51 protein-coding genes, 1 tRNA gene, 3 rRNA genes, 1 other RNA gene, 5 pseudogenes and 1 other annotated feature (2 of these 62 running past the window's edge) are annotated in these 57,178 nt (G+C 50.4%); of the genes and pseudogenes, 32 read left to right on the top strand and 29 right to left on the bottom strand.

Going from position 1 to position 57,178, the window contains the following annotated elements:
- From AAHF05_RS17265 to smpB, 4 genes are all read right to left on the bottom strand, one after another.
- A protein-coding gene (locus AAHF05_RS17265; RefSeq protein ID WP_129325472.1) for a hypothetical protein crosses the window boundary here: on the bottom strand, positions 1–719 show its 5' portion. 295 nt of this gene lie to the left of the window's left edge; 719 of the gene's 1,014 nt are visible here — the first part of the coding sequence; it begins with the start codon at positions 717–719; its stop codon lies off the left edge, out of view.
- Positions 720–1,141: 422 nt separating this feature from the next.
- Complete coding sequence (locus AAHF05_RS17260; RefSeq protein ID WP_129325471.1) at positions 1,142–2,368, bottom strand: integrase domain-containing protein; 1,227 nt, start codon at positions 2,366–2,368, stop codon at positions 1,142–1,144.
- Between the two features lie 168 nt (positions 2,369–2,536).
- Positions 2,537–2,900, bottom strand: a transfer-messenger RNA (tmRNA) gene (gene ssrA, locus AAHF05_RS17255).
- Positions 2,901–2,989: 89 nt separating this feature from the next.
- Entirely contained in the window at positions 2,990–3,472 is a 483-nt protein-coding gene (smpB, locus tag AAHF05_RS17250; protein ID WP_008502505.1) for an SsrA-binding protein SmpB, read from the bottom strand.
- Between the two features lie 156 nt (positions 3,473–3,628).
- Here smpB and AAHF05_RS17245 point away from each other — a divergent pair, with 156 nt between their 5' ends.
- Entirely contained in the window at positions 3,629–4,066 is a 438-nt protein-coding gene (locus AAHF05_RS17245) for a type II toxin-antitoxin system RatA family toxin (RefSeq protein ID WP_195757727.1), read from the top strand.
- Positions 4,056–4,343 carry an RnfH family protein gene (locus AAHF05_RS17240; RefSeq protein ID WP_049007940.1) on the top strand — a complete coding sequence of 96 codons (288 nt, stop codon included), beginning with the start codon at positions 4,056–4,058 and terminating at the stop codon, positions 4,341–4,343. Before AAHF05_RS17245 ends, AAHF05_RS17240 begins: the two co-directional genes overlap by 11 nt.
- Before the next feature lie 111 nt (positions 4,344–4,454).
- Here the strand turns inward: AAHF05_RS17240 and bamE are convergent, their stop codons facing one another.
- The 3 genes from bamE to nadK form a co-directional block, all read right to left on the bottom strand.
- On the bottom strand, positions 4,455–4,793 hold the full coding sequence (gene bamE / locus AAHF05_RS17235) for an outer membrane protein assembly factor BamE (protein WP_014884883.1): 339 nt from the start codon (positions 4,791–4,793) through the stop codon (positions 4,455–4,457).
- 138 nt (positions 4,794–4,931) lie between these two features.
- On the bottom strand, positions 4,932–6,593 hold the full coding sequence (gene recN, locus AAHF05_RS17230; RefSeq protein WP_129325469.1) for a DNA repair protein RecN: 1,662 nt from the start codon (positions 6,591–6,593) through the stop codon (positions 4,932–4,934).
- 85 nt (positions 6,594–6,678) lie between these two features.
- Positions 6,679–7,557, bottom strand: a complete 879-nt coding sequence (gene nadK, locus AAHF05_RS17225) for an NAD(+) kinase (protein ID WP_008502500.1) — start codon at positions 7,555–7,557, stop codon at positions 6,679–6,681.
- Between the two features lie 122 nt (positions 7,558–7,679).
- Here nadK and grpE point away from each other — a divergent pair, with 122 nt between their 5' ends.
- On the top strand, positions 7,680–8,273 hold the full coding sequence (grpE, locus tag AAHF05_RS17220) for a nucleotide exchange factor GrpE (RefSeq protein WP_164989132.1): 594 nt from the start codon (positions 7,680–7,682) through the stop codon (positions 8,271–8,273).
- Between the two features lie 53 nt (positions 8,274–8,326).
- On the opposite strand, the gene AAHF05_RS17215 is transcribed toward grpE, so the two are convergent.
- Positions 8,327–9,613, bottom strand: a complete 1,287-nt coding sequence (locus AAHF05_RS17215) for an HlyC/CorC family transporter (protein ID WP_028016737.1) — start codon at positions 9,611–9,613, stop codon at positions 8,327–8,329.
- A gap of 18 nt (positions 9,614–9,631) precedes the next feature.
- Positions 9,632–10,423, bottom strand: coding sequence for an inner membrane protein YpjD (locus tag AAHF05_RS17210; protein WP_032666789.1), 792 nt, complete (start codon positions 10,421–10,423; stop codon positions 9,632–9,634).
- A gap of 166 nt (positions 10,424–10,589) precedes the next feature.
- On the opposite strand from AAHF05_RS17210, the gene ffh reads away from it, so the two are divergent.
- The 5 genes from ffh to rplS all read left to right on the top strand — a co-directional run bounded on the left by ffh (position 10,590) and on the right by rplS (position 14,061).
- Positions 10,590–11,951: a signal recognition particle protein gene (gene ffh, locus AAHF05_RS17205; RefSeq protein WP_008502496.1), complete on the top strand. Its 1,362-nt coding sequence runs from the start codon at positions 10,590–10,592 to the stop codon at positions 11,949–11,951.
- 116 nt (positions 11,952–12,067) lie between these two features.
- Positions 12,068–12,316 (top strand): 30S ribosomal protein S16, encoded by a 249-nt coding sequence (rpsP, locus tag AAHF05_RS17200; RefSeq protein ID WP_003863133.1) that lies wholly within the window; start codon positions 12,068–12,070, stop codon positions 12,314–12,316.
- 15 nt (positions 12,317–12,331) lie between these two features.
- Complete coding sequence (gene rimM / locus AAHF05_RS17195) at positions 12,332–12,871, top strand: ribosome maturation factor RimM (protein ID WP_049007936.1); 540 nt, start codon at positions 12,332–12,334, stop codon at positions 12,869–12,871.
- A 31-nt stretch (positions 12,872–12,902) separates the two neighbouring features.
- Positions 12,903–13,670 (top strand): tRNA (guanosine(37)-N1)-methyltransferase TrmD, encoded by a 768-nt coding sequence (gene trmD, locus AAHF05_RS17190; protein WP_028016734.1) that lies wholly within the window; start codon positions 12,903–12,905, stop codon positions 13,668–13,670.
- Between the two features lie 43 nt (positions 13,671–13,713).
- Positions 13,714–14,061: a 50S ribosomal protein L19 gene (gene rplS, locus AAHF05_RS17185; protein ID WP_002914145.1), complete on the top strand. Its 348-nt coding sequence runs from the start codon at positions 13,714–13,716 to the stop codon at positions 14,059–14,061.
- A gap of 213 nt (positions 14,062–14,274) precedes the next feature.
- On the opposite strand, the pseudogene AAHF05_RS17180 reads toward rplS, so the two are convergent.
- Together AAHF05_RS17180 and AAHF05_RS17175 are read right to left on the bottom strand one after the other, a co-directional pair.
- Positions 14,275–14,433, bottom strand: a pseudogene (locus AAHF05_RS17180) (phage tail protein); the annotation flags it as partial.
- Positions 14,431–14,863 (bottom strand): annotated as a pseudogene (locus tag AAHF05_RS17175) (phage baseplate assembly protein V); the annotation flags it as partial. The pseudogenes AAHF05_RS17175 and AAHF05_RS17180, both read right to left, overlap by 3 nt.
- 289 nt (positions 14,864–15,152) lie before the next feature.
- Between AAHF05_RS17175 and AAHF05_RS17170 the strand changes: the two are divergent.
- Both AAHF05_RS17170 and AAHF05_RS17165 read left to right on the top strand, forming a co-directional pair.
- Positions 15,153–16,931: an AAA family ATPase gene (locus AAHF05_RS17170; protein WP_332617057.1), complete on the top strand. Its 1,779-nt coding sequence runs from the start codon at positions 15,153–15,155 to the stop codon at positions 16,929–16,931.
- Entirely contained in the window at positions 16,924–18,096 is a 1,173-nt protein-coding gene (locus AAHF05_RS17165) for a hypothetical protein (protein WP_129325461.1), read from the top strand. The genes AAHF05_RS17170 and AAHF05_RS17165 overlap by 8 nt, the downstream gene beginning before the upstream one ends.
- A 116-nt stretch (positions 18,097–18,212) precedes the next feature.
- On the opposite strand, the pseudogene AAHF05_RS17160 reads toward AAHF05_RS17165, so the two are convergent.
- Positions 18,213–18,660 (bottom strand): annotated as a pseudogene (locus AAHF05_RS17160) (phage virion morphogenesis protein).
- Positions 18,647–18,859: pseudogene (locus AAHF05_RS17155) on the bottom strand (phage tail protein); the annotation flags it as partial. The pseudogenes AAHF05_RS17160 and AAHF05_RS17155, both read right to left, overlap by 14 nt.
- A gap of 7 nt (positions 18,860–18,866) precedes the next feature.
- On the opposite strand from AAHF05_RS17155, the pseudogene AAHF05_RS17150 reads away from it, so the two are divergent.
- From AAHF05_RS17150 to AAHF05_RS17135, 4 genes and pseudogenes are all read left to right on the top strand, one after another.
- Positions 18,867–19,142: pseudogene (locus AAHF05_RS17150) on the top strand (tyrosine-type recombinase/integrase); the annotation flags it as partial.
- Between the two features lie 50 nt (positions 19,143–19,192).
- The gene (locus tag AAHF05_RS17145; protein ID WP_129325458.1) at positions 19,193–19,747 is read left to right on the top strand and encodes a hypothetical protein; all 555 of its coding nucleotides are present in this window, start codon (positions 19,193–19,195) and stop codon (positions 19,745–19,747) included.
- 634 nt (positions 19,748–20,381) lie between these two features.
- Complete coding sequence (locus AAHF05_RS17140) at positions 20,382–20,786, top strand: DUF2946 domain-containing protein (RefSeq protein ID WP_129325457.1); 405 nt, start codon at positions 20,382–20,384, stop codon at positions 20,784–20,786.
- A 37-nt stretch (positions 20,787–20,823) separates the two neighbouring features.
- Entirely contained in the window at positions 20,824–22,194 is a 1,371-nt protein-coding gene (locus AAHF05_RS17135) for a PepSY domain-containing protein (RefSeq protein WP_129325456.1), read from the top strand.
- Between the two features lie 2 nt (positions 22,195–22,196).
- Here the strand turns inward: AAHF05_RS17135 and AAHF05_RS17130 are convergent, their stop codons facing one another.
- From AAHF05_RS17130 to AAHF05_RS17115, 4 genes are all read right to left on the bottom strand, one after another.
- A complete protein-coding gene (locus AAHF05_RS17130) occupies positions 22,197–22,682 on the bottom strand; it encodes an OmpA family protein (protein WP_049007932.1) in 486 nt (161 codons plus the stop codon).
- A gap of 12 nt (positions 22,683–22,694) precedes the next feature.
- Positions 22,695–23,915, bottom strand: a complete 1,221-nt coding sequence (dgcN, locus tag AAHF05_RS17125) for a diguanylate cyclase DgcN (protein ID WP_129325455.1) — start codon at positions 23,913–23,915, stop codon at positions 22,695–22,697.
- Positions 23,908–24,462, bottom strand: a complete 555-nt coding sequence (locus AAHF05_RS17120; RefSeq protein ID WP_206737126.1) for a YfiR family protein — start codon at positions 24,460–24,462, stop codon at positions 23,908–23,910. The genes dgcN and AAHF05_RS17120 overlap by 8 nt, the downstream gene beginning before the upstream one ends.
- A gap of 138 nt (positions 24,463–24,600) precedes the next feature.
- On the bottom strand, positions 24,601–24,975 hold the full coding sequence (locus AAHF05_RS17115; RefSeq protein WP_028016728.1) for a DUF2799 domain-containing protein: 375 nt from the start codon (positions 24,973–24,975) through the stop codon (positions 24,601–24,603).
- 214 nt (positions 24,976–25,189) lie between these two features.
- Between AAHF05_RS17115 and aroF the strand changes: the two genes are divergently transcribed.
- The 3 genes from aroF to AAHF05_RS17100 are packed head-to-tail and all read left to right on the top strand — an operon-like array spanning position 25,190 to position 28,325.
- The gene (gene aroF, locus AAHF05_RS17110) at positions 25,190–26,260 is read left to right on the top strand and encodes a 3-deoxy-7-phosphoheptulonate synthase AroF (protein ID WP_129325453.1); all 1,071 of its coding nucleotides are present in this window, start codon (positions 25,190–25,192) and stop codon (positions 26,258–26,260) included.
- A 10-nt stretch (positions 26,261–26,270) separates the two neighbouring features.
- Complete coding sequence (gene tyrA / locus AAHF05_RS17105; RefSeq protein WP_129325452.1) at positions 26,271–27,392, top strand: bifunctional chorismate mutase/prephenate dehydrogenase; 1,122 nt, start codon at positions 26,271–26,273, stop codon at positions 27,390–27,392.
- Positions 27,393–27,452: 60 nt separating this feature from the next.
- Positions 27,453–28,325, top strand: coding sequence for an SMP-30/gluconolactonase/LRE family protein (locus AAHF05_RS17100; protein WP_129325451.1), 873 nt, complete (start codon positions 27,453–27,455; stop codon positions 28,323–28,325).
- Here AAHF05_RS17100 and pheA read toward each other — a convergent pair.
- From pheA to bamD, 4 genes are all read right to left on the bottom strand, one after another.
- Positions 28,322–29,482 (bottom strand): bifunctional chorismate mutase/prephenate dehydratase, encoded by a 1,161-nt coding sequence (gene pheA, locus AAHF05_RS17095; protein WP_374936390.1) that lies wholly within the window; start codon positions 29,480–29,482, stop codon positions 28,322–28,324. The two genes, AAHF05_RS17100 and pheA, sit on opposite strands and share 4 nt — an antisense overlap.
- Before the next feature lie 30 nt (positions 29,483–29,512).
- Positions 29,513–29,638: a sequence feature (Phe leader region), on the bottom strand.
- A complete protein-coding gene (gene pheL, locus AAHF05_RS17090; RefSeq protein ID WP_100249759.1) occupies positions 29,590–29,637 on the bottom strand; it encodes a pheA operon leader peptide PheL in 48 nt (15 codons plus the stop codon). (Overlaps the previous feature by 48 nt.)
- A 103-nt stretch (positions 29,639–29,741) precedes the next feature.
- On the bottom strand, positions 29,742–30,083 hold the full coding sequence (gene raiA, locus AAHF05_RS17085) for a ribosome-associated translation inhibitor RaiA (protein ID WP_008502470.1): 342 nt from the start codon (positions 30,081–30,083) through the stop codon (positions 29,742–29,744).
- Positions 30,084–30,351: 268 nt separating this feature from the next.
- On the bottom strand, positions 30,352–31,089 hold the full coding sequence (bamD, locus tag AAHF05_RS17080; RefSeq protein ID WP_023308867.1) for an outer membrane protein assembly factor BamD: 738 nt from the start codon (positions 31,087–31,089) through the stop codon (positions 30,352–30,354).
- A 131-nt stretch (positions 31,090–31,220) separates the two neighbouring features.
- Between bamD and rluD the strand changes: the two genes are divergently transcribed.
- From rluD to AAHF05_RS17040, 8 genes are all read left to right on the top strand, one after another.
- The gene (gene rluD / locus AAHF05_RS17075) at positions 31,221–32,201 is read left to right on the top strand and encodes a 23S rRNA pseudouridine(1911/1915/1917) synthase RluD (protein WP_028016723.1); all 981 of its coding nucleotides are present in this window, start codon (positions 31,221–31,223) and stop codon (positions 32,199–32,201) included.
- A complete protein-coding gene (gene yfiH / locus AAHF05_RS17070) occupies positions 32,198–32,929 on the top strand; it encodes a purine nucleoside phosphorylase YfiH (protein ID WP_129325447.1) in 732 nt (243 codons plus the stop codon). The genes rluD and yfiH overlap by 4 nt, the downstream gene beginning before the upstream one ends.
- 129 nt (positions 32,930–33,058) lie before the next feature.
- Positions 33,059–35,632, top strand: a complete 2,574-nt coding sequence (gene clpB, locus AAHF05_RS17065; protein ID WP_129325445.1) for an ATP-dependent chaperone ClpB — start codon at positions 33,059–33,061, stop codon at positions 35,630–35,632.
- Between the two features lie 429 nt (positions 35,633–36,061).
- Positions 36,062–37,601: ribosomal RNA gene (locus AAHF05_RS17060) — 16S ribosomal RNA — on the top strand.
- An 85-nt stretch (positions 37,602–37,686) separates the two neighbouring features.
- A tRNA-Glu gene (locus AAHF05_RS17055) sits at positions 37,687–37,762 on the top strand.
- A gap of 192 nt (positions 37,763–37,954) precedes the next feature.
- Positions 37,955–40,859: ribosomal RNA gene (locus AAHF05_RS17050) — 23S ribosomal RNA — on the top strand.
- Positions 40,860–40,929: 70 nt separating this feature from the next.
- A 5S ribosomal RNA gene (gene rrf / locus AAHF05_RS17045) occupies positions 40,930–41,045 on the top strand.
- Together the 16S, 23S and 5S rRNA genes with 1 tRNA gene alongside form the textbook arrangement of a ribosomal RNA operon.
- A gap of 210 nt (positions 41,046–41,255) precedes the next feature.
- Positions 41,256–42,551, top strand: coding sequence for an MFS transporter (locus AAHF05_RS17040; RefSeq protein ID WP_129323967.1), 1,296 nt, complete (start codon positions 41,256–41,258; stop codon positions 42,549–42,551).
- On the opposite strand, the gene AAHF05_RS17035 is transcribed toward AAHF05_RS17040, so the two are convergent.
- The 5 genes from AAHF05_RS17035 to trxC form a co-directional block, all read right to left on the bottom strand.
- Positions 42,548–42,871 carry a YfiM family lipoprotein gene (locus AAHF05_RS17035; RefSeq protein WP_049005940.1) on the bottom strand — a complete coding sequence of 108 codons (324 nt, stop codon included), beginning with the start codon at positions 42,869–42,871 and terminating at the stop codon, positions 42,548–42,550. The two genes, AAHF05_RS17040 and AAHF05_RS17035, sit on opposite strands and share 4 nt — an antisense overlap.
- A gap of 44 nt (positions 42,872–42,915) precedes the next feature.
- Complete coding sequence (gene pssA, locus AAHF05_RS17030; RefSeq protein ID WP_028016047.1) at positions 42,916–44,271, bottom strand: CDP-diacylglycerol--serine O-phosphatidyltransferase; 1,356 nt, start codon at positions 44,269–44,271, stop codon at positions 42,916–42,918.
- A 110-nt stretch (positions 44,272–44,381) separates the two neighbouring features.
- Positions 44,382–47,045, bottom strand: coding sequence for a protein lysine acetyltransferase (pat, locus tag AAHF05_RS17025; protein ID WP_108090936.1), 2,664 nt, complete (start codon positions 47,043–47,045; stop codon positions 44,382–44,384).
- A 35-nt stretch (positions 47,046–47,080) separates the two neighbouring features.
- Positions 47,081–47,779, bottom strand: coding sequence for a tRNA-uridine aminocarboxypropyltransferase (tapT, locus tag AAHF05_RS17020; protein WP_129323968.1), 699 nt, complete (start codon positions 47,777–47,779; stop codon positions 47,081–47,083).
- Positions 47,780–47,848: 69 nt separating this feature from the next.
- Positions 47,849–48,268, bottom strand: coding sequence for a thioredoxin TrxC (trxC, locus tag AAHF05_RS17015; protein ID WP_028016050.1), 420 nt, complete (start codon positions 48,266–48,268; stop codon positions 47,849–47,851).
- Between the two features lie 203 nt (positions 48,269–48,471).
- On the opposite strand from trxC, the gene AAHF05_RS17010 reads away from it, so the two are divergent.
- Complete coding sequence (locus tag AAHF05_RS17010; RefSeq protein WP_108090934.1) at positions 48,472–49,572, top strand: tRNA/rRNA methyltransferase; 1,101 nt, start codon at positions 48,472–48,474, stop codon at positions 49,570–49,572.
- A 39-nt stretch (positions 49,573–49,611) separates the two neighbouring features.
- Here AAHF05_RS17010 and ung read toward each other — a convergent pair whose 3' ends face one another.
- Positions 49,612–50,301 (bottom strand): uracil-DNA glycosylase, encoded by a 690-nt coding sequence (ung, locus tag AAHF05_RS17005; RefSeq protein WP_028016052.1) that lies wholly within the window; start codon positions 50,299–50,301, stop codon positions 49,612–49,614.
- A gap of 314 nt (positions 50,302–50,615) precedes the next feature.
- Here ung and grcA point away from each other — a divergent pair, with 314 nt between their 5' ends.
- A complete protein-coding gene (grcA, locus tag AAHF05_RS17000; RefSeq protein ID WP_008502190.1) occupies positions 50,616–50,999 on the top strand; it encodes an autonomous glycyl radical cofactor GrcA in 384 nt (127 codons plus the stop codon).
- Positions 51,000–51,055: 56 nt separating this feature from the next.
- Here the strand turns inward: grcA and srmB are convergent, their stop codons facing one another.
- Positions 51,056–52,384 carry an ATP-dependent RNA helicase SrmB gene (gene srmB / locus AAHF05_RS16995; RefSeq protein WP_129323969.1) on the bottom strand — a complete coding sequence of 443 codons (1,329 nt, stop codon included), beginning with the start codon at positions 52,382–52,384 and terminating at the stop codon, positions 51,056–51,058.
- Between the two features lie 132 nt (positions 52,385–52,516).
- Between srmB and AAHF05_RS16990 the strand changes: the two genes are divergently transcribed.
- Entirely contained in the window at positions 52,517–53,254 is a 738-nt protein-coding gene (locus tag AAHF05_RS16990; protein ID WP_129323970.1) for a tRNA1(Val) (adenine(37)-N6)-methyltransferase, read from the top strand.
- Here AAHF05_RS16990 and nadB read toward each other — a convergent pair.
- Complete coding sequence (nadB, locus tag AAHF05_RS16985) at positions 53,239–54,858, bottom strand: L-aspartate oxidase (protein WP_108090930.1); 1,620 nt, start codon at positions 54,856–54,858, stop codon at positions 53,239–53,241. The two genes, AAHF05_RS16990 and nadB, sit on opposite strands and share 16 nt — an antisense overlap.
- 343 nt (positions 54,859–55,201) lie before the next feature.
- Between nadB and rseD the strand changes: the two genes are divergently transcribed.
- The 4 genes in view from rseD to rseB are tightly spaced (at most 31 nt apart) and all read left to right on the top strand, a layout consistent with a single transcriptional unit that may run on beyond the window.
- On the top strand, positions 55,202–55,285 hold the full coding sequence (gene rseD, locus AAHF05_RS16980) for a rpoE leader peptide RseD (protein WP_223605340.1): 84 nt from the start codon (positions 55,202–55,204) through the stop codon (positions 55,283–55,285).
- Positions 55,282–55,857, top strand: a complete 576-nt coding sequence (rpoE, locus tag AAHF05_RS16975; RefSeq protein ID WP_006176728.1) for an RNA polymerase sigma factor RpoE — start codon at positions 55,282–55,284, stop codon at positions 55,855–55,857. Before rseD ends, rpoE begins: the two co-directional genes overlap by 4 nt.
- 31 nt (positions 55,858–55,888) lie before the next feature.
- Positions 55,889–56,539 carry an anti-sigma-E factor RseA gene (gene rseA, locus AAHF05_RS16970; protein WP_014832926.1) on the top strand — a complete coding sequence of 217 codons (651 nt, stop codon included), beginning with the start codon at positions 55,889–55,891 and terminating at the stop codon, positions 56,537–56,539.
- A protein-coding gene (rseB, locus tag AAHF05_RS16965; protein WP_129323971.1) for a sigma-E factor regulatory protein RseB crosses the window boundary here: on the top strand, positions 56,539–57,178 show its 5' portion. Its footprint extends 314 nt past the window's final position; the window shows 640 of its 954 coding nt (coding positions 1–640); it begins with the start codon at positions 56,539–56,541; its stop codon lies off the right edge, out of view. Before rseA ends, rseB begins: the two co-directional genes overlap by 1 nt.

The raw sequence follows: 57,178 nt of genomic DNA, 5'->3' as shown, positions 1-57,178 counted from the left end.
GAGCTTTGTATCTTTCTATCCAATTCATCATTGATATTTAATAATGTTGATGTTTCTTTAATTTTAGTTGAGATAGATTTCAGTATCTCTCCACCTGCTCTAAGACACGATGCTTTGGTTTTTACTGGAACAGCTTTTAGAAATGAATCCAACCAATATTTAGTTTTTTGTCCTAAATTGTCAATAGCAAATATAACGTTTGTAGTTGATAGGATTAATGCTCCTTTTTGAATTTTAGTCAAAGAAATCCCCGATTTTTCTAAAGGCTGGAATACTCCATTATTATCCTGAATATCAAGGTAATCATCTTTGTTTTCTATTCTTAATGTTGCTATACCATAAGATAAGCTGTCTTTCAATTTAATGTCTGAAAAAAGGATGACAATGAAATCCCCTCCCGATATATTTGGATGAGTTGATGCACTATATAAATGTTTCGCAATATTTATTGATTGGTCTTTAAATGTTTTTGGGTTGTTAAAAATACGAGAGGAAAATTGATGCATTTCATTGAGAGTAATATCTGATTCATGATAAAATTGAAAGCAAGAGTTGGTTTTCGATAAGGGTAAAAGATAATGTTTTAATAATAAATCATTTAGATTTTCATTTATATTAGCCTCTTTATCTGAGAATCGAAAACCTTCTTCCCGTATTTTATTACCTACTTGGTGAATAATTATTTTTTCTATTTTGGCGGAACTAATATCGATCATCATAAATCCTTTCTTGTGTGTAGTAAAAAAGTTAACACTTATCTAAAAAAATGTTCAATTTAATGTGATTAGTCAACCCTACTGACTTATTTATAACTAACTATTTGTAAAAAATAAAGTGTCAATAGACATTATTGTATGTAAATGTTTTTTGTTGTTTATCAGTTGGTTGGGGTTTTAAAAGCTTAAAAACCAAAAACCGTTGCGTATCAATGTCGTGAAAAGTTTTTGGGCCTCCGCTTCAATCAGTGCCTTGTCATCACCTGAAGAAATTAGGGAATATGATATTCCTAACCATCTGAATATTAATGATAAAGTTTTTTATTTCATTAATGGTATCCTGCCTAAACGGGATACTCATAGCCGAGCCTATGACATCAAAACCTTCTCAAGGCTAGCTATACGTCTCAGAATTTGCAACATGGTCAGGCCGCGAGAGCCTTGTGTTTCTGTGCATGAGTGTAATCTCCCCACCACTGCATTAACGCCACTCTTTCAGCAAGATATTCGGCACGGTTATAAGCGGCTATGATCTCATCTTTCTTTGAGTGGGCAAGGGCGGCCTCAAGAACTTCTGTCCTGAACTTACCGGATTCCTCTGCTGCTGTTCTTGCGATAGACCGCATTCCATGAGCAACAAGCTCTCCGCCAAATCCCATACGAATTATGGCCGCATTAGCTGTTTGTTCATGCATATGACTGAGGGGAGCTTTGATGCTGGGGAAGACCCATTCTCTATGACTGCTGATAGGGCGCATGTTTTCAAGTATGCGTAGAGCTTCTTTGCTCAACGGCACTTTGTGAGGACGTTTCATCTTCATGAACTCAGCTGGAATGTTCCAGAATCTGTTCTCTTCATCAATATCGGACCAACGAGCACGGACCGCTTCTCCGGGCCTTACCCACGTCAACAATTGCCACTCGATCAGCATACGGGTTTCTAACCGTATAGATGCGTTAGATAAAGCAACCATGAAGCGTGGTAGCTCATCGGGTGGAAGGGCAGGCATGTTTTGCTTCTTAGGCTTACTGAAACGCTGAGCGAGATTGTCGGCAGGATTGAACTCTATAAGCTCTTCCGTGGCGGCATAGCGAAAGATTTCATTCAGACGGGAAATGATGCGGCGTAGAGTTTCAAGTACACCTCGTTGCTCAATTGGGTCTAGATGCTGCTTGAGCATTTTGGGGCGAATCTCTTTGATAGGAGCATTACCCAGCGTTGGAAAGATGTTCCGTTCAAGACTACGCCAGATATCGTTAGCGTGGTCTTGCGAGAGTCCTGCTGTCTTCTTCTTCTCTTCTAACCAGCGTTCAGCAACTGCTTGCAATGTATTTTCAGTAGCATCTTTCAGGTCATTAGCCACTTTTTCATTATGAACTTGTGGGTCGATGCCGTTTGCGAGCAGTGACAGGTATTCATCACGCATTGCTCTAGCACGAGCAAGGGTAAGATGAGGGTAGTTTCCTAATTTTGTTTTTGTTCGTTTTTTGGTCGCTGGCACTTGATAGTTGAAATACCACACTTTTTTACCACTGGGCTTAACTCTCAACATCAAGCCATCGCCATCATACAGTGTTATCTCTTTGTTATCGTCTGTTGCCTTGGCCTTCTTGATCTGAGTGTCGTTGAGCTTAGTAACGATTCTTGCCATTTTTTAGTATCCCATTTTTAGTAGCCTGAATGGTCGGGGTACTAAACAGGGTGTCATAACAAGTAGTTTCTAGCAATTCTCAGTAGACTTCACTGGACATGAAAAAGGCCGCAACCCTTTCGAGGTGCGGCCTTGATAGTCTTTAGTAGACTTTGTTTTACTAAAAAGTGGTGGAGCTGGCGGGAGTTGAACCCGCGTCCGAAATTTCTACATCCTCGGTACTACATGCTTAGTTTGTCTTTACATTCGCACGCCAGCTGCGGACAGACACGCCACTAACGAACTAGCCTGATTAGTTTTAACGCTTCAACCCCAGGCAGGGCTTCCACGCGATCTCTTTTGGGTTTGACCTCTCTTTGATCCCCGTCTTAAGAGCGGAAGCTAGGGAGAGAGGGCTCAGAGCAGGTTATTAAGCTGCTAAAGCGTAGTTTTCGTCGTTTGCGACTATTTTTTTGCGGCTTTTAACGAGGCAAACCGCCCCTCGGCATGCACCTTGGGTTTCGCAAATCCCGTCGAATCCAGAATCAGCCCCAATAGTGTTGAACTGAGTATACCAGATTTCACTTCCTGGATACCAGCCCGGAACGCTAACTTATTGAATAGTACAATAAGTGTGCAGAATCAACGCCCTGCATTTTTCATGATGCGCGCTTTGTCGAGCTGCCACTCGCGCTCTTTCAGGTCAGTACGTTTATCGTGCTGTTTTTTACCCTTCGCAACGCCAACTTTCACTTTGCACCAGGCATTTTTCCAGTACAGCGACAGAGCAACCACGGTGAAACCTTCACGGTTGATGCGACCGTAGAGGGATTCCAGCTCGCGCTTGTTCAGCAGCAGTTTACGTGTGCGTGTTGGGTCACAAACATAGTGCGAAGAGGCGACAGTCAGCGGCGTAAAGTTCGCGCCGAACAGGAAGGCTTCACCATCTTTCAGGATCACGTAGCTATCGCCGATGTTGGCTTTCCCGGCGCGCAGCGATTTTACTTCCCAGCCCTGCAAGGCAAGGCCAGCTTCGAATTCTTCTTCAATGAAATACTCATGGCGAGCACGCTTGTTGAGCGCAATGGTCGCCGAGCCTGGTTTATGTGCTTTTTTCTTCGTCATAAGTGTCGTAAAGCCGTCGGTAATCTGATTTCAAAAAGTCACCTCATTGCGTCCTGTGAGGTCTAACGCGCTATCTTAGCACGAGATGAGGCTTAGCGTTTTTTTAACAGGTGATAAATGTTATTATTTGTCCGTTGTGTGACCATGGGAAATGCTATGCCTCAGATTAGCCGTACTGCGCTTGTGCCTTACAGCGCGGAACAAATGTATCAGTTAGTGAACGATGTTCAGTCTTATCCAGCGTTTATTCCTGGATGTACCGGGAGCCGTGTTCTGGAGTCTGGTCCAACGCAGATGACCGCAGCGGTGGATGTCTCCAAAGCGGGGATCAGCAAGACGTTCACCACGCGTAATACGCTGACGAGTAATCAGAGTATTTTGATGCATCTGGTGGATGGTCCGTTTAAAACGCTGATGGGTGGCTGGAAGTTTACGCCCCTGAGCGCTGACGCCTGTCGTATCGAGTTCCATCTGGACTTTGAGTTTACGAATAAACTGATTGAGCTGGCGTTTGGTCGCATCTTTAAAGAGCTGGCTTCTAATATGGTTCAGGCGTTCACCACCCGCGCCAAAGAGGTTTACAGTGTCGCATAAGATTGCTGTGGAAGTGGTGTACGCGCTGCCGGAGAAGCAGTATCTGCAACGTGTAGCGCTGGAAGAGGGCGCGACTGTTGAGATGGCTATCCGCGCTTCCGGCATCCTTGAGCTTCGCAGTGATATTGACCTGGCGAAGAATAAAGTCGGGATTTACAGCCGCCCGGTTAAGCTGGGTGATGTGCTGAAAGAAGGTGACCGGGTGGAGATTTATCGTCCGTTGATAGCCGACCCGAAAGAGCTGCGTCGTCAGCGTGCGGAGAAAGCGGCTAAGTAGCGCTTTCTTCCCCGGTGACGCTGACGCGTACCGGAGCGCTACGTCTCTGTGCAAGAATTCAGAAACAAAAAAGGTGCTCATTGAGCACCTTTTTGCATTTCTGACGCCTGATTATTTGGTCAGGGCAGGCTTGTTGTCGATGTTGGTCAACACACCAGCGCTGCTGAAGGTCAGCGTCAGGGTTTGCTGGGTCACATCTTCGTGGCCCGGTTGCTGACGGAATACATAGAACCAGGTGTTTGTGCCGAACGGATCGGACATCATCGGGGTTCCCAGTGCATAAGCGACCTGCTGTTGTGTCATCCCCACACGGATTTTGGACACATCGTTAGGGGTAAGGTAGTTCCCCTGGTTGATGTCAGGACGGTAAACCACTTTCTCCAGAGTGGAACAGCCTGCGGTCAACATCAGAAGAACCGCTGCGGCAGCGGTCAGCATTTTACAACGCATAGTGATTTGATTCCTTTTCGGGCCCGAGCAGAACGCGGCTCATATGTAATATGCCGATGATAATAGACCTTGCCCCACTTTGAAACCGGTCTGGCGGCGTTTTTGTTGTTCTCTATGACCCTGAGATCCCGAAAAAGTTTATGCCGCCAGCAGTTCTTTCGCGTTTGCGAGTGTATTACGCGTGACTTCACTGCCGCCAAGCAGACGAGCCAGCTCCTGTAGACGCGCACGTTTATCGAGCGGTTTCATGTGCGTTTCCGTCATTTCACCGTCGGTTTCTTTACTGACGATAAAGTGATGATGACCACAGCCTGCCACCTGTGGCAGGTGGGTAACACACATGACTTGTGTTGATTCACCTAACTGACGCAGCAGCTTACCGACTACCGCCGCCGTTGGACCGCTGATCCCAACATCCACTTCATCGAAAATCAGCGCCGGGGTTTCCATTTTACGCGCTGTAATCACCTGAATCGCCAGTGCGATACGCGACAACTCACCGCCGGACGCCACTTTGGAGATGGCCTGCAGCGGCTGACCGGGGTTAGTGGTGACGCGGAACTCAATACGATCCGCACCTTCTGCCGTCAGCACATTCTCTTCAAAGCGGACATCGATCGTAAATACGCCGTGCGGCATCGCCAGCGTGTGCATACTGTCGGTGATGTGCTGACTTAACTCTTGGGCATAATGCACTCGAATCTCATGCAGTTGTTTCGCTGTTGCCAGCGCCTGTTCATGATGCAGGTTCACCGCCAGAGAGAGGGTTTCCTGCGAGTCAGCCTGATCGTCAAGCTGCTGCTGTTCTCCCAGCAGAGACTGATAGTAATTTGGCAGTTCTTCCGGCGTAACGTGGTGCTTACGGGCCAGTGAGATCTGACGGGAGATGCGTTGTTCCAGCTCAAACAGACGGTTCGGGTCGAGATCCAGACGTTCACAGTAGTGGCGCAATTCATCACCGGCTTCTGAAATCTGAATCGCGGCCTCTTCCAGCATATCCAGTACGCCAGAAAGTTTGCTGTCCATGCCAGCCAGTTCGGTAACCAGTTGACGAACGTTATACAGCTGGCTTTGCAGGTTCACGTCTTCGCCATCCGCAAGCATGTTGAGGGCGTTCTGACTGGTTGAAAGCAGGTGACCGCTGTTGGCCAGACGCTTGTACTCTTCGTCGATTTGCTCAAACTCACCCGCCTGCGGGTTGAATTCGTTCAACTCTTTTAACTGGTATTCCAAAAGCTCGGCGCGTGCTGCGCGCTCCTGGCTTTGCTGCTGGTGCTGGGCAAGCTCACGGCAGCTTTGATGCCACTGGCGATAGTGTTCTGCCATAAGCTGAGTAAGCGCGTACTCACCCGCATAGCCATCAAGCAGGGCTTTCTGCTGTTCTGGTTTGACGAGTTGCTGATGTGCGTGCTGGCCGTGGATCTGGATAAGCAACTGGCCGAGCTCGCGGAGCTGGGAGAGTGGAACCGCCGTACCGTTGATAAAGCCACGTGAACGACCGTCGCTGCTGATCACGCGGCGAAGTAAACACTCACGTCCGTCTTCCAGTTGGTTTTGTTCCAGCCAGCGCTGGGCGGCAGGGGTGTCTTTCAGGGAGAAGCGGGCACAGAGATCGGCACGGTTTGCGCCCATGCGCACCATGTCTCCCTCGGCACGGCCGCCAAGGCACAAGCCGAGGGCATCAATGGCAATGGATTTACCCGCACCGGTTTCCCCGGTGATCGCCGTCATGCCGCTGTGGAAATCGATCTCAAGCTCACGAACAATGGCAAAGTTGCTGATGGTCAGTTGTGCCAGCATAATTGTTTTCCTGTATGAAAAACCATAACTGTGTTTTCATACAGTATAAACTGGTTTTATATACAGTAAAGCGCTGGATGCAAAATCAGAACAATTTTTTTGACCAGCCAAGCTTCGAGCTTAATGTGTTGAAATAGCTGTAGTCTTTCGGGTGAATGAGATTCAGGTGGTAATCACACCGACGAATCAGCACGTCTTCCCCTTCCTGAATCGGCAGCGCTATCTGGCTGTCACAGCTGATCTCCAGGTCATTTCGGCGGTGGGAGAAGCGCAGACGAATGGTGCTGTCACCGTTGATGACCAGCGGACGGGCGGAAAGCGTGTGCGGGAACATTGGCACCAGCGTTATGGCGTCCAGGGAAGGGGTTAGGATCGGGCCACCGGCAGAAAGGGAGTAGGCGGTTGAGCCGGTCGGGGTGGAGATAATCAGCCCATCAGAACGCTGGGAGAAGGCAAAGATTTCGTCGATATAGACTTCGAACTCGATCATGTGCGCCACTTTACCGGGGTGAAGGACCACCTCGTTAATCGCGGTGCTGATGCGCTTCTGGCAGTCCTGCTGGCATACCTGCGCTTCCAGTAAGAAGCGTTTTTCGCTGATATAGTGGCCTTCCAGAACGTCAGCCAACTGTTGCTGGGCATTATCCGGGTCGAGGTCAGTTAAAAAACCGAGATTGCCACGGTTGATGCCGATGACCTTGATGTCATAACGCGCCAGCGTGCGGGCCGCGCCGAGCATGTTGCCGTCACCGCCGACCACCACGGCGAGATCCGCCTGTTGGCCAATTTCCGCCAGCGTACCGGTCTTGACGCTCTTCAGCTGCAGCTCCTGTGCAATCTGCTGCTCAACCATCACTTCATAGCCTTTGCTACACAGCCAGCGATACAACATTTCATGTGTCGTCAATGCGGTAGGGTGACGCGGATGCCCGACGATCCCAATACACCTGAAATGATTATTCATTTTCTGGAGGTCCTTGTGCCTGATGAATGATGACAATCTGTCTTGTTCCCTTGAATCCCGGAAACTGATCCCCATAATAAGCGAAGTTAGCGAGATGAATGCAGAAAAACGCGGAGAAATTCATGAGTAGTAAAGAACAGAAAACGCCTGAGGGGCAAGCCCCTGAAGAAATTATCACGGAACAGCACGATGAAGTTGAGGCTGTAGAGCCAGACGCATCTGCTGAGCAGGTGGACCCGCGCGATGAAAAAATTGCGAATCTGGAAGCCCAACTGGTAGAAGCACAGAATCGCGAACGCGAAGGTGTTCTGCGCATCAAGGCTGAAATGGAAAACCTGCGTCGTCGTACCGAACTGGACGTTGAAAAAGCGCATAAATTTGCGTTGGAGAAATTCGTCAACGAACTGCTGCCGGTGATTGATAGCCTCGATCGCGCGCTGGAAGTAGCGGATAAAGCGAATCCGGACAACGCGGCGATGATCGAGGGTATCGAACTGACGCTGAAATCCATGCTCGACGTGGTGCGTAAGTTTGGCGTGGAAGTGATTGCCGATACCAACGTTCCGCTGGATCCAAACGTTCACCAGGCGATTGCGATGGTGGAGTCCGAAGAGGTGGAAGCCGGTAAAGTGCTGGGCGTGATGCAGAAAGGTTACACCCTGAACGGCCGTACCATTCGCGCAGCGATGGTGACCGTGGCAAAAGCGAAAGCGTAATTTGCCGCCCTGTAGTGCCGGGCGGTGGTTTCGCCTTGCCCGGCACTACAACATTATTCCGCGATACTTTCGCGCAGGGGTTTAACGGGAAGGACTTTCACCTGCTTAATCATGTTGTCCTGCACGTCCAGGATATCAATATCGTACTGTTCAATTCGCACCCGCGTGCCCGCTGCCGGGATCTCTTCCAGTGCTTCCAGAATCATGCCATTCATGGTTCGCGCTTCATCTTCCGGTAAATGCCAGTTAAAGGCTTTGTTGAGTTCGCGAATGTTGGCGCTACCGTCAATCAGCACCGAGCCGTCGTTTTGTGGGGTCACTTCTTCCGCAAGAGAAGGAGACATTGAGGTGGTAAAGTCCCCGACAATCTCTTCCAGAATATCTTCGACCGTCACCAGCCCCTGAATATCGCCGTACTCATCGACCACCAGACCGACTTTCTTCTTGTTACGCTGGAATTTCACCAGCTGCGTGCTGAGCGGTGTTCCTTCCGGCACGTAGTAAATCTCATCGGCGGCGCGCAGCATGACTTCTTTGGTGAACTCTTTTTTCTCGGTCATCAGGCGATAAGCTTCGCGCACGCGCAGCATGCTGATGGCGTCATCGAGAGAGTCGCGATAGAGCACAATACGCCCGTGCGGGGAGTGTGTCAGCTGGCGGACAATGGCTTTCCAGTCGTCGTTGATGTCGATACCCACGATTTCGTTACGCGGCACCATGATGTCGTTCACGCTCACCTTCTCCAGATCAAGCACCGACAGGAGCATGTCCTGATTACGTCGGGAGATCTGCGAGCGGGATTCATTCACGATGGTGCGCAGTTCGTCTTTGCTGAGCGCGCTACTGATGGTGACGTCTGCTTTGATACCCACCATCCGCATCAGGAGGCGCGTCACCATGTTCAGCAGCCAGACCAGCGGCATCATCAGGATCAGCAGCGGTGCCAGCAAGAAGCTGCTCGGGTAGGCGACTTTCTCAGGGTAAAGCGCGGCGATGGTTTTCGGCAGCACTTCGGCAAACACCAATACCACAAACGTCAGCACGCCGGTGGCAATAGCGACCCCGGCATTGCCGTACAGGCGCATCCCGACGATGGTGCCCAGCGCAGAGGCAAGAATGTTGACAAGGTTATTGCCAATCAGCACTAGGCTTATCAGGCGATCCGGCTTGCGGAGCAGTTTTTCGACGCGACGGGCGGCACGGTTACCCTGCTTAGCACGATGACGCAACCGGTAGCGGTTTAAGGTCATCATGCCGGTTTCCGAGCCAGAGAAATAGGCGGAGATGACCACCATGACGATCAGCGTAACGATCAGCGTGGTGGTAGAGATGTGTTCCAGGGGGAACTCCTTTGTTTCTTAGCCAGCAAATTGCTGTATGAAGCGGCTGCCAAAATAGGCAAGGGTGAGAATGCCCGCACCCGCGACGTTGAACCAGACCACGCGGCGACCGCGCCAGCCTTCATGATAATGGCCCCAGAGCAGGACAATATAGACAAACCACGCAACGATAGAGAGTACCGCTTTATCGATATTCTCCACGCTGAACAGGTTTTTCATGTAGAACAGGCCCGTGCAAAGCGTGAGCGTCAGCAGAACCACGCCCACCTGGGTGATGTGGAACATTTTACGTTCAATGACCATCAGCGGCGGCATCTCGTGGTTAAACGCCAGCTTTTTGTTTTTGAGCTGGTAGTCAATCCAGGCGAGCTGCATGGCGTAGAGCGCAGCGATAATCAGCGTCGCGTAAGCAAAGAGCGACAGGCCGATATGCACCAGCATACCCGGTGTCGCCTCCAGATGCGTAATGAACTCATTGGGCATAAAGGTGGCTAAAGCCAGATTGATCAGCGCAAAGGTATAGACAATCGGCAGCAGTAACCAGCCGCGATTCTTAGAGGCCACAATGGTCATCACCGTGCAGATCATCAGGCTGACCAGCGAGCCGACGTTGAGGACGCTCAGGTTTTGCACGCTGCCGTCGCCGGGAATGATGCGTGATTCCAGCGCAAAGGCGTGGCTTATCAGTGCGATCACCGCGGAAAGAATAGCCATGCGCCGCCAGCCGCTGTTTTTTTGCAGCAGTCCGGGAATGATCAGCGCGAGACTGACAGAGTAGGCAACAAGGGCGATCAGTGCGAAAACAGGCATATAGGCATCGACAGTTGTCTTAATAAGAAAGAGAAGCAGTATAACGTTACGTGACGCCTGCTCCAACCGTTGCATAACAACAAAGGCGCCTTCATGTTATACTCCGGCAAAATTCTGTGTATGTGTCGCTCATGGCGGCCCAACGTTTCTACTCAGGCGAGAGACAATGTTTGATAATTTAACCGATCGTTTGTCGCGCACGCTGCGCAACATCAGCGGCCGCGGACGCCTTACCGAAGACAACATCAAGGAAACGCTGCGCGAAGTGCGCATGGCGCTGCTGGAAGCAGACGTGGCGTTGCCGGTTGTGCGTGATTTTATCAACCGCGTTAAAGAGAAAGCGGTTGGTCATGAAGTTAACAAGAGCCTGACCCCGGGTCAGGAGTTCGTCAAAATCGTTCGTAACGAACTGGTTTCGGCGATGGGTGAAGAGAACCAGGTGCTTAACCTGGCGGCTCAGCCACCGGCCGTGGTGCTGATGGCGGGTCTGCAGGGTGCGGGTAAAACGACCAGCGTCGGTAAGCTGGGTAAATTCCTGCGCGAGAAGCACAAGAAGAAAGTGCTGGTGGTGTCTGCGGACGTTTATCGCCCGGCGGCGATCAAACAGCTGGAAACGCTGGCAGAGCAGGTTGGCGTGGATTTCTTCCCGTCAGACGTGGCTCAGAAACCTGTCGACATCGTTAATGCCGCGCTGAAAGAGGCGAAGCTGAAATTCTACGACGTGCTGCTGGTGGATACCGCCGGTCGTCTGCACGTTGACGAAGCGATGATGGACGAAATCAAGCAGGTGCATGCCTCTATCAATCCGGTAGAAACCCTGTTTGTTGTCGACGCCATGACCGGTCAGGATGCGGCAAATACCGCGAAAGCGTTTAATGAAGCGCTGCCGTTAACCGGTGTAGTCCTGACCAAAGTGGACGGTGACGCCCGTGGCGGTGCGGCCCTCTCGATTCGTCATATCACCGGTAAGCCGATTAAATTCCTCGGCGTGGGCGAAAAAACTGAAGCGCTGGAGCCGTTCCATCCGGATCGTATTGCCTCCCGTATTCTCGGCATGGGTGACGTGCTGTCGCTGATCGAAGATATCGAGAGCAAGGTTGACCGCGCGCAGGCTGAAAAGCTGGCGAGCAAGCTGAAAAAAGGCGACGGTTTCGATCTGACCGACTTCCTTGAGCAACTGCGTCAGATGAAAAACATGGGCGGCATGGCCAGCCTGATGGGCAAACTGCCGGGCATGGGCCAGATCCCTGACAATGTGAAAGCGCAGATGGATGACAAGGTGCTGGTGCGTATGGAGGCGATCATCAACTCGATGACCCTTAAAGAACGTGCTAACCCGGACATCATCAAAGGTTCCCGTAAACGCCGTATCGCAGCCGGTTGCGGCATGCAGGTGCAGGACGTTAACCGCCTTCTGAAACAGTTCGACGACATGCAGCGCATGATGAAGAAAATGAAGAAAGGCGGCATGGCGAAGATGATGCGTGGGATGAAAGGGATGATGCCCCCAGGCTTTCCAGGACGTTAATCGCTTTTGAGATTGCTTTTTGCCCGAAAATGAGTAAAATTTTCGGGCTTTTAATATGACACCCGGGCTCCGTTCCTCGATGGGGCCCGGTTGTTTTATTCACACAAGAGGATGTTATGGTAACTATTCGTTTAGCACGTCACGGCGCTAAAAAGCGTCCGTTCTACCAGGTTGTTGTGACTGACAGCCGTAATGCACGCAACGGTCGCTTCATCGAGCGCGTTGGTTTCTTCAACCCGCTGGCCGCTGGCGCAGAAGAAGAAACTCGTCTGGATCTGGATCGTATCGCTCACTGGGTTGGCCAGGGCGCTACTGTTTCCGATCGCGTTGCTACGCTGATCAAAGCAGCAAACAAAGCAGCTTAATCTGTCACGGTGGTCATGATGAGCAATAAAGCACCTGTTGAACCGATCGTATTGGGAAAAATGGGTTCTTGCTACGGTATCCGTGGTTGGCTCAGAGTGTTTTCCTCCACTGAAGACGCTGATAGCATTTTTAATTACCAGCCCTGGTTTATCCAGAAAGGCGGTAAGTGGGAAGAGGTCGAGCTGGAAAGCTGGCGTCACCACAATCAGGACATCATCATCAAGCTGAAAGGCGTTGACGATCGTGATGCCGCGAATGCGCTGACTAATTGTGAAATTGTCGTGGATTCGTCGCAGTTGCCGGCGCTGGAAGAGGGTGACTACTACTGGAAAGACCTTATGGGTTGCCAGGTCGTTACCACCGAAGGCTACAGCCTGGGGAAAGTCATCGATATGATGGAAACCGGGTCAAATGACGTTCTCGTCATCAAGGCAAACCTGAAAGATGCATTTGGCATCAAGGAGCGGTTGGTCCCGTTCCTCGATGGACAGGTTATCAAGAAAGTCGATCTCACTACTCAAACCATTGAAGTAGATTGGGATCCTGGTTTTTAAATTCTCCGGATAAACGGTAAAAGACGGCGCTATGTGGATTGGCATAATTAGCCTGTTTCCTGAAATGTTCCGCGCGATTACCGATTACGGGGTAACTGGCCGGGCAGTAAAGAATGGCCTGCTGAGCATCCAGAGCTGGAGTCCTCGTGACTTTACTCATGACCGGCACCGTACCGTGGACGATCGTCCTTACGGTGGCGGACCGGGGATGTTAATGATGGTGCAACCCTTACGGGACGCCATTCACACAGCAAAAGCCGCGGCAGGTGAAGGCGCAAAGGTGATTTATCTGTCACCTCAGGGACGCAAGCTTGATCAAGCGGGCGTGAGCGAACTGGCGACGAATCAAAAGCTGATTCTGGTCTGTGGTCGCTACGAAGGGATAGATGAGCGCGTAATTCAAACCGAGATTGACGAAGAATGGTCTATCGGCGATTACGTTCTCAGCGGTGGTGAGTTACCCGCAATGACGCTGATTGACTCCGTCGCCCGGTTTATTCCGGGGGTTCTGGGTCACGAAGCTTCAGCAACGGAAGATTCCTTTGCTGATGGATTGCTGGACTGCCCACACTATACTCGTCCTGAAGTGTTAGAAGGGATGGAAGTACCGGCAGTGTTACTGTCTGGAAACCATGCCGGGATACGTCGCTGGCGTTTGAAGCAGTCGCTGGGCCGAACCTGGCTTAGAAGACCTGAACTTCTGGAAAACCTGGCTCTGACTGAAGAGCAAGCAAAGTTGCTGGCCGAGTTCAAAACTGAACACGCGCAACAGCAGCATGAACATGATGGGAATGCGTAATACGCTCCCGAATATCAGTTTACCCAGGATAAGAGATTAAATTATGAGCAACATTATTAAGCAACTTGAACAAGAGCAGATGAAGCAGGACGTACCTTCCTTCCGTCCAGGTGACACCGTGGAAGTGAAAGTATGGGTTGTTGAAGGTTCCAAAAAACGTCTGCAGGCATTCGAGGGCGTGGTTATCGCTATTCGTAACCGCGGTCTGCACTCTGCATTCACTGTTCGTAAAATTTCCAACGGCGAAGGCGTTGAGCGTGTCTTCCAGACTCACTCTCCGGTAGTTGACAGCATTGCTGTTAAACGTCGTGGTGCTGTACGTAAAGCTAAACTGTACTACCTGCGTGAGCGTACTGGTAAGTCTGCTCGTATTAAAGAGCGTCTGAACTAATAACGCGCTTTCGCAACATCCGAAAGCTTGTAGAAAACAAGGGGTTAGCGTAATGCTAATCCCTTTTTTCATTTTAGTGTTCACGGAATGTCCACGCAGATCGCGTAATGTCCATGAGTGATCATTAGCCACAGGCAATAAAAAAACTGCCGAATCCTGGGTTGCCATCTCCATGGATGAATCGATAGCGAGCTCGACGGACTCAAGGTCTGACAGGATGATAATCGTGCGCAGGGTTTGCGCACGCCCGGAACCTTCCTCCAGTTTCGGCTTGTAGCTTTCCGCCATGCTACCAACGGCGGCCAGCGTGCCGGTGTCGCCATAAAGCCCCATCTCACGCAGCCAGAAGCCGCCCTTTTCAGGCGGGATCACCTGCACGACGGATACTGTGGCGGTGATGGTGTCAGATGCCATAACGTCGGCAGTTTTAATGCCACTCACGGTTAAGGCACTGGTTTCGGGTTCGTACTCGATAACCGCACCGTCGGGAAAGACAATGTGAAAAGCATCGGCAGAGGTCGAGGGCGCGGGTTGCTCATCAGAGAAAATGGCAGGCAGCACAAACGCCGTATCGAGTTCACCGCCCACGGCCAGAATGAGCACCTGCTTGCCCACAGAAGGTGCCCACCATGTGCGTGAATGCCCAGCACGGGAGGTCAGCCATTGGAGCCAGTCGGTGACAATGCCGCCGGTTTGCACGCGGCAGCGACCGGAATCGAGGTCGATCATCAATGATGACACCGGTGCGGATCAGATTGTGCATTAGGCGCAGAATGTCCTGAAGGATGGTTTGAGTTTTCATGCGGGAGAGGATGCCGCCAAGAGGGCGTGTCGGCAATTCAACGGGGTTTGATGCTGGATGAGACAACAGCCAGTCAGTAAGTTAGTGCGCAAATCTGATCCCCTTATTGCAAGGCAGGGGCGATTTCTATAATATTTAAATAAAGCGGCTAGCTATTCGCCAGATGCGCGTTTTCAAACATACCATTATTGATTCAATGGGAAGCTGATCACTCTATCTATGTCAGAATTTGGACAAGCCCTATCAAAAGGGTATTATATATAAAAACTCAATTAAGAATGGTTGCACTATGGAATTAATAGCTCTTTACATCGAGGATTATAATGGTGTCCTTGATAGTTTCATCAAATTAAGTAGTAAGTTTTCAATCAAATATGATCATAAAAGCTTGACCATCCGCGAAGGCATTGACCGTGACATATATTATGATGATATTCCTTCAACTCTATTAATCGGACAAAATGGCACGGGCAAAACCACCATTTTAACCTTTATTGAGGACTTTCATTATGAAAATGAAAACACTGGGTTTATGGTATGGCATTCTAATAACAAAATATATGTAACTTGCAAAGGAATCCAACCATCTCATATCAGTTCACATTACTCCACCAAGATAATTTATAACGCCGTCGATTTCTTTACTGAAAATGATATATTCACGATTAAATCCAACAACACTGTTGATTTTAATTCATACTTATTCGGTAGTAGAAAGGGCACAGCTAAAAACTTTATCGACATATCATTATCAAATACAGGTAGAGGCAAATCTAATAAAAAACAAGAAATAGCTAAGATTGCCAAATTTATCAATGCTGGTAGATCGCTACCGGATACTATAAATCAGGATAAAATATCAATTTTAGCAAGACTTTCACTCTCTGGCGCGGAGCGAACAAAGGCCATATTAAAAGACTCTGACTTTAGAAATAAGTATGGCGATATGCTTATTTCTCTTTTTAATCATTATTACGAAAAATACAATAACACACCAACCCCATATGGATACCCTTCAAAAGAATATCAATTTATCAAGTATAATGATTTTATGTCCTATACTAATTTCAAAAATAAAAATTGGGGATTAACATTTTTTTCTTTTATTTTCAGTAAGCTTTCAAGCGATCGTCAATTAGCTCACTCAGTGTCAGATGTAATTTTCTTTACGCTAACATCCATTCTTTATTCATTTTCTAAAAAATTAACAAGCGACAAGCACAATGCAGACTTTTTATATTTAAAATTTGTAGTGGCATTATTCTTCTCCAATGGCCGGAATTATATAAATGAAATAGAATTTACAATTAAAGATCACGCAGTGGTCGCCGATGAAGATAAAGTAATTAAAGAACTCATAAAACTCAAAAAGGATGTTAACCTCGTCCAAGAAATAATATACAAGTTATTTAACAGTAATGACAAAATAAGAACAAATGAATTAGAATTGAATTTTTATATAAACTCACCCGAAACCGCTGCGGATTTAATAAGCATGTCAAATGCATTGCCTAAAGAATTTGATGCTCTATTTAGCATCGAATGGAATGGGTTGAGTAGTGGGGAAGTTTCATTGTTACATCTTTTCTCGAGCCTATATAATTCAATTGATAAAATAAATTCCTCAAGAAATAAAAGAAAAATACTATTACTTCTTGATGAGATAGATCTGTACTTGCATCCAGAGTGGCAACGTAAAATATTTTCAGACATATTAGATATGTTAAATGAATTCAATGAAACCATAAGTTTTCAAATACTAATGTCATCGCACTCACCTATAATTGCTTCTGACTTCTTACCTGTAGATATAATATCCTTGACTCGAGGCCACAATAGAGAAATAGTTACAGGCACACTTGAGTCAATTGGCTTTGGGGAATCAATTGAAAAAACCATGAGCCAAGGTTTTTTCTTAAAAGCAACAGTTGGTGAGAGAGTTTTGAAGAAGGTAGAAGAGTTAGTTAAAAGGAAGAATGACAGATCATTTATTAACGACAATGAATATATAACCTCTCTGATAAAAAATAAATTCCTTACATATATTTTGGGGGTGAAAAATGATTAAAGTCCCTACTAAATTCTCTCCAGAGTTCATTGAAGAGTACTATAATATTGTTTCTGATATGGTGTTTCTCAATAAGATAAATGAGTACAATGATGAAACAGCGGAATACCGTGAATTTAAATATTACTTGAGCCAAAATTTTCTCAAAATAATAACTGCGAGTTTTAATGAGTTGTTAGATGTTTTAACGGAAGTAAACAACCTATATCCTATTATTTCTGAATGCTACAACCCCCAAAAATTTTTCAAAGGAACTGACCTGAACGAGATATCTTCGATACTTGAAATAATGAGCATACATCTAAGAGGCGATGCAAATCTTAATAGAATATGCGCACTCAAGAGCGATGCAATAAATGAAATCTCAATTGTCAATAGAAGACTGCAAAGTCATTACGTTGATTTTTATATCTCAGAACTAAATAATTCTAATGATGCACACTCAATAAAATCATGTTGCAAAAAAATATATACAACTTTAAATGATGGAAATATAGACCTAGAAGTAGCTCCTGAATGGGTTAGGCAGTTAAAAAATATAATGTCCTATGAATCCATACCTAGTGAAGTACTTCGTAAAGTTGGTGATGAGCTTGCATTGGATTATTGCCCGATGTGTAACGAATCTCAAGTTGGAAATATAACTGATGAGAATAGAGTTTATAGGCAGGCTCTTGATCATTTTCTTCCAAAATCAAAATATCCAATTTTTTCATTAAGCATTTATAACCTTATTCCTTGTTGCAATACATGTAACTCTTTATTCAAGAGAGACAAAGATACTTTGTCTCCTCCCCATGCAAACCCTTATATTCAAGGTTCAGATGAGCATGTTATTTTCGACATCGAAGCATTAGCTCTGGCCATGCTTTATAAAAAAGAATCAGGATCGAGAGTGAGATTCATTGCAACAAATACCAATGTTGACAATAATATTAAGTTATTCAAGCTATTAGGTGGGTATAATAAAAGAGAGACTAAACGTCAGATACTTAGAATTATGTCACTTTTTAATAGTTATTATGCGAAGTGGAACGCAACCATGACCTATGAAGAATTCCTAGTTGATATAGTTGATTATGACAGCTCTAAGCTACCATACGAAATTATTTATGGGAAATTCAAAATGGATTTGTTAGATTTCATGGAGAAAGTAAATCGCTAACCATTTTGGAAGAATTATTTTTTCAATCATTAAAATAAAAAAATCAACCTAGTGGGAGTAGGTGTCAATGTTTGAGTCCTACTAGGTTGATTCAGGTTCTAATCAAGAATAACTAGCTATAACCTCAAATGCTTAATAATTATCTTTTCAAGAAAATACCTATCATCAATATTTAAACCAAGTAATGGGCGAGCCTCGTAGAGCACAACTCGACTATTTTGGCTCGTTCGGTCTTTAAGCCCAAGCTGGTGCACCTGAGCCATACGTTGCACCTTGCCAATAAACTCCACCACGGACGCATCATCCCGCCCGGTAGCTTCCATAAAGCGATTGGTGCGAAGCTTTTCGAACATATCACGATTAACCCTGCTTTTTTACCCTGACCGGCTGGCGCTTTCTGGCTGCGTAGGGTGTGCCGTCCGGCTCTTTCTGCGTGTTAATGCGGCGTTGCTGTCAGGTACGCAGTGTCTTCGCGATCTCTGCGGCCATTCGTCGGCGGCTCGCCGGTGACTGTGCTGCGATCGATCCGGCTAGCCAGTCATCAAAGGGCTTAAAGACATTCATGCCATTCGCTCACAAGCTCACCGTGAACATAGAGCTTCATCGGACGGGTCACCGGCTCCGGCGGCTCTGGTGCATGTTCGACGTACAGTTCGGTGCCGACTTCTTTGACGAGAGTTCGCTCTGTCAGCAACAGGCTGATGCTGAGGTCGATGCTGTCGTCGTTATTGATATCGGCCACATAGGTAAAACCACGCTTGCGCCTTCATCCTTGCTATCAGGAATTCAAAAAAATGCTTAAGCTCACAGCCATCGAGCTTGCAGATGGCCAAAAAACACATGTGCTCCGACATACCTTCGCCAGCCATTTTATGATTAACGGTGGAAATATACTAGTATTTAAAAGAATACTCGGGCATTCTAATATTCGTGAAACTATGCGCTATGCACATTTCGGTCCAGAACATTTGGAGGAGGTTGTTGCACTGAATTCATTAAATAATATTGAAAAATTTAAGTTTAATCGTGTTTTATTTAACAAATGATTCAGGTCTGTTAATTGTATTTTGTAAAATGGGTGTGGGGATAGTGAAAAATGAAAGTCACAAAACAACAAGTAATCGATGCCGTGTCGCAATCTTCAGTTTTTAAATTTGTTGATGATCCTATTTCAAGTAGAACCTTTACTGTTGAATGGAAAGGTAAACGTTTTTTTATTTCATTTAATGATGAAAAGGTACTTGCTGATAAGACAGAAGATGATGAATTGGTTGAGCGCTTTGGTGCGACAGATTTTTCCATAAGTTCATTGCTTCAACCTAAATTTGAAGATAAGTCTGAGCAAATGATTTTTAATAAATATATTATTGCTAATAAAGTCAATGTTGACTTGGAAATCCCAGCGCTTGTTTTATATAGAGAGTTTGTTGATGTATATGAAGTGTCGGTAAAACATAAAATATTTTTTACTCAGCCAGTAGGGATGAAGGCTAATGCTTCTAAATATATTGAAGGTGCTGTTTCTTCAATGTTGATTTGCGTCATGCTTGCAATGAGAAAGCTGTCAAGAGAACTAAAAGAGTTTAAAGAAGATCCCGAGCCATTTATCAAAAATGCTCGTACTGAAGGGATGAGTGAATATGAAGAGTAATACATCTTTGAGAATTTATCTCATAACCTTATTCATTAATATGATAATTACATTCTTTATTGGTTATAAATATAAAGATTTTCTTATCGTATCCTTATCTCCAACTATTTATTATCAAGGTGTTGTATTTATCTCGTTAAGTTTACCATTACTCATTACGTGGATGCATGAATGTTGCTCGAAACACATTCTTCTAAGAAAATTAAGAAAGTTCAAGCAAAAAGCACCAGCTATAGACCAGAGCTCCTTAGATGAGGAATCACGTAAAAAGCTCGAAAAACTAACAAAACAGGATTTGCCAACTAGTCATGAGATTCATGAGCTCCATGAACAGATGGAGAAAATGTTTAGCTGAGTGTCTATATCATTGAGTGTTAGTGTCCATTATATGTCTATGCAGTATGTTAACGATGGCCTCGTGTTGCACTTGTGATATATCTAACATTCTGTTTTTTTTAAATACGTATTTTTTCAATATGTTGGAATAAAAGCGTCTGAACTAAGATTCGCTTAAGCGACATCCTGTTAAAAAGGGCTGGCCGAAAGGCTGGCCCTTTTTTTATCCCATCGCATCTCTCGCGTTAACCCTTTTGTCATAAATCATTTACAATGCTGCCTCTTCCGTGGAGGGTAAGTGGATAACGTACTGCATCAGCACAACTGGAAACGCGCAGCGGCATTGACCGCATTGTTCGCGATCCTGCTGATCGTGGTGGCACCGCTTATCTCCGTCTCGCTGCAAAAAGATCCCATGAGTGCCATGCCGGGCATGCACCATGACATGAGCATGATGTCGATGGATGAACATCATGGTGATATGCAGCACACGATGCCTGTCGACCATGCGGAAGCGTGCGGCTATTGCGTGCTTTTAGCGCATGTTCCGGGCGTGATGCTTGCTCTGATCGTTCTGCTTAGCGTGGTGGTGCAGAGGCTTCGCGTTAAACCACCGCGTCAGGCGGTCAGTCACTGGCACTTTTTCCCCTGGCTTTATCCTGATACCCGCGCGCCGCCGCATCAGTCTGCTTTTTCCCTTTAAAAAATATCGATAACTTTTTGCCTTAAAAAGGAAAAGTATGACTACCTGCACTCCGCGCGCGGCATGGGGAAACCTGCTGCGTCGCCTGCATTTTTACGTTGGGCTGTTTGTCGGCCCGTTTATCTTCTTTGCCGCGCTGACCGGTACGCTGTATGTGGCAACGCCACAGCTGGAAAATGCGCTCTACCGGCATGCGCTCCACACGAGTTCCGTGGGCGAGCCGCAGCCGCTGGCGGAACAAATTGCCGTGGCGGAAAAAACGGTTGGATCAGATTTGCGTTTGCACGCCGTTCGTCCGGGGCTGACTGAAGGGGAAACCACCCGGGTGATGTTTGCTGACCCGAACCTTGGGCCGTCGGAGAATCGGGCTATTTTTATCGATCCGGTAAGCCTGTCCGTGCTGGGGGATATGACGGTATACGGCACCAGCGGCATTTTACCGCTCCGCCAGACCATTGATTATCTTCATACCTCGCTGATGCTGGGTGATGTCGGGCGGCTCTATAGCGAGCTGGCGGCCTCGTGGATGTGGGTTGCCGCGCTGGGAGGGATTGCCCTGTGGTTTTATACCCGACCAAAACGCCGAATTAACAATCGTTTCCAGAATCGGCGTCGCGTGCATGTGACGCTAGGCTGGACGTTGCTGGGGGGGATGCTGCTGTTCTCAGCGACTGGCCTGACCTGGTCTCAATGGGCTGGCGGGAACGTTGATAAGCTGCGTGCTGAGATGAACTGGCTAACTCCGCAGGTGAACACGACACTTTCCGGTCAGCAGGAGATCGTGGATGAGCATGCTGAACATCATGGTCATCACGGCGGAATGATGATGCCTGAAATGGCGATGGATTTGACTCTGTTTGACGGTGTGTTAAGCGCTGCACGTAACGCAGGGATTGAGGCCAATAAGCTGGAGATCCGCCCGGCGAAAGCAGAGAGTCAAGCCTGGACCGTGACGGAAATCGATCGCAGCTGGCCGACTCAGGTCGACGCCGTGGCGGTTGATCCCAATACGATGCAGATTCTGGACAGAACCCGCTTCGAGGATTTCCCGTTGATGGCGAAGCTCACCCGCTGGGGGGTGGATTTCCATATGGGGATCTTATTCGGGCTGGTTAATCAGCTGCTGCTTGTGGCGTTTGGCCTGGCGTTGTGTGTGCTAATTCTCTGGGGATACCGGATGTGGTGGATGCGTCGTCCAGCGCAATCGACGGCAAATCCGGTCCAGACGCTTTGTCAGAGTTGGCTTGCGCTTTCGGGATGGGGAAAGGTCGTCACGGCGATAATCAGTATACTGCTGGGGCTGGCGTTGCCAGTAATGGGCGTGAGTCTGGCTCTGTTTGTTCTGGTTGACTGGCTGCGCTGGCGAGCGGCAACTGGCGTGTCGCTCGCCGAATCATCCGCTAAATAACCTTATGGTGTGCTGATAACGACTGCCACCCGGCGGTTTTCAGCACGCCCTTGCGGGGTACTGTTGCTCGCAACCGGATATTTTTTACCTAATCCCTGCGTGGTGAGATTACTGCGCGGGATATTTGCCCCTTTTGCCCACGCGTCTGCCACGACGTTCGCGCGTTTTAATGAAAGCGCCTCGTTATAGCCATCCTCGCCATAGTTATCTGTGTGACCATCCATGCGGGCATGGTTTAAGCCGGTCGCTGCCAGTCGTGAGGCCATCGTCTGGATCTGGGTTTCACTTTCCGGGCGCAGTGTGGCGTCATTTTTATCAAACAGGATTTTGTCCGACAGCCCCAGAGACCAGTCGCCATTTAATTCGTTAAAGCCGTATGACTTCATTGCCGCGATTTGCTCTGGAGTGAATTTCCCTTTTGGCGGAGTCTGACAGCCAGCCAGGACAAGTGATGCCAGTAACAACGGCGCGAAGTATCGCTTTAACATATCGTATTCCTTTTAGGATATTGTTTTCGAACGCTGGTTTTTCACCAGATACATATTGCGGTCGGCATGCTCCAGTAATGCCTCTACTGAGGTATTTTCCCACGCCAGAGCATAACCAATGCTGAGTGACATTGATGCAGTGTGCCCATTATGCAGATCAAACGGACGGATAAACTGCTGCGATAGTGCAGCAGAAATGTGTTGGACCTCGAGTTCAGAATGCACGCCGTATAGCACCATGGCGAATTCGTCACCGCCGAGGCGGTATGATTGATAACGTTTATCGCCAAATTCAACCATCCTGCTGGCGACTTCAATTAGAACGCAATCGCCTGCCGCATGCCCCCAGGTGTCATTAATAAACTTAAAATTATCGCCGTCGAGGAACAGCAGAGCAGAGTTTGTTTTCGCGGAGATGTCGTTCATTAATGCCGCGATGCTGTTACGAAAAGCCGCCCGATTGGCAAGACCGGTCAATGGATCGTGCATGGCAGTACGTAGCAACTGGGCGTTTTTCGCCTGTAGCTTCAGCTGCCACTCCTCCATCTCATCCAGAAGACTGTTGAAGTCTTCACCAAACTGGTGAAATTCTTCGATACGGCCGTCTTTCACCCGGCGGGAGAAGTTGCGGTTAGTGCGTACGTCATGAACAACGTCGGTAATGTTTTGCAAGGCCGTTACCATGCCATGATGTAACGATCGCGTAATGGTGAGCGCGACGACGGTAGCAAAAAGAATGCAGCCGGTGAGAACGGCAAATGACATCCAGATAAAATGGCTGATGAGGCTGTCACGCGCGGTAAGGCGAATTTCGCCGATCATCGAACCATTATGCATGATGGGCTGCGAAACGGGTTCGGGGAAAAGCCAGCGGCTGACCAGCGCGCCCAGCGTGTCGGTATTATCTTCCGGGTTCCATGACCAGTAAGCAAACCGCTTTTTATGCACGTTCACGACTTCTGCCACGGCAAACTGACCCTGTTTACCGAGGGTGGCAAGTGTTTCATTGGCCGCCAGCGAATCATTGAAAACCAGGGAGGCTTCAAGGCTATGGCTCATCGTTGCGCCGGTTAATTCGAGATTTTTTTGTGCGTATTGCTTTAATGTCACGACGGATGCAAAGCAGAGCAATAACCATATTAACGTCATCGTTATGATGACGCTTATCATGCTGATTCGCCTCAATGTTCTTTTAAACGTCGGGCGTGGTGTTGACGCGAAATCTTTATCCATGCTGCTTATTCCGTGCAAGCATTAATACATCCGGACTGACTCTCACGCCACTGCGAGTCAATGCATCAAGATTGACAGAAAACCGTACCTGATCGCGATCGATTATCAGGCAAAAGGCACTGCCAATAGCACATTCCGGATTTTGCTCTGAGATTAATAGCAATGCTCTGCCCTGATATTGACTTATTAATTCAAGTTGTTTTGCAGGCGATTCTGACCCGAAATAAATAGCATCGCACGTTGCGGCCAGGGCCTCCCGATCGTTATGTACAATAACGGGAGTATAAGGTAACCCGCTGTTCTGCCCTTCTTCGTTGCTGAGTGCATGTGTGTAGTGAGAAGAGGCATAAACGCAGAGTTTAGGTTGCCCGGTTAGTGACGGCCATCGCGTATAGCTCACAATACCTGAAACAATCGAGCGTACCGATTTATCCGTTTCCGTAAGCGCGCCTGCCGTCGCTGGGCCCACCATCAGGAACAGTATTAGTACCAGAGTGAGTCGGAAAAAAGAGATCAAGAATGAATTTCTCACCAGAATCCGCCACATCGCTCCGGAAATAGATGTCCTTAAGAGTTGCGGGCAGAATACCATTGTTTATCAAAGCCGTCATTATGTCAGAAATAGCCTGAGACCGACTTAAGCTAAATCCTACTGTTCTTTATTTTCCGATGGATAATAACAGACTTAATTTAGTCTGCTGGAACGCATACTTTCATCCATCCCTTTTTGCCATGACTCATGCAGTTTTGCTGCGTTTTCGGCAGTATCGCAACTGGCAGGAAAAGATTTGCCTGCTAATCCCCAGGCGTGAATAAAACCTTCTTCACAGACTTTTTTCTGGCCATCGGCATAGCCACGGAGATATTCACTACGATCAACGTGTGGGTCGTTAAAACTATCGGCCAGGGTCTGGTTATCTTTAACCGGCAGGCCGTTCATGGCGTCTTCTTTACCTGCATCAAACCAGGATGGACTGGTCCAGTCGGGCTGGAAGGTGTAAGGATTGATCTGGCAACCCGATAAAAACAGCGACAACAGCGCGAGAGCAATTGAACGCATAGCCATTCTCCTTTTTTCTTCAGCATAGCCTGGCTAAAGAAAGTTGGTGTGTAATTTAAAGTTTACGTTTTTATCCCGTTATTTTTGCAATAAATTGGCTTGTGTAAATTAAAGTGTACGAATTTTGGATTGAAATGTTTACTTTTTATGGTATCGTGGTTTCACCTCTTCGAGGAAAACAACTATCGCAAACGAGTTTTACAGGATCGCCATCATGCAAAAAGACGCGCTGAACAACGTACATATCACTGACGAACAGGTTTTAATTACGCCGGATCAACTGAAAGCAGAGTTCCCGCTGAGCGTTGCGCAGGAGGCTCAGATTGAGCATTCTCGCCAGACCATTTCTGACATCATCGCTGGCCGCGATCCGCGTCTGCTGGTGGTATGTGGCCCATGCTCCATTCACGATCCTGAAACCGCCATTGAATATGCTCGTCGATTTAAAACATTAGCGGAGGAGGTCAGCGATAGCCTCTATCTGGTGATGCGCGTCTATTTTGAGAAGCCACGTACCACCGTTGGCTGGAAAGGGTTGATTAACGATCCGCACATGGATGGCTCGTTTGATGTGGAAGCCGGGCTGAAGATTGCGCGTCGTCTGCTGGTGGAGCTGGTCAGCATGGGGCTGCCGCTGGCAACGGAAGCGCTGGATCCGAATAGCCCGCAATACCTGGGCGATCTGTTCAGCTGGTCCGCAATTGGCGCGCGCACCACGGAATCACAAACTCACCGCGAGATGGCGTCAGGCCTGTCGATGCCCGTTGGCTTTAAAAATGGTACTGATGGCAGCCTGGCTACCGCGATCAACGCCATGCGCGCCGCCGCAATGCCGCACCGTTTTGTCGGTATTAACCAGGCAGGCCAGGTTTGCCTTCTGCAAACGCAGGGTAACCCGGATGGTCATGTGATCCTGCGCGGGGGTAAGGCACCGAATTACAGCCCGGCGGATGTGGCGCAGTGTGAAAAAGAGATGGAGCAGGCGGGACTGCGTCCTGCACTGATGGTAGATTGCAGTCATGGTAATTCGAACAAAGATTACCGTCGTCAGCCTGCGGTTGCGGAATCGGTGGTCGCGCAGATCAAAGATGGCAACCGTTCTATTATCGGTCTGATGATTGAGAGCAATATTCACGAGGGCAATCAGTCATCTGAACAACCGCGTAGCGCAATGAAGCATGGCGTATCCGTAACGGATGCTTGTATCAGTTGGGAAACCACCGATGCGCTGCTGCGTGAGATCCATAAAGATTTAAAGGGCCAGCTGGCGACGCGTCTGGGTTAAGAGGTTAGTTATGGTTGCTGAGTTGACCGCATTACGCGATCAAATAGATGAAGTGGATAAGGCGCTGCTTGACCTGCTGGCGCGCCGCATGGCGCTGGTTGCTGAAGTCGGTGAGGTTAAAAGCAAATACGGCCTGCCGATTTATGTCCCGGAGCGTGAAGCCTCGATGCTGGCCTCTCGTCGCAAAGAGGCTCAGGCGCTGGGTGTCTCTCCGGATTTGATTGAAGATGTCTTGCGTCGTGTGATGCGGGAATCTTATTCGAGTGAAAATGACAAGGGCTTTAAAACTCTTTGTCCGTCCCTGCGTCCGGTGGTCATTGTGGGCGGTGCCGGTCAGATGGGACGTCTGTTTGAAAAAATGCTGGCGCTTTCTGGCTACCAGGTGCGTATTCTGGAAAAAGAGGATTGGGCACATGCTCCGGAACTGATGAAAGATGCCGGAATGGTGATCGTCAGCGTTCCGATCCATGTGACGGAGCAGATTATCGGGAAGCTTCCTCCATTACCGAAAGACTGCATCCTGGTCGATCTGGCATCTGTTAAAAATGGTCCGCTTCAGGCGATGCTGGCGGCGCATACGGGCCCGGTACTGGGTCTGCATCCCATGTTTGGCCCGGACAGCGGTAGCCTGGCGAAGCAGGTCGTTGTTTACTGTGATGGTCGTCAGCCGGAAGCCTATCAATGGTTCCTGGAGCAGATTCAGGTATGGGGCGCACGGTTGCACCGTATCAGCGCGGTTGAGCACGATCAGAACATGGCGTTTATTCAGGCGCTCCGCCACTTTGCGACCTTTGCTTATGGGCTGCATCTGGCGGAAGAGAATGTGCAGCTTGAACAGCTGCTGGCCCTCTCTTCACCCATCTATCGTCTGGAACTGGCGATGGTCGGGCGTCTGTTTGCACAGGATCCCCAGCTTTACGCCGACATTATTATGTCGTCTGAGAACAACCTGGCACTGATTAAGCGCTATTATCAGCGTTTCGGCGAAGCCATTACGCTGCTGGAGCACGGAGACAAGCAGGCGTTTATCGACAGCTTCCGCAAAGTGGAGCATTGGTTTGGCGATTACGCACAGCGTTTCCAGAGTGAGAGCCGTACGTTGTTGCGTCAGGCAAATGACAGTCGCCAGTAATGCGATGATGTATATACTAAAAGCCAGCAACGCTGGCTTTTTTCATTTTGGGGAACTGTCATGGCTGAACCGCAGCTACTGTTGAATTACACCGGACATCTGCCTGAGTGCCCAACGTGGAGTGCAGAAGAGAGTGCGCTCTACTGGGCTGATATTCTGGAAGGGGAGATCCACCGATATCATCTGCTGACGGCTGAACACACCGTGCTTTCATTCCATGAAGATGTGGGCTGTTTCGCTCTGCGCGAGCGTGGCGGGTTTATCGTCGCGATTCGCAATGGTATCTGGCTTGCCGATAAGCACGGGCTGCTCCAGCGCAAAGTGTGTGATAACCCGTCTAATCCGCAACTGGCGCGCTTTAATGACGGGGGAACCGATCATCATGGGCGGTTCTATGCGGGCACGTTCTGGGGACCGGGTGATTACAACGGTGCACTGCTGATGCGTATCGACAACGACCTGACTCCAAAAGTGATCCAGTGTGATATTCATGGGCACAACGGTTTAGCGTTTAGTCCGGATAAACAATGGATGTATACCTCTGACACGCCAAACGGCGTTATCTATCGTACGCCGCTGGATGAACAGGGAGAGCCTGGCAAGCGAGACGTTTTCCGACGGTTTCAGGAAGGTGAGGGGATACCTGACGGTGCTGCGATGGACGAGGAAGGCTGTTACTGGACCGCGCTGTTTGATGGCTGGCGTATCGCCAGATTTTCACCTGAGGGCGAACAGCTTGAGGAATACAGACTACCGGTTCGTTGCCCGACGATGGTCTGCTTTGGCGGTGACGATATGAAGACGTTATTTATAACGACCACCCGGGAAAATATGGACGAAGCGGAGATAGCGCAATATCCGCTGTCCGGGGCCATCTTCACCCTGCCAGTCAGCGTGGCAGGAATGAAGAAAAGCCGCTTTATCGAACGTTAGGTCGGGTCGACCGGAACGACGTTTTCACTCGGGTAACAGCCCAGCACTTTCATTGAGCGGGTGATTTCCCCCAGCTCACGCAGGGCTTTCTGCATTGAGGAAGATTCCAGGTTGGCCTGGATATCAAGATAGAACATCTCTTCCCACGGGTTGCCGTGAATCGGGCGCGATTCCAGTTTGGTCATGATCAGGTTGTGGTTACGCAGTACCAGCAGAGCTTCAACCAGCGCACCAGCCTGTTGGCCGGTGGCCATCAGCAGCGTGGTTTTCGCGGGTACCTGATCGGACACATTGATTGCCTTGCGGGTCAGCACCACGAAGCGGGTAATGTTTTGCGTCTGGTTTGCCAGGTTTCGTTCCAGTACCTGAAGGCCATACAGCGCGCCACCGGCCTCGCTACCCAGTGCAGCAACGGTTGGGGAATTTGCCTGCGCCACTTTTTCCATCGCCGCAGAAGTGCTTTCAGTGTACTCAATTTTCCAGTTCGGATAGCGGTTCAGGAACTGGCTACATTGCTGGAACGGCTGCGGATGGCTGTACACCGTTTCGATTTTGCTCAGGTCAGTGGAGCCAGAGACCAGGACACAATGGTCAATTGGAATGGTCAGCTCACCAACCAGCGACAGACTGGTGTGTTGCAGCAGGTCGTAGACATCATTGATGGCACCGGAGCTGGTATTTTCAATCGGGACCACGGCGTAATCAGCCTGGCCGGTTTCAACCTGATTGAAAATATCGGCAAACTTCGCGCATCCGCTTTCAATAAACTCTTCGAAATGGCGGGCTGCATACTGACGTGCCGCCAGGTGTGAATACGAACCTTTCGGACCCAGAAACGCGATACGGGCAGAGTGCGGATTGGTTTTGTTCAGATGCTGCTGCAACAGCGCTTGCTGGGTCAGAACGGAATCTTCGATGACGAGCTGGAACAGGCGGGTGATGTAATGCGCATCCAGGTGATGCGCTTTGCCGAGCTGAATCAGGCGCTCCAGCAGGTCACGCTCGCGGTCGATATCACGTACCGGGCGGTGGGAATCCAGTTTAGCTTTACCCACTTCGACGGCGAGTAAGCGGCGTTCTGCCAGCAGCGCCAGTAATTTCTCATCCAGCGCGCTGATTTTAACGCGTAGATCCAGTAATGGGTTTTCCGGTGTCATAGTGTTGCCTGTCTCGTTTTATCGTTATCAATAAAAAAGGCCTCCCGGGGTGGGAGGCCTTGTTGTTCGTCTTCGCATTCTTTATCACACGACGAAACGCCTCCCATTCAGGGGAAGGTAAAAAAGAATGCGAAGAAAAACGGCGTTAGTTTCATGAAATCATCCTGTGCTTGATACCGTTAAAGTACCCGTACTGTTTTCACCCTGTCAATAAAAAACGCGCCCGAAGGCGCGTTGGCGGTACACTCAATTTAAAGGATTACTCTTCTTCAACTTCTTCCGCGAAGCTGGCGTCTTTCACCGATGTTGTGGCGCGACGGGCTTCACCTTTGTGTTGCACTTTATTGAGCTGCCGTTCCAGCTTGTTGATCAAATCGTTAATTGCGGTGTACATATCTTCATGTTTTGCGCTGGCGACCAGATGGCCGTTTGGAGTATTGATAGTTGCGTCAGCGATGAAACCCTGCGGCTCCTTGGACAGGATGATATGTGGGTTAATCAAATGAGTTTGCCATTTATCCAGTTTGGCGAGACGGTCTGCGACGTGCTGGCGAATTGCCGGAGTAATTTCCATTTGTTTACTGGTAATGTTCATTGTCATAAATTTTACCTCTTGTCTTTCCGTCTTGGTGATTCCAGCATACCCGACCTAATGTCAAAATGTGTGATTTATATCACGTTATTTTGTCGGTTTTTGTCAGGGAATCTTTTTTGTGAGGCAGGGCAGGAAGAGGTGAGATTTACCTTGTGGAAGGTAAAAATTGCGGTCATAGTTGATAGGATGTGTTGAGGCTAAACCGCTTCAGCTTATATCCAGAGTGAATAAAAAAACGGCAGCCTTCGGGCTGCCGTTTTACATTGAGGCAATATCAGGTGTTGCTGCTGTTTGCGGCGATGATTTTCGCTACTTTTTCAGCTTGAGCGGTCATCTGCATCTGACGGTAAGCATTTTCCATCAGCTTCAGACCATCACGCGTTGCCTGAGTATCCGGATAATCACGCAACATACCTTCTACGCGGTTAACCACGGCAACCCATGCGCCACGGCGGGTATAGTATTCCGCCACGGAGTATTCATATTTTGCCAGACGATCTTTCAGGAACACCAGACGTTTGGTCGCGTCAGTCACGTACTGACTGTTCGGATAGCCGCGCACCAGTTTGGAGAAGTCATTAAAGGCATCACGTGCATGCTGTGGGTCGCGGTCGGAACGATCCACGCCGAAGAAGCCCTGCAGCGCACTGTCGTCCAGCGCCATGTTGGTGAGGCCGCGCATGTACATCACATAGTCGATGTTAGGATGAGTCGGGTTCAGACGCATGAAACGATCGATGGTTGCCTGAGCCAGCGGCAGATCGGCATTTTTGTAATATGCGTAGATGAGATCTAACTGTACCTGCTGCGAATACGGACCAAATGGATAGCGATTATCCAACGCTTCCAGTTGCGTTATCGCCTGTTTCCAGTTACCGTCCTGCAACTTTTGTTGTGCAGTCGCATAGATTTCATTCGGCGGATTGTCAGGGACCTGTTCATTTGAACCGGAGCAGCCCACCAAAGCCAGGCTCAACGTGGCCGCTGCCACCAGATATTTCATGCGCGTCATGACGTTTTGACTTTCCTCAAATGTTTGTCCGGGAGAAACTCTGTTCCTGCTCCCGATTAAGACCAGCTACAATAGCACACTATATTAAACGGCAAAGCCGTAAAACCCAACGTTAAACGAAGAAGCAGTTTATGGCACAACGAGTAGAACTCACCGCAACAGTCTCCGAAAATCAGCTCGGTCAACGCTTAGATCAGGCTTTGGCCGAATTGTTCCCTGATTATTCGCGTTCACGCATAAAAGAATGGATCCTTGACCAGCGCGTGCTGGTAAACGGCAAGATCTGGGACAAACCAAAAGAGAAAGTGTTAGGTGGGGAAGCTGTCGCCATCAATGCTGAAATCGAAGAGGAAATCCGCTTCGAGCCGCAGGATATCCCACTGGACATCGTCTATGAAGATGATGACATTCTGGTGATCAACAAGCCGCGCGACCTGGTTGTTCATCCGGGGGCGGGGAATCCTGACGGTACAGTTCTTAACGCACTTCTCCATTATTATCCGCCGATCGCAGATGTCCCGCGCGCGGGAATCGTTCACCGTCTGGATAAAGACACCACCGGTTTGATGGTGGTGGCGAAGACCGTTCCAGCTCAGACCCGTCTGGTGGAATCGCTGCAGCTGCGCGAAATCACTCGAGAGTATGAAGCGGTAGCCATTGGGCATATGACCTCTGGTGGAACAGTGGAAGAGCCAATCAGCCGTCACCCAACCAAACGTACTCATATGTCGGTGCATCCGATGGGTAAACCCGCGGTGACGCACTATCGCATCATGGAGCACTTCCGTATCCATACGCGTCTGCGTCTGCGTCTGGAAACCGGGCGTACTCACCAGATCCGTGTGCATATGGCGCACATTACCCATCCGCTGGTGGGGGATCAGGTATACGGTGGTCGCCCGCGTCCGCCAAAAGGCGCATCGGATGAGTTCATCAGCGTACTGCGTAAATTCGATCGTCAGGCGCTGCACGCGACCATGCTGCGTCTTTACCATCCTATCACTGGTATTCAGATGGAGTGGCATGCGCCGATCCCGCAGGATATGGTGGAACTGATTGACGCCATGCGTGCTGATTTCGAAGAACATAAGGATCAAGTGGACTGGTTATGACCAAACTGATTGTCCCGGAGTGGCCGCTGCCTGAGGGCGTGGCTGCCTGTAGTTCAACCCGTATTGGCGGTGTGAGCCAGGGCGCGTGGGAGTCACTGAACCTCGGTGCACACTGTGGCGACAACCTGGAGCACGTTGAAGAAAACCGCAAGCGTCTGTTTGCTGCGGGGAACTTACCGTCGAAACCGGTCTGGCTGGAGCAGGTGCATGGTAAAGATGTACTGACGTTGTCGGGGGAACCTTATGCGTCTAAACGTGCCGATGCCTCTTACAGTAATACGCCGGGAACGGTTTGTGCCGTGATGACTGCCGATTGTCTGCCGGTTCTGTTCTGTAACCGTTCAGGCACCGAGGTCGCAGCAGCGCATGCGGGATGGCGCGGCCTGTGTGAAGGCGTGCTGGAGGAGACCATCTCCTGCTTTAAAGATGAACCTGCCAATATCATGGCCTGGCTTGGCCCGGCCATCGGTCCTCGCGCTTTTGAGGTGGGGCCAGAGGTCCGTGAAGCATTTATGGATAAAGATCCGCAAGCAGTGGACGCCTTCCTGCCTTCGGGGGATAAATATCTGGCCGATATTTACCAGCTTGCTCGCCAGCGCCTGAATAATGTCGGCGTGACGCAGATCTTCGGTGGCGATCGCTGTACCTTCACCGAAAAGGGTGATTTTTTCTCTTATCGCCGCGACAAGACGACGGGTCGTATGGCAAGTTTTATTTGGCTGATATAACCTAAAGAATCAAGACGATCCGGCACGTGCCGTTTTCTTTTCACATAATTCAGGTCATTAACCTTGAATAATTGAGGGATGACCTCATTTAATCTCCAGTAGCAAATTTGACCTGTTATGGGAGGAGTTATGCGTCTGGATCGTCTTACTAATAAATTCCAGCTTGCTCTCGCCGATGCCCAGTCCCTTGCACTGGGGCACGACAACCAATTTATCGAACCTCTTCATTTAATGAGCGCCTTGCTGAATCAGGAAGGGGGATCGGTACGTCCTTTATTAACGTCCGCTGGCATTAATGCTGGCCAGTTACGCACAGCCATCGATCAGGCGCTGAGCCGCTTACCGCAGGTAGAAGGTACCGGCGGCGACGTTCAACCGTCGCAGGATCTGGTGCGTGTGCTGAACCTTTGCGACAAGCTGGCGCAAAAACGTGGGGACAACTTTATTTCGTCAGAACTGTTTGTTCTGGCGGCGCTTGAATCACGCGGTACCTTGACCGACCTGCTGAAATCTGCCGGTGCGACCACCGCCAATGTGACTCAGGCGATTGAGAAAATGCGCGGAGGTGAAAGCGTGAACGATCAGGGAGCCGAAGACCAACGTCAGGCTTTGAAGAAATTTACGGTCGATCTGACCGAACGTGCTGAACAGGGCAAACTTGACCCGGTTATCGGCCGTGACGAAGAGATCCGCCGTACTATCCAGGTATTGCAGCGTCGTACCAAGAACAACCCGGTACTGATTGGCGAACCGGGTGTCGGTAAAACCGCCATTGTTGAAGGGCTGGCGCAGCGTATCGTCAACGGTGAAGTGCCGGAGGGGTTAAAAGGCCGTCGTGTACTGGCGCTGGATATGGGCGCGCTGGTGGCCGGGGCGAAATACCGTGGTGAGTTTGAAGAGCGCCTCAAAGGCGTGCTTAACGATCTGGCGAAGCAGGAAGGCAACGTTATCCTGTTTATCGACGAACTGCACACTATGGTCGGTGCAGGTAAAGCGGACGGCGCGATGGATGCCGGGAACATGCTGAAACCTGCGCTGGCGCGTGGTGAACTTCACTGCGTCGGTGCCACTACGCTTGATGAGTATCGTCAGTACATTGAAAAAGATGCTGCACTTGAACGTCGTTTCCAGAAAGTGTTTGTGGCTGAGCCAAGCGTTGAAGATACCATCGCGATTTTGCGTGGTCTGAAAGAGCGTTATGAGCTGCACCACCATGTGCAGATCACTGACCCGGCCATCGTTGCGGCGGCGACGCTTTCGCATCGTTATATTGCCGATCGTCAGTTGCCGGATAAAGCAATCGACCTGATCGATGAAGCGGCTTCGAGCATTCGTATGCAGATTGACTCGAAACCGGAGGAGCTCGACAGGCTCGACCGTCGTATCATCCAACTCAAGCTGGAACAGCAGGCGCTGAAGAAAGAGTCTGATGAAGCCAGTAAGAAACGCCTGGATATGCTCAATGAAGAACTGGAGGATAAAGAACGCCAGTATTCTGAGCTGGAAGAAGAGTGGAAAGCCGAGAAAGCATCCCTTTCCGGCACTCAGACCATAAAGGCGGAACTCGAACAGGCAAAAATTGCCATTGAGCAGGCACGCCGTGTGGGCGATCTGGCCCGGATGTCAGAGCTGCAGTACGGCAAAATTCCTGAGCTGGAAAAACAGCTTGAGATTGCTACGCAGTCCGAAGGCAAAACGATGCGTCTGTTGCGTAATAAAGTGACGGATGCGGAAATTGCCGAAGTGCTGGCGCGCTGGACCGGTATCCCAGTGGCGCGCATGCTGGAAGGTGAGCGTGAAAAACTGCTGCGTATGGAGCAGGATTTACATAACCGGGTAATTGGTCAGAACGAGGCGGTTGAAGCGGTTTCCAACGCTATTCGTCGTAGCCGTGCAGGGCTGTCCGATCCGAATCGCCCAATTGGCTCGTTCCTGTTCCTGGGGCCAACCGGTGTCGGTAAAACCGAGCTGTGTAAAGCGCTGGCTAACTTTATGTTCGACAGCGATGATGCGATGGTGCGTATCGACATGTCCGAGTTTATGGAGAAGCACTCTGTTTCGCGTCTGGTCGGTGCACCTCCGGGATACGTGGGTTATGAAGAAGGTGGTTATCTGACAGAAGCGGTGCGCCGTCGTCCTTATTCCGTCATTCTGCTGGACGAGGTAGAGAAAGCGCATCCGGATGTTTTCAACATTCTGCTTCAGGTGCTGGATGATGGTCGTCTGACCGATGGGCAGGGGAGAACAGTCGACTTCCGTAATACGGTTGTCATCATGACCTCGAACCTGGGTTCCGATTTGATTCAGGAACGTTTCGGTGAGCTGGACTATAGCCATATGAAGGATCTGGTGCTCGGTGTCGTGAGCCATAACTTCCGTCCTGAGTTCATCAACCGTATTGATGAAGTGGTGGTATTCCATCCTCTGGGTGAGAAACATATTGCGTCGATTGCGCAGATCCAGTTGCAGCGTTTGTACAAACGTCTGGAAGAGCGTGGATATGAAATTCACATCTCCGACGAGGCGCTGAAGCTGCTGAGCGAGAATGGTTACGATCCGGTGTACGGTGCGCGTCCATTAAAACGTGCTATCCAACAGCAGATCGAAAATCCGCTGGCGCAGCAGATCCTCTCCGGAGAGTTAATTCCAGGCAAAGTTATCCGTCTGGAAGCCAACGACGATCGCATTGTGGCAGTGCAGTAAGTCACAAAACCAAAAAACGAGCCGCTTGCGGCTCGTTTTTGTTTAAAAACCAGGCGAAAATTGAGGTCTGGAATGTGATTCGCCTGGAAAGTGAGCGGTTGGAAAATAATTTTCACTTTATCCTTGCGGCTTCGGAATAACTCCCTATAATGCGCCTCCACTGACACGGAACAACGGCACACACGCCGCCGGGTCAGCAGAGAAAAGCAAAATAAACGCTTGACTCTGTAGCGGGAAAGCGTAATATGCACACCCCGCGCCGCAGCGAAAACGAAGCGGCACTGCTCTTTAACAATTTATCAGACAATCTGTGTGGGCACTCAAAGTGACATGGATTCTTAATGTCTTCGGACACTAAATGAATACCAAGTCTCAACGAGTGAACACGTAATTCATTACGAAGTTTAATTCATTGAGCATCAAACTTTTAAATTGAAGAGTTTGATCATGGCTCAGATTGAACGCTGGCGGCAGGCCTAACACATGCAAGTCGAGCGGTAGCACAGAGAGCTTGCTCTCGGGTGACGAGCGGCGGACGGGTGAGTAATGTCTGGGAAACTGCCTGATGGAGGGGGATAACTACTGGAAACGGTAGCTAATACCGCATAACGTCGCAAGACCAAAGAGGGGGACCTTTGGGCCTCTTGCCATCAGATGTGCCCAGATGGGATTAGCTAGTAGGTGGGGTAACGGCTCACCTAGGCGACGATCCCTAGCTGGTCTGAGAGGATGACCAGCCACACTGGAACTGAGACACGGTCCAGACTCCTACGGGAGGCAGCAGTGGGGAATATTGCACAATGGGCGCAAGCCTGATGCAGCCATGCCGCGTGTATGAAGAAGGCCTTCGGGTTGTAAAGTACTTTCAGCGGGGAGGAAGGTGCTGAGGTTAATAACCTCAGCAATTGACGTTACCCGCAGAAGAAGCACCGGCTAACTCCGTGCCAGCAGCCGCGGTAATACGGAGGGTGCAAGCGTTAATCGGAATTACTGGGCGTAAAGCGCACGCAGGCGGTCTGTCAAGTCGGATGTGAAATCCCCGGGCTCAACCTGGGAACTGCATTCGAAACTGGCAGGCTAGAGTCTTGTAGAGGGGGGTAGAATTCCAGGTGTAGCGGTGAAATGCGTAGAGATCTGGAGGAATACCGGTGGCGAAGGCGGCCCCCTGGACAAAGACTGACGCTCAGGTGCGAAAGCGTGGGGAGCAAACAGGATTAGATACCCTGGTAGTCCACGCCGTAAACGATGTCGACTTGGAGGTTGTGCCCTTGAGGCGTGGCTTCCGGAGCTAACGCGTTAAGTCGACCGCCTGGGGAGTACGGCCGCAAGGTTAAAACTCAAATGAATTGACGGGGGCCCGCACAAGCGGTGGAGCATGTGGTTTAATTCGATGCAACGCGAAGAACCTTACCTACTCTTGACATCCAGAGAACTTTCCAGAGATGGATTGGTGCCTTCGGGAACTCTGAGACAGGTGCTGCATGGCTGTCGTCAGCTCGTGTTGTGAAATGTTGGGTTAAGTCCCGCAACGAGCGCAACCCTTATCCTTTGTTGCCAGCGGTCCGGCCGGGAACTCAAAGGAGACTGCCAGTGATAAACTGGAGGAAGGTGGGGATGACGTCAAGTCATCATGGCCCTTACGAGTAGGGCTACACACGTGCTACAATGGCGCATACAAAGAGAAGCGACCTCGCGAGAGCAAGCGGACCTCATAAAGTGCGTCGTAGTCCGGATTGGAGTCTGCAACTCGACTCCATGAAGTCGGAATCGCTAGTAATCGTAGATCAGAATGCTACGGTGAATACGTTCCCGGGCCTTGTACACACCGCCCGTCACACCATGGGAGTGGGTTGCAAAAGAAGTAGGTAGCTTAACCTTCGGGAGGGCGCTTACCACTTTGTGATTCATGACTGGGGTGAAGTCGTAACAAGGTAACCGTAGGGGAACCTGCGGTTGGATCACCTCCTTACCTTAAAGAACCTGCCTTTGTAGTGCTCACACAGATTGTCTGATGAAAAGTAAATAGCAAGGCGTCTTGCGATTGAGACTTATACGTCCCCTTCGTCTAGAGGCCCAGGACACCGCCCTTTCACGGCGGTAACAGGGGTTCGAATCCCCTAGGGGACGCCACTTGCTGGTTCGTGAGTGAAAGTCACCTGCCGTCATATCTCAAAACTGACTTACGAGTCATGTTTGAGATATTTGCTCTTTAAAAATCTGGATCAAGCTGAAAATTGAAACGACACATCTTAATGGTGTGTTCGAGTCTCTCAAATTTTCGCAAGTCGATGATGAATCGAAAGAAACATCTTCGGGTTGTGAGGTTAAGCGACTAAGCGTACACGGTGGATGCCCTGGCAGTCAGAGGCGATGAAGGACGTGCTAATCTGCGAAAAGCGCCGGCGAGGTGATATGAACCTTTGACCCGGCGATGTCCGAATGGGGAAACCCAGTGTGATTCGTCACACTATCGTTAACTGAATACATAGGTTAACGAGGCGAACCGGGGGAACTGAAACATCTAAGTACCCCGAGGAAAAGAAATCAACCGAGATTCCCCCAGTAGCGGCGAGCGAACGGGGAGCAGCCCAGAGTCTGAATCAGCTTGTGTGTTAGTGGAACGGTCTGGAAAGTCCGACGATACAGGGTGATAGTCCCGTACACGAAAATGCACAGGCTGTGAACTCGAAGAGTAGGGCGGGACACGTGGTATCCTGTCTGAATATGGGGGGACCATCCTCCAAGGCTAAATACTCCTGACTGACCGATAGTGAACCAGTACCGTGAGGGAAAGGCGAAAAGAACCCCGGCGAGGGGAGTGAAAAAGAACCTGAAACCGTGTACGTACAAGCAGTGGGAGCACCTTCGGGTGTGACTGCGTACCTTTTGTATAATGGGTCAGCGACTTATATTCTGTAGCAAGGTTAACCGTATAGGGGAGCCGAAGGGAAACCGAGTCTTAACTGGGCGTTAAGTTGCAGGGTATAGACCCGAAACCCGGTGATCTAGCCATGGGCAGGTTGAAGGTTGGGTAACACTAACTGGAGGACCGAACCGACTAATGTTGAAAAATTAGCGGATGACTTGTGGCTGGGGGTGAAAGGCCAATCAAACCGGGAGATAGCTGGTTCTCCCCGAAAGCTATTTAGGTAGCGCCTCGTGAACTCATCTTCGGGGGTAGAGCACTGTTTCGGCTAGGGGGCCATCCCGGCTTACCAACCCGATGCAAACTACGAATACCGAAGAATGTTATCACGGGAGACACACGGCGGGTGCTAACGTCCGTCGTGAAGAGGGAAACAACCCAGACCGCCAGCTAAGGTCCCAAAGTCATGGTTAAGTGGGAAACGATGTGGGAAGGCACAGACAGCCAGGATGTTGGCTTAGAAGCAGCCATCATTTAAAGAAAGCGTAATAGCTCACTGGTCGAGTCGGCCTGCGCGGAAGATGTAACGGGGCTAAACCATGCACCGAAGCTGCGGCAGCGACGCTTATGCGTTGTTGGGTAGGGGAGCGTTCTGTAAGCCGTTGAAGGTGTCCTGTGAGGGGTGCTGGAGGTATCAGAAGTGCGAATGCTGACATAAGTAACGATAATGCGGGTGAAAAGCCCGCACGCCGGAAGACCAAGGGTTCCTGTCCAACGTTAATCGGGGCAGGGTGAGTCGACCCCTAAGGCGAGGCCGAAAGGCGTAGTCGATGGGAAACAGGTTAATATTCCTGTACTTGGTGTTACTGCGAAGGGGGGACGGAGAAGGCTATGTTAGCCGGGCGACGGTTGTCCCGGTTTAAGCATGTAGGCGGAGGTTCCAGGTAAATCCGGTACCTTATTAACGCTGAGGTGTGATGACGAGGCACTACGGTGCTGAAGTAACAAATGCCCTGCTTCCAGGAAAAGCCTCTAAGCATCAGGTAACATCAAATCGTACCCCAAACCGACACAGGTGGTCAGGTAGAGAATACCAAGGCGCTTGAGAGAACTCGGGTGAAGGAACTAGGCAAAATGGTGCCGTAACTTCGGGAGAAGGCACGCTGATATGTAGGTGAAGCCCCTGCGGGTGGAGCTGAAATCAGTCGAAGATACCAGCTGGCTGCAACTGTTTATTAAAAACACAGCACTGTGCAAACACGAAAGTGGACGTATACGGTGTGACGCCTGCCCGGTGCCGGAAGGTTAATTGATGGGGTTAGCGGCAACGCGAAGCTCTTGATCGAAGCCCCGGTAAACGGCGGCCGTAACTATAACGGTCCTAAGGTAGCGAAATTCCTTGTCGGGTAAGTTCCGACCTGCACGAATGGCGTAATGATGGCCAGGCTGTCTCCACCCGAGACTCAGTGAAATTGAACTCGCTGTGAAGATGCAGTGTACCCGCGGCAAGACGGAAAGACCCCGTGAACCTTTACTATAGCTTGACACTGAACACTGGTCCTTGATGTGTAGGATAGGTGGGAGGCTTTGAAGCGTGGACGCCAGTCTGCGTGGAGCCGACCTTGAAATACCACCCTTTAATGGCTGGTGTTCTAACGTAGACCCGTAATCCGGGTTGCGGACAGTGTCTGGTGGGTAGTTTGACTGGGGCGGTCTCCTCCCAAAGAGTAACGGAGGAGCACGAAGGTTAGCTAATCCTGGTCGGACATCAGGAGGTTAGTGCAATGGCATAAGCTAGCTTGACTGCGAGAGTGACGGCTCGAGCAGGTGCGAAAGCAGGTCATAGTGATCCGGTGGTTCTGAATGGAAGGGCCATCGCTCAACGGATAAAAGGTACTCCGGGGATAACAGGCTGATACCGCCCAAGAGTTCATATCGACGGCGGTGTTTGGCACCTCGATGTCGGCTCATCACATCCTGGGGCTGAAGTAGGTCCCAAGGGTATGGCTGTTCGCCATTTAAAGTGGTACGCGAGCTGGGTTTAGAACGTCGTGAGACAGTTCGGTCCCTATCTGCCGTGGGCGCTGGAGAATTGAGGGGGGCTGCTCCTAGTACGAGAGGACCGGAGTGGACGCATCACTGGTGTTCGGGTTGTCATGCCAATGGCATTGCCCGGTAGCTAAATGCGGAAGAGATAAGTGCTGAAAGCATCTAAGCACGAAACTTGCCCCGAGATGAGTTCTCCCTGACCCTTTAAGGGTCCTGAAGGAACGTTGAAGACTACGACGTTGATAGGTCGGGTGTGTAAGCGCAGCGATGCGTTGAGCTAACCGATACTAATGAACCGTGAGGCTTAACCTTACAACGCCGAAGCTGTTTCGGCGAAGAGAGACAGAAGATTTTCAGCTTTGATACAGATTAACAGAATTTGCCTGGCGGCTTTAGCGCGGTGGTCCCACCTGACCCCATGCCGAACTCAGAAGTGAAACGCCGTAGCGCCGATGGTAGTGTGGGGTCTCCCCATGTGAGAGTAGGGAACTGCCAGGCATCAATTAAGAAAAACCCCGTACCGCAAGGTACGGGGTTTTTTTCTTTGTCTTTTCCCAGCTTGGCCTTTCTCTTAATCCCTTACCCTGCTAACGGAATGTGTGATCGTTGTCTCAATGTTGTCTATAACAAAATTATAACATTTCATTTACGAGGTAATTGAGTTTACTGACTCAATACGCCGCAGTTTATGGCAGGAGCATAATCACAATGACAGAAAGCATTACATCAAACGGGACGCTGGCTAACAGTGATACCCGAAGAAGGGTATGGGCAATCGTCAGCGCCTCTTCAGGGAATCTGGTTGAATGGTTCGACTTTTACGTCTACTCATTCTGTTCACTCTACTTCGCACATATTTTCTTTCCCTCCGGCAACACCACGACGCAACTTCTACAAACGGCAGGAGTATTTGCTGCAGGATTCCTGATGCGACCAATCGGGGGCTGGTTGTTTGGCCGTATTGCGGATCGTCGCGGGCGTAAGGCCTCAATGCTTATCTCGGTTTGTATGATGTGCTTTGGCTCTCTGGTGATCGCCTGCCTGCCAGGATATGAATCCATTGGAACCTGGGCTCCCGCGCTACTTTTGCTGGCCCGTTTATTCCAGGGGTTATCGGTGGGGGGCGAATACGGCACCAGTGCGACCTACATGAGTGAGATTGCTCTGGAAGGTCGTAAAGGATTTTACGCCTCCTTCCAGTATGTCACGCTTATTGGGGGTCAACTTCTGGCCATTCTTGTGGTGGTTATTCTGCAGCAGATACTGACGGACGAACAACTCCACGCCTGGGGATGGCGAATTCCTTTCGCAATGGGCGCAGTACTGGCAGTTGTCGCACTTTGGCTACGCCGTCAGTTGGATGAAACTTCTCAGAAGGAAGTCAGAACGCTGAAGGAGGCGGGAACCTTCAAAGGGTTATGGCGTAACCGCAAAGCTTTCCTGATGGTGCTGGGCTTCACTGCCGGTGGCTCTCTCAGTTTCTATACTTTCACCACCTATATGCAAAAGTACCTGGTGAACACTACCGGAATGCACGCAAACGTCGCCAGTGTCGTCATGACCGTGGCGCTGTTTGTCTTTATGCTCATACAACCCATTATCGGTGCGCTCTCGGATAAAATTGGCCGACGGACGTCGATGCTGATTTTTGGCGGGCTGTCGGCGTTATGTACCGTACCTATTCTGACTGCTCTTCAGCATGTGACTTCGCCGTATGCAGCATTTGCGCTGGTTATGCTGGCGATGGTGATTGTCAGTTTCTATACCTCGATCAGTGGGATACTGAAAGCCGAAATGTTCCCGGCGCAGGTACGTGCTTTAGGAGTCGGGCTCTCTTATGCGGTAGCCAATGCGTTGTTTGGCGGATCGGCTGAGTATGTTGCGTTGTCTCTTAAATCATGGGGAAGTGAAACGACATTCTTCTGGTACGTCACTGCAATGGGGGCGCTGGCATTTATCGTATCCCTGATGCTTCATCGCAAAGGGAAAGGCATCCGGCTTTAATAGTGCGCCATTTGCCACACAGCATAGCCAGTCGTTGCGCCGGCGACATCCCAGGCAAAATCTTTCCAGCTCCAGCCGCTCCCTGCGGGGCGGCTATCCCACAATTCTTTAGATGCCCCAAGACCGACAGAGAACATCAACCCTATCGCCGCGCTACGATCCCGGCTGTATCCCTGATGCTGCGCATATTCATTACCAGCTGCGGACAACATCGCGGAAGCGAGAAAATGTTGGGCTTTATCCTGACCGGACCAGCTATCGTTTGCCATATGGCTACAGCCGGTGAGGGCGAGAGTAGTTAGCAGGAGAGGGATGCGCATCAAGAACTCCATAAAAAAGCCCCGTCGAAGACAGGGCTGTGGCATTACAGAATACGGCTGATAAGTCGGTCGATACGGATACGACGTAAACGGCGGATAAGTTTGCGGACCTTCACCGGATAATCGGCAATGCTCTGCAGTTCGCGGTAATGATTAACCACAGTGGTATGTGTGCGAATCAGCTCCAGCTCACGCTCACGTTTTGCGGCTAACTCATGCTGTGGGTCATGGATCAGGATAGCGTTTTCCAGATCCAGTCGCCACGCGCGCGGGTTCAGGTTGTTACCGGTCAGTAGCATCCACTCATCGTCGACCCACATACCTTTGAGATGGTAAGTGTTGTCTTCATCTTTCCACAGACGCACAACCAGCTGATCAGTGTTTACGTAATACTGTAAACGACTCAGGAAACGGCGCAGGTTAATCTCATAGAGGTAAGGTAGCGCACCGATAATTTTGAACGGCTGATCTTCAGGAATAAAGAAGTCGTTAGCCGTTTTATCCCCAACGATGATTTCCACTTTTTTACCATCGCGCAGCAGCTGAATGATGTTACGCACCAGCACGGCAGGAAGGTTGAAGTACGGTGTACAGATGGTGAGTTTCTGCTCTGCACACGGCATCAGATGGAAGATCGTTTTATTTAGCAGGCTTGATTTGCCGAGACCTACCAGCGGGGTAACGGATAACTCTTCGTTGTTTGCATCGCCCTGGAAATGATAGACCGCATCGCGCAGTTCCTGGCGGAATGCACGAACATCATTTTTGATTTCCGGGCTTTTAGGGCGCTCTGGATCGTCAAGGCGATTTACACCACGGCCATGAACCAGATTTTTATCAACCCAGTTAAACATGATATCGGCCATCTGAGGATTACGAATCAGATGGTAGCGGTCGTAGCGATACTTATCGAGCTGATGGAGGTAAACATCATTCAGACTAGCACCACTGTAAAGTACGCTGTCATCAATGATGAAACCCTTGAAATGAAGGACGCCGAGCGCTTCACGAGTATTAACAGGCACGCCATAAACAGGAACATCGACGCCAGGATTCTCCTGCGCCATGCGGCAATACCAGTCAGCATTGGTGTTTGAAGCGGCAGCGCCAATACGACCGCGCTGAGCGCGATGCCAGTCAACCAGCACGCGAACATCGAGTTCAGGACGTTGACGTTTGGCTTCATAGAGCGCGTTCAGGATCCCGCGCCCGCCTTCGTCTTGTTCTAGATACAGTGCCACAATGCAAATGCGTCGCGTGGCGCTGGCAATCTTTTCAAGAAGCGTCTCCCGAAAATGAGCGGGAGCGTAAAAGAACTCTACATCATCAACTGACTGAGAAATCTTCGGTAGTTGAGCAAGGTGTTGTTGATGTTTATTACGCTTAAATTTTGACAACATCACAGTGCGTTTCTTCTCTGTTCATTGAAGGGTTGTCTGTACCATGCAAACAACATAAGCGGACAATGATACCACCAGTCCCGTCCAAAGTGGGTAACATTTCCAGTAGCTTACTTGTGTTTATCTGCTGATGTCAGGTTGAGGGACAAGGCAACAATACCTTCGTCCAGTTGAATATCAACATCAAATCCAAGTTTTCGCGCCAGGGTCACCATACCGCGATTGTTAGGCATAGTAATGCCATTCAGGCGTAACAATCCGTGATCTCGCGTATAACTGATGAGTTTTTCCAGCAGTCGTCTCCCCAGACCCAGGCCTTTTAGATCGGAGCGCACCAGCACGGCAAACTCCGCATCAACATTATCCGGGTCAGAAATAGCACGCGTCACGCCAAGGATCTCATCACCTTTATCGGAACGACGAACGGCGACAAAAGCCATTTCTCGATCGTAGTCGATCTGGGTCATATTGGCTAAATCATCGTGGGTAAATTCGTTGATTTCACTAAAATAGCGATAGTAAAGATCCTCTTTCGTGACCTGAGAGATAAAGGCCCGCAGCTGAGGTTCATCTTCCGGCAGAATAGGGCGGAATAAGGCGCGTTCCCCATTCTTCATCTCTACCCACTCTTCCAGTTGCAGCGGGTAAGGACGGATCGCCAGACGGCTCTCTCTGTCGCCTTCAAAGGGCGCGATATCCAGCGTCACGTCCAGCGCGGTAAATTCATTACCGGAGGCGAGAAGTGGGTGGATATCCAGCCGCTGGATCTCGGCACAATCCACAATCAGGTTAGATACCTGCACCAGGAACTGACTTAGCCCGGCAATATCAAGTGGACGCAGCGCGCTCCGGCCGCGGATCTTTTTGCTTTTAATCGCCTGGATGATCAAATAACGCGCCAGATTCATGTTCAGCGGCGGTAACGCTACAACGGCTTGTTCTTCAGGCCGCCACTCAACGCCGCCTTCTCCCAACATAATGAGCGGGCCAAACACGGGATCATGTTCAACCACCACCCGTAGCTCCTGAGCACCTGCGCGGTTAGCCATGCTTTGCACCAGCAACCCGTGGATCCTTGCCTGCGGCCAGGCCATTTTGACCCGATCAAAAATGGCATCTGCTGCTTGCTGAACCTCCGTTGCCGTACGCAGGTATAACATCACCCCCTGAATATCAGACTTATGTGGGATATCCGGTGAACGCAACTTAAGGGCAACCGGGTAGCCAATTTGTTCGGCAATATGCACAGCCTCAGCGCTGTCGCTGGCAATCCAGGTGGGCAGGGTTTGCATTCCATAACTGCCGAGAATGGGCTGAACTTCATGCGTATCAAGCGTTGTCGCACCTTCTTCGATAGCCTGTTGTAAAAGACGGTGAACGTCGACGGTGTTAGCCGTCAGATTACCGGGTAACGCTGGGGTTTCGCGTAACTGTTTCTGGTTACGGCGATACTCGACCATATGCATAAATGCAGTGATAGTGCCTTCCGGAGTACGGTAGGTTGGCAGTCCGGCTTCACTGAACAAGCGTCGCGCCTCCTGCGAAGAAAACTCACCGCACCAGTTGGTCAGCAAAGTGACATATTTTCCACGTGGATGATTGCGCACGGTATCAATGAGTGCCCGCGCACTTTCACTACCTGGAGCGGCCGCGCTGGGGGAGTGGATAATCATCAGCGCGTCGAAATCCTGGCTATCCAGCAAAATCGAGATGGCCTTGATATAGCGATCGCTGCTGGCGTCATCGCGTAAGTCAAGCGGGTTGTCTGGCGTCACACTTGTCGGGAGAGCTTCTCTCAGACGTTGCAGCGTCTCTTCACCCAGCGTTGCCAGCTTACCGAAGCGCCGCCACAGTTCATCCAGCGCGAGTGCGGCAGGGGCGGCACCGTTACTGACAATCATTAACTTCTCACCGCGCAATGGGCGCATATGGCTTAGCGTCTCGACGGCGGAAAAAAGCTCGTGTGTATCCTGTACCCGCAGCAAACCCGCACGCTGAATGGCGGCGTCCCAGGCAGGATCCATACCGGAATGCGACTGCAGAAGTCGCTGGGCTGCAGGGCTACGCCCACTTTTGATCACCAGGATCGGTTTATTGCGCGAGGCGCTTCGTGAAGCCGATACAAAACGACGGGCATCGCTGAGGTGCTCAAGGTAAAGCAGGATTGCGCTGGTTTTACTGTCGCGAGCCAGAAAATCAAGGAGCTCATCAACGTCAATATCCAGGCTGTCACCCAGGGCAATGAAGTAGGAGAATCCCATTTCACGCTGCTGAGCCCAGTCGAGGATGGTGTTCGATACCGCCGCCGATTGCGAAATAAACGCGAGTTTGCCTTTACGGATTGGTACAGGAGAGAAACTGGCATTCAGACCCTGCCAGGGGGCGAGCAGGCCAAGACTGTTCGGCCCAAGGATGCGCATTTGATAACGACTGGCGCATGCCAGCAGCTCGGGCTGTTGTTCAGGTGGAGACGAGAGAATAATGCAGGTTTTACACCCTTTTTTACCGAGTGATTCCAGCAGTTCCGGATTTCGTTTCGCATTGGTACACAGTACGGCAAGATCGGGTACGAAAGGCAGGCTCTGTACATCTGGCCAGGCAAGTACCCCCTGAACAGCCTTGTAGGCAGGCGTAACGGGCATAACAGGGCCATTAAACCCTCCGGCCAGCAGGTTACGCATCATCAGATAGCCTGCACGATCCGGTTTCATTGAGGCGCCGATAACGGCAATGGATTTAGGACGTAATAGCGCTTCTAACCCTCGCTGGCTCATGCAGGCCTCCTGTGAATGCAAGCGACCTGATGATTTTAAACGCTTTCTGTCTCTGTTGCTGTGACACTGCCCTTATGAACGGTTTTTCCCGCCAGATAGCGCTCGCGAAAGCGGGAGAAATGGTTGCCCAGGGCGCCTGCCGCTACGGTATCGCCTGCTAAATCCAGAAGCGCAATGGCCACTTCGGCAGTGCAGTATTGCCCGTCGGCATGCGCTTCACGCAGACGGTAGGCGGAGACCCGGGAAAGGTCGACAGAAATCACCGGCAGAGCGTCAAGATAAGGGCTTTTACGAAACATTTTTCGTGCTTCGGTCCAGGTGCCATCCAGCATAATAAACAGGGGCGGTTTACCGGATGGGGGAGCCGAAAGCACCTGACGATCGGCCCCTGCATAAGAGGCCGGGAAAACGACCATGGGCTGATAGTCCGGGTTTGCCACTGCGTCGAGCAGGGCCTGTGGTGGCTCCGTGCGCGACCACTGAAACGCAGTGGTATCAGGCAGAATGTCGGCAATCAGGCGACCCGTATTACTGGGTTTCATCGGCTCGGTATCGAACATCACCAGACAAAAACGACTCTCCGCTGTACTCGGGGCCAGCGTCTCGCACAGGCAAACCTTTAGCGGCAGCAGGCATCGCTGGCAACGACGGATTCGATTGCCACGGGCAAGAAAGGGACGCGTTGAGCGCGCAAGGCGTTCGGCACGTAATTGAAGGACAGCGTTATCAGTCATGGGCGAAATGCAGGAAAAACCCTATTTTCGCAGAGGCGGGAACGGGGCACAAGATGTGCCCCATGAATGTTACAGCGACTCGTTTAACCAGCTTTCAAAAGGCGCTTTTGGAACCGCACCGTTGAGCATATCGATCACTTCACCCTTTTTGAAAATCATAATGGTCGGGATGCTGCGAATACGAAAACGTGCGCTTAGTTCGGGTTCCGCTTCGGTATTGACCTTAACGAACCGCATTTTCCCGTTGCGCTCTTCTGCCACATCTTCGAAGATCGGCGCGAAGCTACGGCATGGGCCGCACCATGGCGCCCAGAAGTCGACCACTACGGGAAGATCATCCTTGAGGAGTTTGTCCAGCGTAGCACCCGTTGCGTTAATGACATCGCCATCAAACAATTCATGACCACAACGCCCGCATTTCGCACCATCTTCAATCCGATCGTCCGGAATGCGATTGAGAGCCTGACAGTTGGCACATACGGTATTCATAACTAACCTCTGATAGAGCCGTGGGACAGCGGCAAACGCCGATAATGTTTCTAATATGTTACATATTATCAATGAGCCTGTTTGAAACAACAATGCGTTTTATTCAATGAGAACAATAGTCACAGGCTTTTGTACGAAATTATGGCTATGCGCTGGCACATCGGGTAATCTGCGCGCTTCGCGCAGCGCTGGTGGAGAAAAGCATGAACGACGAAATGAAAAACAAAAGCGGCAAGGTCAAAGTGATGTATGTCCGCAGTGATGATGACTCTGATAAACGCACCCAAAATCCGCGTACCGGAAAAGGTGGCGGGCGTCCGGCGTCTTCTCGTGCAGACGGTGGCCGTCGCCCCGCCCGCGATGACAGAAATAACCGCGGTGATGACCGCAAACGCGATGACCGTAAGCGTGACGATCGCAAACGCGATGACCGTCCACGCGATGACTTCTCACGTGATAACGCCTCCCCGTGGCGCACCGTTTCCCGCGCCCCTGGCGATGAGACGCCGGAAAAAGCCGATCACGGTGGTATCAGCGGTAAAAGCTTTATCGACCCGGAAGTGCTGCGCCGTCAGCGTGCGGAAGAGACTCGCGTGTATGGCGAGAATGCCTGCCAGGCTCTGTTCCAGAGCCGTCCTGAGTGCATCGTCCGCGCCTGGTTTATCCAGAGCGTGACTCCACGCTTTAAAGAAGCGCTGCGCTGGATGGCCGCGAACCGTAAAGCCTATCACGTGGTAGATGATGCCGAGCTGACCAAAGCGTCCGGTACCGAACACCACGGTGGTGTTTGCTTCCTGATCAAAAAACGTAATGGCACCACCGTTCAGCAATGGGTCAGCCAGGCAGAGGCCGATGACTGTGTTCTGGCGCTGGAAGATGTGGGCAACCCGCATAACCTGGGGGCGATGATGCGTAGCTGCGCTCACTTCGGCGTGAAAGGCGTGCTGTTGCAGGATGCTGCACTGCTGGAATCAGGTGCGGCGATCCGTACTGCAGAAGGTGGTGCTGAGCACGTTCAGCCGATCACCGGTGATAGCGTTCTGGATGCTATTGAGCAGTTCCGTAAAGCGGGCTATTCCATCGTGACGACTTCGAGCCATGCTGGTACGCCGCTGTTTAAAGCGACGCTGCCGCGTAAAATGGTGCTGGTGCTGGGTCAGGAGCGCGATGGTCTGTCTGACGCGGCGCTCTCCAGTGCAGATCTGAGCGTCTCTATCGACGGAACAGGTAATGTGGAAAGTCTGAACGTATCCGTTGCGACTGGCGTACTGCTGGCCGAGTGGTGGCGTCAGAATAAGGCATAAGCCTCTTAATGTGCCGGGTTAGACCCGGCACATTAAATACTACTCGCTTTCTGCCGGTAACACAGGCATCCAGTCAATTGGCGTTTCGCCACGTTTTTCCAGCCATTCGTTCGCCAGAACAAAATGATTACTGCCAAAGAAGCCGCGATGTGCAGACAGCGGTGACGGGTGCGGCGCTTTCAACACGTGATGACGCTGACGATCGATAATCGCCCCTTTCTTCTGTGCGTGAGAACCCCAAAGTAAAAATACCACGCCTTCACGATGCTCGTTGATCAGGCTGATGACTTTGTCAGTAAACGTTTCCCAGCCCAGGCTTGCGTGTGAGTGCGCCTGACCCGCCCGTACGGTAAGCACCGTATTCAATAACAGCACGCCCTGGCGCGCCCAGCTTTCCAGGTAACCGTGAGTAGGGCGGGTAAACCCAGGCAGCGTTCCCTCAAGCTCTTTATACATGTTCAGCAGAGAAGGGGGGATAGCCACGCCCGGGCGTACAGAGAACGCCAGCCCGTGCGCCTGCCCTGGGCCATGGTAAGGATCCTGTCCGAGGATAACGACTTTGACATCGCTCAATTCGGTATAGCGAAAGGCGTTGAAAACATCTTTCTGTGGCGGATAAATCGTCTGGCCAGACTGCCGCTCCGTCGCGACGGTGCTGAGAGTATTAATAAAATAGGGCTGCTGTTTTTCTTCGGCCAGCACGTCGTGCCAGGTTAAAGGTGTCGTCATCTCGCTCTCCTGCGAATCTCAATCTGCGTCTAGCTTACCTGTTAAATACATGGGCGCAAAATCACAGGCAGAAATTGACCGTAAGTCCCTCAATTTATTTTGAAAGTATGCAGGTGAAATTGAATTGGTAAGGCAATGAAATTGATCTAAAACAATAAATTCAAACCACACTCTTTGTATGGTTGGTGTTTTTATTGATTTAAATCAATAAATCACCAAGGTGCGAATGATATATATACACACAAGAAACATTGGTTTTACCAATTGGCCTGAAGAGGCCGACATCAGTTAATGTAGCCTAAGGGAGGCAACACATGATTACAGGTATCCAGATTACTAAAGCTGCAAATGACGATCTGCTCAACTCTTTCTGGCTGCTGGACAGCGAGAAAAACGAAGCACGTTGTGTCGTCGCGAAAGCCGGTTTTGCTGAAGATGAAATTGTTCCAGTCAGCAAGCTGGGCGAAATTGAATACCGTGAAATCCCAATGGAAGTGAAACCGGAAGTACGTGTGGAAGGTGGTCAGCACCTGAACGTTAACGTGCTGCGTCGCGAAACGCTGATGGATGCGGTTGAGCACCCTGAAAAATACCCACAGCTGACCATTCGCGTGTCTGGCTATGCAGTACGCTTCAACTCTCTGACCCCAGAACAACAGCGCGACGTTATCGCTCGTACCTTTACTGAAAGCCTGTAATAGTTTCAGCCGTGGGGGCAGAATAAAAAAAGCCGGGGATTTTCCCCGGCTTTTTATTACTCTTCAGTCTTCGTTTCCTGCGCGGCAGCGCTTGGCTTACGGCGCTTACCAATGTTTTTGGTATCGCGGTGACGCTGCTTCACGCGTGGCTTCTCTTTTTCTTTCTCTTTTCTCTCAGCACGTTTCGCGAGCGCTTTCTTGGACGGTTTACCCGTCATTTTTTCACTCGGCGCACGTGTGGTCGGGCGCAGGCCATCAATAACGCGCGCTTTCAGCGGCTCGTCAACATAGCGGCCAATTTTCTGCAGTAGCAGGTAGTCATGCGCTTCGACCAGTGAGATAGCAATCCCTTTGCGGCCCGCGCGGCCGGTACGGCCAATACGGTGCAGATAGGTATCGCCGCTGCGTGGCATATCGAAGTTAATGACGTGGCTGACGTCAGGGATGTCGATCCCGCGAGCGGCAACGTCTGTGGCAACCAGCACGTTAACGCGGCCATCGGTCAGGCGCTTAATGCCTTCGGTACGTTTGATCTGTGCCATCTCGCCTTCAAGATAGCAGTTGTTGATCCCGGCGTTACGCAGCATTTCTGCCAGCTCGTGCACGCGCTCGCGCTTACGCACAAACACGATTGTGCGCAGCGCATCTTCCTGCTTCAGCAGGTGTTTGAGCAATTCGACCTTGTGCTCAAGGTTGTCCGCGCGGTAGTACCACTGGTGGATCTTCTTACGCTCACGGGTGGACGGCGTCGCTGACACTTCCACCGGATCTTCCAGCAGACGCTCTGCGAAGTCTTTAATCGCTTCCCCTTCGAGGGTGGCAGAGAACAGCATCGTCTGGTTACGCCAGCGCGTTTCACCCGCAATATGCTCAATATCCTGTGCGAAGCCCATGTCCAGCATACGATCGGCTTCGTCGAGGATCAGCGTTTCAACCGCGCGGCAGTCGAAGTTCTCTTCTTTAATGTACTGCAGCAGGCGGCCCGTCGTCGCAACGACGATGTCCTGGTTTTCGCTGAACACTTCGGCGTGGTTCATATACGCAACGCCGCCGGTGATGGTGGCGATATCCAGATGAGTATTTGCCGCGAGTTCACGCGCGTGATCGGCCACCTGCATGGCCAGCTCGCGCGTCGGCGCCAGGATTAAAATACGCGGCGGGCCAGATTTTTTACGTGGAAAATCGAGCAGATGCTGCAACACAGGCAGCAAATAGGCTGCTGTCTTCCCCGTGCCGGTTGGCGCAGAACCGAGCACATCGCGGCCCTCAAGCGCAGGCGGAATGGCCGCTGCCTGAATGGCGGTCGGGCGTGTAAAGCCTTTGCTCTCAAGTGCATTGAGCAGGCTTTCATCGAGTTCAAGTTCGGAAAAAGTCGTTACAGTCATGTTCTACCTCTGTGTGGGGCGCTGATTATAGACGTTACGGCTGTAATCTTCATCTGTTTGTATGGATATCGCTTTTCGGTCACTTCGCTTTCCCCTATGCTACTCCAGTTTCACTTAGAAGGTTGCCCTGACATGTCTCAACTCAAAGCGCAGCTGCGCCGCGATGGTTTTACATTTAAACAATTTTTTGTCGCTCACGATCGCTGTGCTATGAAAGTCGGCACAGACGGTATTTTACTGGGAGCCTGGGCACCTGTCGCAGGTGTTAAGCGTATTCTTGATATCGGTACCGGCAGCGGGCTGGTGGCGTTGATGCTGGCGCAACGTACAGAAGAGCATGTCACGATTGATGCGGTTGAACTGGATGCGCAGGCCGCAGAGCAGGCGCGTGAAAATGCGGCCGAATCTCCCTGGGCAAAACGGATGAAAGTGGAATGCGCAGATGTGCTGGCCTGGGCACCTGAACAAACCGCACGTTACGATCTCATCGTCAGTAACCCTCCCTACTATGAGCCCGGCGTTGAGTGCGGTTCACCGGAGCGCGAACAGGCGCGTTACACCGGCTCCCTCAACCATAAAGCGCTGCTCACCAGTGCGGCAGAGCTCATCTCCGAAGAGGGCTTTTTCTGTGTCGTCCTGCCTGAGAGTACGGGCAATGCGTTCATCGGTATCGCCCAGGAAATTGGCTGGACGTTACGCTTGCGTACCGATATTTCGGATACGGAAGGACGGCTGCCGCACCGCGTACTGCTGGCGCTATCACCAAAAGAAGGTGAATGCTTTAATGACAGAATGGTGATCCGTGGGCCAGACCAGCGTTATTCCGAAGATTACACCGCCCTGACCCAGGCATTTTATCTGTTTATGTGAACCTGCGGTGAGAGTATCGACGGGCCGGATTCAGCAAGCTGATCCGGGTAATCCAGGGTATAGTGCAGCCCGCGACTCTCTTTACGCATCATCGCGCAGCGTACAATCAGTTCAGCGACCTGAACCAGATTGCGCAGCTCCAGCAAATTATTCGATACGCGGAAATTGGCATAATACTCATCAATTTCCTGTTGGAGCATGGTGATGCGGCGCAACGCGCGCTCAAGTCGTTTGGTCGTGCGTACAATCCCCACGTAGTCCCACATAAAAAGCCGCAGCTCATGCCAGTTGTGCTGGATCACGACCAATTCGTCCGGGTTATCCACACGGCTTTCATCCCAGGCAGGCAGGTGCTCTGTCTCGCGGGCGTACGGCATGCGTTTCGTGATGTCTTCCGCTGCAGACCAGCCGTACACCAGGCATTCAAGCAGTGAGTTAGAGGCCATACGGTTCGCGCCGTGAAGTCCGGTATAGCTGACCTCACCGATAGCATACAGGCCATCTACATCCGTACGTCCATGGTCGTCAACCATTACGCCACCACAGGTATAGTGGGCGGCAGGTACAATGGGCACCGGATCGCGGGTTAAATCAATGCCCAGATTCAGCAGCTTTTCGTAAATCATCGGGAAGTGCTGGCGAATGAACTCTGCGGGCTTATGGCTGATATCGAGATACATGGAGTCCACGCCAAGACGTTTCATTTCATGGTCGATGGCGCGGGCAACGATGTCACGTGGCGCGAGTTCACCTCTGGCATCAAAGTCCGGCATAAAGCGTGAACCGTCAGGGCGTTTCAGGTAAGCACCTTCTCCGCGCAGCGCTTCCGTGAGCAGGAAGTTGCGTGCCTGAGGGTGGAACAATGCGGTCGGGTGAAACTGGTTAAATTCGAGGTTCGCCACGCGGCAACCGGCGCGCCAGGCCATGGCAATACCGTCTCCGGAGGCTATGTCCGGGTTGGTGGTGTACTGATATACCTTGGAGGCGCCACCTGTAGCCAGTACGACAGCCTTCGCCTGACAAGTTTCAACCTTCTCTTTATTACGATTCCAGACCCAGGCACCCACGACGCGACGCGTGCCGGGCAGGCCAATTTTGTCGGAAATAATCAGGTCAACGGCATTACTCCGCTCAAGGACCCGAATATTAGGATGACTAAGAGCCTTACTGACCAGCGTAGTTTCAACTTCTTTACCCGTGGCATCCGCGGCGTGAAGGATGCGACGATGACTATGACCGCCTTCACGAGTAAGGTGATAGCTCTCTTCGCCATTGGGCTGCACCTGGGTATCAAATAATACCCCCTGGTCGATGAGCCATTGAACGCAATGACGGGCATTACTGGCGACAAACTCTGCGGCGTGCGTATCCACGATCCCGGCACCGGCAATCAACGTATCTTCAACATGTGATGCAATGCTGTCTGTTTCGTCAAACACAGCGGCAATACCGCCCTGGGCATAAAATGTGGAACCTTCACTTATCGGCCCTTTACTCAGAACAATAACGTTCTGATGCTCGGCCAGACGCAGCGCCAGAGAGAGACCGGCAGCACCGCTGCCGATGATCAGTACATCACAATGAAGTTCAGGTGTTGTGTTCATGATTTTTGTTTAATTTACTAAACAGTGTTTGGTCAGAATAGCACCTGAATGCGAGATATCGCACGTTTTTTTTAAAGCCTGTTGCAATGACTAAACTCGTAAGGTGGCGTAAACAGGAGGTAAATGAATGAAATTATTTTGCGAAGCAGATCGTTAGTGTCAGATTTTGTGGTGAAATAAAGCCAGGGTTGCGTTACTCTTCTGGCGGGAAAAAGATGTTTCTTGTCAGAAAGTGGTGCGTATCGTGAACAGACTTATAATGAGAGAAAATGAACAGTCTGCGGCGCGATGAACAAAAACAAAGGCGTTACGGAACTTATTGAAGATCAGACACTCTAATTCGGTGCTTGCTCAAAGTGCGGTATTTCTAGAGTGGCGTTTCGATAACGCGTGGAATTTAGGTTTGGGGAGACATTACCTCGGATGAGCGAGCAGTTAACGGACCAGGTCCTGGTTGAACGGGTCCAGAAGGGAGATCAGAAAGCCTTTAACTTACTGGTGGTGCGCTACCAGCATAAAGTGGCGAGCCTGGTTTCCCGTTATGTACCGTCAGGTGATGTGCCTGATGTAGTACAAGAGTCTTTTATCAAGGCCTATCGCGCGCTGGATTCTTTCCGGGGGGATAGTGCTTTTTATACCTGGCTGTACCGTATTGCAGTCAATACGGCAAAGAATTATCTGGTCGCTCAGGGACGTCGTCCACCTTCAAGTGATGTGGACGCAATCGACGCCGAAAACTTCGAAAGTGGCGGCGCATTGAAAGAAATTTCGAACCCTGAGAACTTAATGTTGTCAGAAGAACTGAGACAAATCGTTTTTCGCACGATCGAGTCGCTCCCGGAAGATTTACGCATGGCAATTACGTTACGGGAGCTGGATGGTCTGAGCTATGAAGAGATAGCCGCTATCATGGATTGTCCGGTCGGTACGGTACGTTCACGAATTTTCCGTGCGCGAGAAGCTATTGATAATAAAGTTCAACCGCTTATCAGGCGTTGACGATAGCGGGATACTGGAAAAGGTATTAGGCATGCAGAAAGAAAAACTTTCCGCTTTAATGGATGGTGAAACGCTGGATAGTGAGCTGCTCAACGAGCTGTCTCATTCTCCCGAAATGCAAGAGACCTGGGAGAGTTACCATCTCATCCGTGACACTCTTCGTGGTGACACCGGCGAGGTTCTCCATTTCGATATCTCAGCCCGCGTGATGGCGGCCATTGAGAATGAGCCTGTTCATCAGACCACTCCGCTGATTCCTGAAGCTCAACCAGCACCTCACCAGTGGCAGAAAATGCCGTTCTGGCAAAAGGTGCGTCCGTGGGCTAGCCAGCTCACCCAAATGGGGGTGGCTGCATGCGTATCGCTTGCAGTTATCGTTGGCGTCCAGCACTATAATACTCAGTCTGAAACTAATCAGCAGCCAGAAGCGCCAGTGTTTAACACACTGCCGATGATGGGCAAAGCCAGCCCGGTAAGTCTGGGTGTACCGGCTGATGCCTCCGCCAGCGGCGGTCAGCAACAGCAGGTTCAGGAGCAGCGCCGTCGCATTAATGCGATGTTGCAGGATTATGAGCTGCAGCGTCGTCTGCACTCTGAACAGCTTCAGTTTGAGCAGGCACAAACACAGCAAGCTGCTGTGCAGGTGCCCGGAAACCAAACTTTAGGAACGCAATCGCAGTAATGAAGCAACTTTGGTTCGCCATGTCTCTGATGGCGGGTAGCTTGTTCTTCTCTACCAACGCCTCGGCTGATGTTTCATCCGGGGCGTTGTTGCAGCAAATGAATCAGGCTAGCCAGTCACTCAATTATGAGTTGGCATTTATCAGCATCAATAAGCAGGGTGTCGAGTCGTTACGCTATCGCCATGCCCGTCTTGATAACCAGCCGCTCGCCCAGCTTTTACAGATGGATGGCCCGCGTCGGGAAGTTGTTCAGCGTGGTAACGAAATCAGTTATTTCGAACCTGGTCTGGAGCCTTTCACGCTGAATGGCGACTATATCGTTGATTCTCTGCCGTCACTTATTTACACCGACTTCAAGCGGCTCGCCCCTTACTACGATTTTATTTCGGTAGGGCGTACGCGCATTGCGGACAGGTTGTGTGAGGTGATCCGCGTTGTTGCCCGGGACGGAACACGCTACAGCTATATCGTCTGGATTGACGCAGAAACCAAACTTCCGATGCGTGTAGACCTGCTTGACCGTGACGGTGAAACGCTGGAACAGTTCCGCGTTATCTCCTTCAATGTGAACAATCAAGTTGGAAACAGCATGCAGAATCTGGCTAAAGCCAGTCTGCCGCCACTGCTTTCTGTTCCGG

It is taken from the genome of Enterobacter adelaidei (assembly GCF_041937165.1).
GTDB lineage: Bacteria > Pseudomonadota > Gammaproteobacteria > Enterobacterales > Enterobacteriaceae > Enterobacter > Enterobacter adelaidei.
Note: the sequence above shows the minus strand (reverse complement) of the source record. Positions and strands in the feature narration are given on the sequence as shown.

Excerpts from the sequence above, each read along its gene's own strand:
- rimM (WP_049007936.1), top strand. The coding sequence starts at position 12,332 with ATGATGAGCAATAAAGCACCTGTTGAACCGATCGTATTGGGAAAAATG.
- aroF (WP_129325453.1), top strand. The coding sequence starts at position 25,190 with ATGCAAAAAGACGCGCTGAACAACGTACATATCACTGACGAACAGGTT.
- AAHF05_RS17145 (WP_129325458.1), top strand. The coding sequence starts at position 19,193 with ATGAAAGTCACAAAACAACAAGTAATCGATGCCGTGTCGCAATCTTCA.
- yfiH (WP_129325447.1), top strand. The coding sequence starts at position 32,198 with ATGACCAAACTGATTGTCCCGGAGTGGCCGCTGCCTGAGGGCGTGGCT.
- bamD (WP_023308867.1), bottom strand. The coding sequence starts at position 31,089 with ATGACGCGCATGAAATATCTGGTGGCAGCGGCCACGTTGAGCCTGGCT.
- rpoE (WP_006176728.1), top strand. The coding sequence starts at position 55,282 with ATGAGCGAGCAGTTAACGGACCAGGTCCTGGTTGAACGGGTCCAGAAG.
- pssA (WP_028016047.1), bottom strand. The coding sequence starts at position 44,271 with ATGTTGTCAAAATTTAAGCGTAATAAACATCAACAACACCTTGCTCAA.
- AAHF05_RS16990 (WP_129323970.1), top strand. The coding sequence starts at position 52,517 with ATGTCTCAACTCAAAGCGCAGCTGCGCCGCGATGGTTTTACATTTAAA.
- tapT (WP_129323968.1), bottom strand. The coding sequence starts at position 47,779 with ATGACTGATAACGCTGTCCTTCAATTACGTGCCGAACGCCTTGCGCGC.
- rseA (WP_014832926.1), top strand. The coding sequence starts at position 55,889 with ATGCAGAAAGAAAAACTTTCCGCTTTAATGGATGGTGAAACGCTGGAT.
- AAHF05_RS17245 (WP_195757727.1), top strand. The coding sequence starts at position 3,629 with ATGCCTCAGATTAGCCGTACTGCGCTTGTGCCTTACAGCGCGGAACAA.
- AAHF05_RS17170 (WP_332617057.1), top strand. The coding sequence starts at position 15,153 with ATGGAATTAATAGCTCTTTACATCGAGGATTATAATGGTGTCCTTGAT.
- AAHF05_RS17120 (WP_206737126.1), bottom strand. The coding sequence starts at position 24,462 with ATGTGGCGGATTCTGGTGAGAAATTCATTCTTGATCTCTTTTTTCCGA.
- clpB (WP_129325445.1), top strand. The coding sequence starts at position 33,059 with ATGCGTCTGGATCGTCTTACTAATAAATTCCAGCTTGCTCTCGCCGAT.
- raiA (WP_008502470.1), bottom strand. The coding sequence starts at position 30,083 with ATGACAATGAACATTACCAGTAAACAAATGGAAATTACTCCGGCAATT.
- nadK (WP_008502500.1), bottom strand. The coding sequence starts at position 7,557 with ATGAATAATCATTTCAGGTGTATTGGGATCGTCGGGCATCCGCGTCAC.
- ffh (WP_008502496.1), top strand. The coding sequence starts at position 10,590 with ATGTTTGATAATTTAACCGATCGTTTGTCGCGCACGCTGCGCAACATC.
- rpsP (WP_003863133.1), top strand. The coding sequence starts at position 12,068 with ATGGTAACTATTCGTTTAGCACGTCACGGCGCTAAAAAGCGTCCGTTC.
- AAHF05_RS17135 (WP_129325456.1), top strand. The coding sequence starts at position 20,824 with ATGACTACCTGCACTCCGCGCGCGGCATGGGGAAACCTGCTGCGTCGC.
- nadB (WP_108090930.1), bottom strand. The coding sequence starts at position 54,858 with ATGAACACAACACCTGAACTTCATTGTGATGTACTGATCATCGGCAGC.
- trmD (WP_028016734.1), top strand. The coding sequence starts at position 12,903 with ATGTGGATTGGCATAATTAGCCTGTTTCCTGAAATGTTCCGCGCGATT.
- grcA (WP_008502190.1), top strand. The coding sequence starts at position 50,616 with ATGATTACAGGTATCCAGATTACTAAAGCTGCAAATGACGATCTGCTC.
- grpE (WP_164989132.1), top strand. The coding sequence starts at position 7,680 with ATGAGTAGTAAAGAACAGAAAACGCCTGAGGGGCAAGCCCCTGAAGAA.
- bamE (WP_014884883.1), bottom strand. The coding sequence starts at position 4,793 with ATGCGTTGTAAAATGCTGACCGCTGCCGCAGCGGTTCTTCTGATGTTG.
- rplS (WP_002914145.1), top strand. The coding sequence starts at position 13,714 with ATGAGCAACATTATTAAGCAACTTGAACAAGAGCAGATGAAGCAGGAC.
- AAHF05_RS17100 (WP_129325451.1), top strand. The coding sequence starts at position 27,453 with ATGGCTGAACCGCAGCTACTGTTGAATTACACCGGACATCTGCCTGAG.
- recN (WP_129325469.1), bottom strand. The coding sequence starts at position 6,593 with ATGCTGGCACAACTGACCATCAGCAACTTTGCCATTGTTCGTGAGCTT.
- ung (WP_028016052.1), bottom strand. The coding sequence starts at position 50,301 with ATGACGACACCTTTAACCTGGCACGACGTGCTGGCCGAAGAAAAACAG.
- AAHF05_RS17210 (WP_032666789.1), bottom strand. The coding sequence starts at position 10,423 with ATGCCTGTTTTCGCACTGATCGCCCTTGTTGCCTACTCTGTCAGTCTC.
- smpB (WP_008502505.1), bottom strand. The coding sequence starts at position 3,472 with ATGACGAAGAAAAAAGCACATAAACCAGGCTCGGCGACCATTGCGCTC.
- srmB (WP_129323969.1), bottom strand. The coding sequence starts at position 52,384 with ATGACTGTAACGACTTTTTCCGAACTTGAACTCGATGAAAGCCTGCTC.
- AAHF05_RS17115 (WP_028016728.1), bottom strand. The coding sequence starts at position 24,975 with ATGCGTTCAATTGCTCTCGCGCTGTTGTCGCTGTTTTTATCGGGTTGC.
- AAHF05_RS17010 (WP_108090934.1), top strand. The coding sequence starts at position 48,472 with ATGAACGACGAAATGAAAAACAAAAGCGGCAAGGTCAAAGTGATGTAT.
- pheA (WP_374936390.1), bottom strand. The coding sequence starts at position 29,482 with ATGACACCGGAAAACCCATTACTGGATCTACGCGTTAAAATCAGCGCG.
- dgcN (WP_129325455.1), bottom strand. The coding sequence starts at position 23,915 with ATGGATAAAGATTTCGCGTCAACACCACGCCCGACGTTTAAAAGAACA.
- AAHF05_RS17040 (WP_129323967.1), top strand. The coding sequence starts at position 41,256 with ATGACAGAAAGCATTACATCAAACGGGACGCTGGCTAACAGTGATACC.
- AAHF05_RS17035 (WP_049005940.1), bottom strand. The coding sequence starts at position 42,871 with ATGCGCATCCCTCTCCTGCTAACTACTCTCGCCCTCACCGGCTGTAGC.
- AAHF05_RS17165 (WP_129325461.1), top strand. The coding sequence starts at position 16,924 with ATGATTAAAGTCCCTACTAAATTCTCTCCAGAGTTCATTGAAGAGTAC.
- tyrA (WP_129325452.1), top strand. The coding sequence starts at position 26,271 with ATGGTTGCTGAGTTGACCGCATTACGCGATCAAATAGATGAAGTGGAT.
- AAHF05_RS17260 (WP_129325471.1), bottom strand. The coding sequence starts at position 2,368 with ATGGCAAGAATCGTTACTAAGCTCAACGACACTCAGATCAAGAAGGCC.
- trxC (WP_028016050.1), bottom strand. The coding sequence starts at position 48,268 with ATGAATACCGTATGTGCCAACTGTCAGGCTCTCAATCGCATTCCGGAC.
- AAHF05_RS17130 (WP_049007932.1), bottom strand. The coding sequence starts at position 22,682 with ATGTTAAAGCGATACTTCGCGCCGTTGTTACTGGCATCACTTGTCCTG.
- pat (WP_108090936.1), bottom strand. The coding sequence starts at position 47,045 with ATGAGCCAGCGAGGGTTAGAAGCGCTATTACGTCCTAAATCCATTGCC.
- rluD (WP_028016723.1), top strand. The coding sequence starts at position 31,221 with ATGGCACAACGAGTAGAACTCACCGCAACAGTCTCCGAAAATCAGCTC.